Origin of the sequence: Paraburkholderia sp. A1BS-2L, assembly GCF_051125205.1 — a bacterium.
In the GTDB taxonomy this organism is placed as follows: domain Bacteria; phylum Pseudomonadota; class Gammaproteobacteria; order Burkholderiales; family Burkholderiaceae; genus Paraburkholderia.
On sequence record NZ_CP120429.1, the window covers coordinates 972477 to 1030147 of the forward strand.

Genomic DNA, 57671 nt, shown 5'->3' on the forward strand with positions numbered 1-57671 from the left:
TCGCGCGCGCGGCGCGCCAGCTCGATGGGCACGGCCTTCGTGTCGCCTGCGCGCGTGAAGCCGCTCGCGCCGACACGCATGCCGTTGCGCACGAGTTTTGCCGCCTCGGCAGCCGAAGTGATTTTCCCGCGCAACGCGGCACAACGAATACGGTCTTCGTACATCAAAGTCTCCACTAACTACCGGAAATGCCACGTGCCCTTCGCAGGTCTCGTTTCGGTGGCGTTGCTTTACGGCTTCTGCAATACCCTTTTGCAGCCACCATGCGCAAAGCCGCGGAACCTCATGCGAAGGCGCCGCGGCAAGGAATTCAAGCTAGCGCCTCGCTCATTCATGGCGGGCAGTCACTCGATCTCAGCTACCGAAATAGAGGTTGCAAAAGCTGGCCGGACCGACGCATTCGTCTTTCTTTGCCGGCTTTGCGATCTGATTGACAGGCTGCGCTGCGCTTTGCGCGGCCTGTTGAGGAACGCTCGCGTCCGATGCTGCATTCTGTGCAAAGGCGGAGGCGGCGGCGAACAACGAACAGGCAACAACAGCGAACTTCAGGGACTTCATTTCACTCTCCAGTGCTAACGGTTACTGCGAAGCAGTGATGTGACTATATGACTCGGATCCGGAACGATTAAGAGGTCGAGATGGAAGGCATATTTCCAGACTGCAGCAAGATCGCGTACCTGCCGTCCAGATTGCTGGTTCAAGGTGTTTTTGTGTGGAATGAGCGACGGGAACGACGGCCGCGTGCCTGGCGCGCGAGCGCGGCCAATGGTGCATCGCGGTCGATGAGCGCGCTGTGAATGAAATGCAGATGGCTCAGGATCCGCTGCGCGTCGTGCCTGCGCTCACGATCATGGCGAACGCCCGGAAGCGCTTCCTGAGTGATCCGGGTGGCCGCTCGCACCGATGCAAGCGCACGCTTCAGCGGCGCGGCGCCCGGGTCCTCGAAAAGGCGCGCAATATCGTCGAGCACCTGGTCGAGGCCCGCTTGCCATCCGCGCCCGGCCATATCGAGCCACGTGGCGCGTTGCGCCTCGTGTCGCAAATCGATCACGGCATGCCCCACCTCGAGCGTGATCAGCATCCAGCGCAACGCGCGCCGGTGTGCCTGCTTGCGGCCATTGAGCAGCAGCCGCAACTGGTGCATCAGGTCGTGCGTGCCCGACTGGAACTGCTGGCCGAGGCCCTGCAGCTCGCCACGGCAGGCGAGCTGAACCTGAGCGCGCAACGCCACGCACATGCGCTCGACGAGCCAACTCATGTGCGGCGGAAAAACCACGGCAAACGCAAGCGCGGCCACGATCATCGCCAGCACGACCGCGACCCCGTTATTGATCAGCAGATCGGGCGTATAGACGATGACGTTGTCGGGACCGGCGAGCAGGCAGAGAAACACCGAGAATCCGACGCCGAAGCCAGCGATGCACGGACGCGTCGCAAAGTACGCTCCCAGTGCTAGCAACGGCGCGAGCGCGACGCAAAGCAGTGGAAAGCCATCGACGTTTGGATACACGTAGCAGGTGAGCAGATAGCCGACGAGCGCGGCGCAGCCCGCGCCCGCCGCCATCTGAAACGCCATGCGCGTGGCGCGCGGCGCCGACGATGTGAGCGCGCAGGTGAGCGCGGCGGCGATCATCGCGAGGCCGCCACTCGGCCAGTCAGTCTCCACCCAGAACCAGCCGAGCGCCGCCACCACCACTGCCGTGCGCATGAAGGTGAATCCCACCACGTACCAGCTCGTACGCGGCACATAGCGCGTCATGCGCGGCTCGGGCGGCAGACCTGCCTGCGTGAGCGACGCCCACGTACTGCTATAACGGGCTATTTCAGCCGTGAAGCGGTAGATCAGCTCAGCGGAGGTGTCGAAGTCTTGCAGCGCATCGGGCGCGCCCGTTTCAAGCGGCCGCCGTGTTTCGCGCACGCGGCGTGGCAGTGTGCGCATGAACGACGCAAGGTCTTGCTCGATACGCAATGCGTATGCACGATCGGCTTCGCCCTGACGAGGACGTTGCGCAAGCAGCGCCGCAAGCTCGCTGAAATACGGCGTAAGTGGTGCGATGGCTTCGTTATTCTTGCGCAGACGCCGTTTCAACTGCCGCAGCGCGTGCAGGCGCGCGCAGACGTCCATGAACTCGCCGTTCAGACGCGCGAGCAACTGGCTGTGCGCGCGCATCGTCGGATCCTCAAAAAATGAGAAAGCGCGCGTGGCCTCGAAGCCAACGATCTCATCGACGAGTCTCGCGAATCGCCCTTCAAACACGCCTCTTTCCAGACTGCCGGACAACACAAGCGCAGCGAACGCAGTAAAATCGATATAGCGAGCGCGTAAAGTGCGCTCGAGCAGCGAGCCCGATTGCCGGGGCACGATAACGGCGCTGACCATCCCCGAGCAAAGGATTCCCACGGCCACTTCGGCTCCGCGCCCAAGCGCCGCGAGAAACAGCCCATTGGGCTGCGTCACGAGCGGAATGCCGATCAGCGCCGCGGTATAGCCTGCCAGCACGAAAGCGTACCAACGAAAATGACGATTACGCATCGCGGCTGCGGTACACGCGGCCACCCACCCTGTCATCCCGAGTATGTAGAGCTCGGGTTGCTGGATAAAGACGGCCCCCAGCACCACCGCTGCGACCATGCCTACCGCGGTGCCCACGATGCGGTAGACGCTCTTCGCGAACACCATGCCGGAAAGCGGTTGCATCAACACGAACACAGTCGTCATTGCAATGCGCGGTTGGGGCAAATCGAGCCGCATCGCAATGCCCAAGGCAAGCAATCCCGCCATGACTGTTTTCAGCAGATGCAGCCAGATCGCGCCATGGCTGCCCTGCCAGTCTCTCAGGCCGCGCCGTGCGGCTCGCCATATGATTTCGCCGCGGCGACGCGGGGCAATCGCTCGATGTATCGCTGGCTGGCGGTTCATTTAAAACAGCGCGCTACGCTCGGATTGTTACGAAGAATGCCGTCGCGAATTGAGTCGGCAGGCGCCGATTGTAGGAGCCTCAGTTGAGCGAATTAACGGGACGGGCGGGGAACATCCGTTCCAGATCACTCAACAATGCCGGCGTCCGCGAGGCGGACAATATCGTTTTCGTGTCAAACAAGAAGTTCTCGAAGAAGGTCTGATGGATACGCTACAAAATATGCGGGTGTTTGTCCGCGTTGTCGAAGCCGGCAGTTTCACCGCCGCGGCTCAGTCGCTCGATTCGACCACCGGTGCGATGTCGCGCGCGGTCTCGGAACTGGAAGCGCATTTGCGCACGCGCCTGCTGAACCGCTCGACGCGCCGGCTCGCACTCACGCCCGCCGGCGAACGCTATCTGAAACGCTGCTCGCAGATTCTCGCGGACGTGGACAGCGCCGAGGAAGAAGCCAGTTGCGCCCACGAGCGTCCTGCTGGCGCATTGCGTATGCACAGCTTCGCGAGCATCGGGCAACAGTACGTGCTGCCCGCGATCTCGCGCTATCGCGCCTTGCACCCTGAAGTGACGGTCGAGCTTACGCTTTCGCAGCGCATGCCCGATCTGTTCGAGGGCAGCAGTGATGTATCGGTGGTGACCGCAGCTTCGCTGCCGAACTCCGATCTCGTCTCGCACCAACTAGGTTCGTCGTGCAGCATCCTGTGTGCGTCGCCTGCTTATGTGCATACGCACGGTGCGCCGCGCACGCCTGCGGACCTCGCGCATCATGACTGCCTGATTCTCAAGACGCCGACCGCGCCCGCACATGAATGGGTGCTCGAAGGCCCGGAAGGCAGCGTCGAGATGCAGGTGGACGGACCTGTTCAGGTGAACATCGCCGAGTCGCTTGCAGTGGCGATCCGTGAGGGAATGGGCATTGGCATGTTGCCGGTGTATGCGGCAATAGAGGGATTGCGCAACGGCACGCTCGTGCGTGTGCTGCCCCAGCACATCCTGCAGAAGAACCACGTGTATGCGCTGTATCCGTCACGCAAATTCGTGGATGCAAAGACCAAGACTTGGGTGGAATTCCTGCGTGCGCATCTCCCGCAGGTGATCGCTCGCGATATGGCATTGCTCGAGGAACTCACGCGGGAACAGCTTGCCGATGCTGCCGCAATTTCGACCCCCGATGCGCAATCCGCAGCGCATCCGACTAAAGCGGTGCATTGAAGCGCCGTTTTTCGGCATGGTGATTCGAATGCCGTATGCAAAACAGCCGTCCATGCGACGGCTGTTTTTCTATTTTCCACGCACGCAAACGCCAGAACCCCGGCGCTCATTCGGAGCCACCGGGGTTCTGGACATACTGCATGGGGAGCCTGACGATTACCTACTTTCACACGGGCAATCCGCACTATCATCGGCGTGGAGCTGTTTCACGGTCCTGTTCGGGATGGGAAGGGGTGGGACCAGCTCGCTATGGTCATCAGGCATGACGGGTTGCTGCGTCGCACGGGTTTGGGTGAACCTGGCGCCACAGCCAATCGGGAAGAAGCGTAAAGAGGTGCTGTTTCTTGGGGTTGTGTTGTTTCCGGCACAACACCGATCTCTCAACCTGCGCGTCCTTCACTCCACACCGGGAGGAAGACACACCTGTTATAGGATCAAGCCTTACGGGCAATTAGTATCAGTTAGCTTAACGCATTACTGCGCTTCCACACCTGACCTATCAACGTCCTGGTCTCGAACGACCCTTCAAGGGGATCTAGTCCCCGGGGAAGTCTCATCTTGAGGCGAGTTTCCCGCTTAGATGCTTTCAGCGGTTATCTCTTCCGAACATAGCTACCCGGCAATGCCACTGGCGTGACAACCGGTACACCAGAGGTTCGTCCACTCCGGTCCTCTCGTACTAGGAGCAGGCCCCCTCAAACTTCCAGCGCCCACGGCAGATAGGGACCAAACTGTCTCACGACGTTTTAAACCCAGCTCACGTACCTCTTTAAATGGCGAACAGCCATACCCTTGGGACCGGCTACAGCCCCAGGATGAGATGAGCCGACATCGAGGTGCCAAACACCGCCGTCGATATGAACTCTTGGGCGGTATCAGCCTGTTATCCCCAGAGTACCTTTTATCCGTTGAGCGATGGCCCTTCCATACAGAACCACCGGATCACTATGACCTGCTTTCGCACCTGCTCGACTTGTCAGTCTCGCAGTCAAGCACGCTTATGCCATTGCACTATCAGCACGATTTCCGACCGTACCTAGCGTACCTTCGTACTCCTCCGTTACACTTTGGGAGGAGACCGCCCCAGTCAAACTGCCTACCATGCACTGTCCCCGACCCGGATCACGGGCCAAGGTTAGAACCTCAAACAGATCAGGGTGGTATTTCAAGGACGGCTCCATGCAGACTGGCGTCCACACTTCACAGCCTCCCACCTATCCTACACAAACCGGTTCAAAGTCCAATGCAAAGCTACAGTAAAGGTTCATGGGGTCTTTCCGTCTAGCCGCGGGGAGATTGCATCATCACAAACACTTCAACTTCGCTGAGTCTCGGGAGGAGACAGTGTGGCCATCGTTACGCCATTCGTGCAGGTCGGAACTTACCCGACAAGGAATTTCGCTACCTTAGGACCGTTATAGTTACGGCCGCCGTTTACCGGGACTTCAATCAAGAGCTTGCACCCCATCATTTAATCTTCCGGCACCGGGCAGGCGTCACACCCTATACGTCCACTTTCGTGTTTGCAGAGTGCTGTGTTTTTATTAAACAGTCGCAGCCACCAGTTTATTGCAACCCCTTCACCCTCGGAGCGCAGGCTCCTCAAGCTACCAGGGCGTACCTTATCCCGAAGTTACGGTACCAATTTGCCGAGTTCCTTCTCCCGAGTTCTCTCAAGCGCCTTAGAATACTCATCTCGCCCACCTGTGTCGGTTTGCGGTACGGTTAATGTTGAACTGAAGCTTAGAGGCTTTTCCTGGAACCCCTTCCAGTTGCTTCGCTTCCGAAGAAGCTCGCGCCACACCCTTGAATTACGCGCCCGGATTTGCCAAAGCGCCTTCTCCAATGCAGCGACCGGGACTTCCAACACCCGGACAACCTTCCGCGATCCGTCCCCCCATCGCATTCAACACTAGTGCAGGAATATTGACCTGCTTCCCATCAGCTACGCATTTCTGCCTCGCCTTAGGGGCCGACTCACCCTACGCCGATGAACGTTGCGTAGGAAACCTTGGGCTTACGGCGAGGGGGCCTTTCACCCCCTTTATCGCTACTCATGTCAGCATTCGCACTTCTGATACCTCCAGCACACTTTCCAGTGCACCTTCGCAGGCTTACAGAACGCTCTCCTACCATGCACATAAATGTGCATCCGCAGCTTCGGTATATGGCTTAGCCCCGTTACATCTTCCGCGCAGGACGACTCGATCAGTGAGCTATTACGCTTTCTTTAAAGGGTGGCTGCTTCTAAGCCAACCTCCTGACTGTTTTAGCCTTCCCACTTCGTTTCCCACTTAGCCATATTTGGGGACCTTAGCTGGCGGTCTGGGTTGTTTCCCTCTTGACACCGGACGTTAGCACCCGATGTCTGTCTCCCGTGATTGCACTCTTCGGTATTCGGAGTTTGCTATGGCGACGTAATCCGCAATGGACCCATCAACCATGACAGTGCTCTACCCCCGAAGGTGATACACGAGGCACTACCTAAATAGTTTTCGGAGAGAACCAGCTATTTCCAGGTTTGTTTAGCCTTTCACCCCTATCCACAGCTCATCCCCTAACTTTTCAACGTTAGTGGGTTCGGTCCTCCAGCACGTGTTACCGTGCCTTCAACCTGGCCATGGATAGATCACCTGGTTTCGGGTCTACACCCAGCGACTAATCGCCCTGTTCGGACTCGCTTTCGCTACGCCTGCCCTATTCGGTTAAGCTTGCCACTGAATGTAAGTCGCTGACCCATTATACAAAAGGTACGCCGTCACCCCTTGCGAGGCTCCGACTGTTTGTATGCATGCGGTTTCAGGATCTGTTTCACTCCCCTCCCGGGGTTCTTTTCGCCTTTCCCTCACGGTACTGGTTCACTATCGGTCGATCACGAGTATTTAGCCTTGGAGGATGGTCCCCCCATCTTCAGACAGGATTTCACGTGTCCCGCCCTACTTGTCGCATCCCTAGTTCTTCCATTCCGTTTTCGTCTACAGGGCTATCACCTGCTATGGCCGCACTTTCCAGAGCGTTCGACTAACGGTACAGATAAAGAATGCAGGCTGATCCCATTTCGCTCGCCACTACTCTGGGAATCTCGGTTGATTTCTTTTCCTGCGGCTACTTAGATGTTTCAGTTCGCCGCGTTCGCTTCACGTGACCTATGTATTCAGTCACGGATACTCCATTCGGAGTGGGTTTCCCCATTCGGACATCTCCGGATCAAAGCTTGTTTGCCAGCTCCCCGGAGCTTTTCGCAGGCTACCGCGTCCTTCATCGCCTGTGATCGCCAAGGCATCCACCACATGCACTTGTTCGCTTGACCCTATAACGGGTGCGTCTCTCGACTCACTCGCTACAGGCTGAGTTTTCGCGTTGTGCCGTATTCCAAAGCCCTCTTTCGAGGAACTTAAAAATACATCGATACAATCACAACCCTGATTCACCTACTCCACACCCATCTCTAAGTGTGTTTCAGATAAATCTCTTTACTACTTCTTCCTGATTGTTAAAGAACGACAGCCGATACGTTTTCACATACCGCTCTGACTGGCTCAATCGCCAATGCAAAACTCCCTGCATTTAACTGCTCCTGCAGGATGCTGTGCATTAGGGATTGGTGGAGGATGACGGGATCGAACCGACGACCCCCTGCTTGCAAAGCAGGTGCTCTCCCAGCTGAGCTAATCCCCCAGTCATGCATACTCAAGGGGGTTACCAGTCAGCCACCGCGCAGACAAATTGGTGGGTCTGGATGGATTCGAACCATCGACCCCCGCCTTATCAAGACGGTGCTCTAACCGACTGAGCTACAGACCCCTGAGTCTGTCTTTTCTACAGCCGACAAGTGTGAGCGCTTCAATGAACTTCGCAATGAGCTCTGGAAAGGAGGTGATCCAGCCGCACCTTCCGATACGGCTACCTTGTTACGACTTCACCCCAGTCATGAATCCTGCCGTGGTGACCGTCCTCCTTGCGGTTAGACTAGCCACTTCTGGCAAAACCCACTCCCATGGTGTGACGGGCGGTGTGTACAAGACCCGGGAACGTATTCACCGCGGCATGCTGATCCGCGATTACTAGCGATTCCAGCTTCACGCAGTCGAGTTGCAGACTGCGATCCGGACTACGATCGGTTTTCTGGGATTGGCTCCACCTCGCGGCTTGGCAACCCTCTGTTCCGACCATTGTATGACGTGTGAAGCCCTACCCATAAGGGCCATGAGGACTTGACGTCATCCCCACCTTCCTCCGGTTTGTCACCGGCAGTCTCCCCGGAGTGCTCTTGCGTAGCAACTGGGGACAAGGGTTGCGCTCGTTGCGGGACTTAACCCAACATCTCACGACACGAGCTGACGACAGCCATGCAGCACCTGTGTGACGGCTCCCTTTCGGGCACTCCCGGCTCTCACCAGGATTCCGTCCATGTCAAGGGTAGGTAAGGTTTTTCGCGTTGCATCGAATTAATCCACATCATCCACCGCTTGTGCGGGTCCCCGTCAATTCCTTTGAGTTTTAATCTTGCGACCGTACTCCCCAGGCGGTCAACTTCACGCGTTAGCTACGTTACCAAGCCAATGAAGGCCCGACAACCAGTTGACATCGTTTAGGGCGTGGACTACCAGGGTATCTAATCCTGTTTGCTCCCCACGCTTTCGTGCATGAGCGTCAGTATTGGCCCAGGGGGCTGCCTTCGCCATCGGTATTCCTCCACATCTCTACGCATTTCACTGCTACACGTGGAATTCTACCCCCCTCTGCCATACTCTAGCGATGCAGTCACCAATGCAGTTCCCAGGTTAAGCCCGGGGATTTCACATCGGTCTTGCATCACCGCCTGCGCACGCTTTACGCCCAGTAATTCCGATTAACGCTTGCACCCTACGTATTACCGCGGCTGCTGGCACGTAGTTAGCCGGTGCTTATTCTTCCGGTACCGTCATCCCCCCGGGGTATTAACCCAGAGGTTTTCTTTCCGGACAAAAGTGCTTTACAACCCGAAGGCCTTCTTCACACACGCGGCATTGCTGGATCAGGCTTGCGCCCATTGTCCAAAATTCCCCACTGCTGCCTCCCGTAGGAGTCTGGGCCGTGTCTCAGTCCCAGTGTGGCTGGTCGTCCTCTCAGACCAGCTACGGATCGTCGCCTTGGTGAGCCTTTACCCCACCAACTAGCTAATCCGCCATCGGCCACCCCAATAGCGCGAGGTCTTGCGATCCCCCGCTTTCATCCTAAGATCGTATGCGGTATTAATCCGGCTTTCGCCGGGCTATCCCCCACTACTGGACATGTTCCGATGTATTACTCACCCGTTCGCCACTCGCCACCAGGTGCAAGCACCCGTGCTGCCGTTCGACTTGCATGTGTAAGGCATGCCGCCAGCGTTCAATCTGAGCCAGGATCAAACTCTTCAGTTCAATACCTGTTACTGTTTTCGGTTCAGTCAAGAACCGGTCGCTCACTCAAAGCTGACAGGTTCTGAATAAATTCAAAAACCTGACTTACTTTTGTGTGAGACTCTTGATACTTTCGCTACTCCCGGTCATCCCCGAAAGAATCACCAGGTCACGAAACCCATCAAGCGCCCACACTTATCGGCTGTAAATTTTTAAAGATCGCGTCGCACAAGACACCGGAACCACTTCGAACTACCCGGCGCTTTCTGCGTTGCTGCGTCAGCAGCAGAGAAACGAGATTATGCAGACTCTTCCGCGTTTCGTCAACATCTTTTTTAACGTCGCCGTTTAAAAACTGATGACTTCACGCCCCGCCGTTTCTCGCGGCAGGCTTCGCTGCCGGACTTCAGCGGGCGAAGGAGCGGAATTCTAGTCACGCGAATGCGATCTGGCAAGGGGTTTTTGAACCCCTCGAAAAAAGACGCGCAACCGCTTCACGCGTGGCGCTGCATCAGGCGATCCACGATCTGCAGGTAGTGGTCGAGATCCGGCGTTTGCTTGCCGGCGACCTTCGCGAGGTCGTCCCAGCGACGCAGACGCACGGCGTCGTCTGCATGGGGGCGCTCGGCAAATTCGCGCGCGCCATCAGCGTCGAAAATGCCGCCCTGCAATTGCAGGCTGCGCACGGAATCGGCCGACAAGCGGCCGAAGTACGCTTCGTCGGTTGCGCACAAGTAGCGCTTCGCATCGACGTGCAGCTTGATCGGCTCCAGCACGCTTGCCGGCAGAATCGGCCGCAAGAACGGCAGCGCATAGTACTGGTGCAGGTCGTCGATGCCGCGCTCGGTCGGCGTTTCGCCCTGGCGATTCAGCAAATGCCCGAGGTCGTGCAGAAACGCCGCCGCCACGAGCTCCTCGCTCGCGCCTTCCTCCTCGGCCAACGCACCGCTTTGCAGCGCATGCTCAAGCTGCGTCACCGGCTCGCCGCTATACGCCTGCCCGCCATGCTGCTCGAACAAGCCGCGAATGTCTTCCAGACTCAGTGCCATGCTTGCTACCCCCTGTATTCGCTTTGCTCCGAAGCGTCGCTACTCCCCGTCACGACTCCTGTCGCTCATCAGGCGTCGCCGCCATCCAGTTCGCCCGGCGTTTGCTGCGCGCGCATCCGGGCGGCGGCTTCATTGGCATCGCGCGACGCTAGCGCATTCAAGACCGCCCGGAGCCGCGCATAGGTCGCCTGCCGCATCGCGTCGGTTTGCGGCAAGCGCGGTGCCAGCCGCCATTCGTTCACGGCGCGCCGATGCGCTTCGAACAGCTTGCCGTTGCCGGCCGCTTCGACGAGCGCGTCGCGAAACGCCTCGCGCGCGCGCGCAAACGCAGCGTCGTCGGCGAGCGCGCCGCGCATGGCATCGAGCCGGTCGCGCAGCGCGGCGACCTGCGCCGCGTCGATACGCGCCGCGAGCATCCGGCAAGCCGCCTCCTCAAGCGCCGAGCACAGCAAAGCAAGCTCGCCCGCCTCGGTTTTCGACACGCTGCGCACGTACGCGCCGCGATGTTTCTCGTTGCGCACGAGCCCTGCCTGCTCGAGGACCCGAAACGCTTCGCGCACCGGTCCGCGCGACACCTGCAATCGAGCTGCCCATTCGGACTCGACAAGCTTCGCGCCAGGCACCAGCCGTCCGTCCGCGATGCAGCGCTCGATCTCGTCGCGCACCAGGTCGGTCAGCGAGCGCTCGCGCACCAGCGCGAGCGGCGCCGCCGCATCACAATGCGCGGCGCTTCGTAGATCGACATCGCGCGTCAACGTTGCCACGCGCACTCCTTTCAGGTCGCGGCCCGCGTGCCGTCTGCCGCGTCGGCATCGCCGCTGGACCATCCCGCGAGGCGGCGCTGCGTGTCAGCCCGCGTGCTGGCCATGGTTTCAATCCGCACGGCGACGCGGCGCACGCGCCGCAATCAGCGACAGCGCCGCCAGCGACACGATCAGCAGGATCAGCGAGAGCGCCGACGCCGGCAGGTAGTACCCGCGCTCGACCGCACCGACCACGACAATCGGCACCGTCGCGAATCCCGGCGGATAAACCGTGAGCGTCGCGCCAAGTTCGCCGAGCGAGATTGCGAAGCCCAGCGCGAGACTCGCGCGGATAGCCGGCACCAGCTGCGGCAGCACCACGCGGCGCAGCACCATCGAGGGCGGCGCGCCGAGGCTCGCGGCCGCTTCGCGCAGCACTCTCAACTCTGGACGCAGCCCCGCCGCCGCGCAGCGATAGCAAAACGGCAACACCAGCGCGAGCTGCACGAACACGACGATCGCCGCCGAACTCGACAGATCGACGGGCGCCTTGTGATAGGCGATCAGCACCGCGAGACCGAGCACGACGCTCGGCACGCCGTTGGGAACCATCGCGAGCGCGTCGGCGATGGCGCCGAGGCCGCGCCGGTCGCGCCCTTCGAGCGCCAGCGCAAGCCACAGCCCCAGCGCCGTTCCGAGCACCGCCACGCCGAAGCCGATTTCGAGGCTCGTGACGACCGCGTCGAAGTCGCTCGAGCCGAGGCGCTCGAACCAGCGCGTACTGAAGCCGTCGGGAAGGATCGTGCCCGACCAATGCGAGGCCACGCTCGAGAGCGCGACCACGATCACCGGCAGAACGAACAGCCAGAAACACAGCAGCGCCGCGAGCGCGAGCAGCACGCCGCTGCCGATGCGCGCGAACGCGCTGCGCTCGACAGGCCGCGCCCGCAGATGCTTGGGCGGCAGCGCGATGTGATCCGACGACGCCGCAACCGGATTGGTTGCCGGATTATTTGCCATTGCGCGCGCCCCCATGGCTGCGGCGATTCACGCGCCGATACAGCGCATACAAAGAAAGCGACATCGCCAGCATGACGACCGCGCCCGCAGCGGCGGTCGGCAGATCGAGATCGACGGTCGCCGAGCTATAGATTGCCACCGGCAGCGTGACCAGATGCGCGCTGCCGAGCACGAGCAGAATGCCGAACTCGTTGAACGTCAGCAGAAAGCACAGGATCGTGCCCGCGGCGATGCCCGGCCACGCGAGCGGCAGAATCACGCGCGCGGCGACCATGCGGTTGTTCGCGCCCAGGCTGCGCGCGGCCTCGATCAGGCGCATGTCGAGCAGCGCGAACGCGGCGAGCGTCGGGCGCACCACGAAGGGCGCATAGAACACCACTTCCGCGAGCACCACGCCGCCGATGCCGAACAGAAAATCGAGCGGCGGCGCCTGCAGATGGAAGAGCCGCTGCAGGCCGATGCTCACCGAGCCTTGCGAGCCATAAAGAAAGATCAGCGTGAAGGCGACGAGAAACGACGGAAACGCCACGAACAGTTCGAGAAAGCGCGTGACGAGGCGAGCGCCCGGAAACGGCTTGAAGAACAGGATTGCGGCGATCGCCACACCCAGCAACGAGGCGATGCCCGCACTGAGGAACAGAATCCACAGCGTCGTGCCAATCACGCCGCGCGAATCGGGATTGCCGAAGAACGCCGCATAGGCGTGCAAGCTCAGGCCGTGGGCGCCGGTCAAGCTGAGCAGCACGAGCCGCACGAGCGGATAGACCACGAGCGGCCCCAGCACGAACACGAGCAAGAAAGCGATGTGCCATTGCGCGCGCCGCTCGCGGCGGCGCTGGACGGCCGCATGCGCTTCGGCGCCGGGAAGCGGCGCGCCCGGGAAAGCAGAATCAGGGGTTGATAAGGACGACATCGTCAGCCTCGTAATGCAGGGAGACGCGCATGCCTTTTTCCGGCGTCATGCCGTGGCCGCGCTGCATGGTGACGAGCACCGGTTCGTTCGGCATCGCGTCGAGCAGCACCGGTACTGAAAGCACCGAGCCATACCATTCGACGGATTCGATCGTGCCGTGCAGGCCGCCTTCGCCGAGCGGCACGATGCGCAGGCTTTCGGGGCGCAGGCACGCGAGCTTGTCGCGCACGCCGTAACGCGCGTCGCCCACCGGAAACGCCACGCTCGGCGGCAACAGGTTCGCCGCGCCGAGATAGCGCGCGACGTAGGCATCGTTGGGCGTGTCGTAGAGTTGCTGCGGCGTGCCGAGCTGCGCGATGTGGCCGTCGCGCATCAGGAGCGTGCGATCGGAAAGCACCAGCGCGTCGTCCTGATCGTGCGTCACGCAAACAATCGTGAGATCGGGCAGGCGCTCGTGCAGCGCCTTGAGTTCGGAGCGCACCGACGCGCGCAGATTGGCGTCGAGCGCCGAAAGCGGCTCATCGAGCAGCAGCACGTCCGGCTCGATTACGAGCGCGCGCGCCAGCGCCACGCGCTGCTGCATACCGCCCGAGAGCTGCGCGGGCATCACGTGGCCCGCGTCGCCGAGCTGCACGAGCTTGAGCGCATCCGCCACGCGCCGCGCGATGTCGCGCGCCGGCACGCGGCGTGCCTTGAGCCCGAACGCGACATTCTCGAACACCGAGAGATGCGGAAACAGCGCATAGCTCTGAAACAGCAGCCCCAGGTTGCGCTGATGCGGCGGCACGTGAGTCAGGTCGCGTCCCGCGACGGTGAGCGAGCCCGCCAGCGCGTCGGCTTCGATAAACCCGGCGATGAAACGCAGCAAGGTGGTCTTGCCGCAACCGCTGCGGCCCAGCACGGTCAGCAATTCGCCACGGCGGATGGTGAGCGACAGGTCGTCGAGCACCGTGCGCGTGCCGAAGCGCACGCTCAGGCGCTCGATCTGCACGCCCGCGGCGCCACCCAGCCGGCCCGTATCGGCGGCATCAGCGACATCGGTCAAGCCGGACACATCCGGCAGTGCGCGGGCCATCTGGGCCGGCGCAAGGCTTGCGGTATTCACCGGGTTCATCTCCTCTCGATGAGACCCGGCGCTTCGCTCCAGCGCCGGATCTCATCCCATACACCGTACTCAGGTAGTGCTCAGTTGCCTGCTGCAACCACTTATTTCGGCTTCACGACTTCGATCTGCTTGCCCGACGAGCCGATCACTTCGTTCTTCCAGCGTGCGGTCCAGCCGGCCTTCTTCTCCATCACCTGGTTCCAGTCGACCGGAATCAGCTTCACGCCTTCGATCGCCTGCTTGACCGCCGCGCCGTTCTTGCCCGAGAGCGCCACGTCCGTGCGGCCCGGAATGCCGAAGATGTCCGGCACCTTCGACTGCACTTCCGTCGACATCAGGTAGTCGATCAGCTTCTTGCCCGCCGCCTGGTTCGGACCGTTCTTGATCAGGCCGATGGCGTACGGCAGCTGGAACGTGGTGGGATGGCCGCCTGCTTCGGCAGCGAGGAAGATCGGCTTGAGCGACAGACCGCCGTTGGCCGCATCGTCGAGATCCATCTGCAGGTCGCCGTTGGCCACTGCGATCTCGTTGCGCGAGAGCAGCACGTCGAGGTAGCCCGTGCCCTTGGTGTGGAACTTGGCGCTTTGCTCGAGCTTCTTCAGATACTCGAACGCCTTGTCTTCACCCATCAGCGAGGTCGTGAGGATGATCACGGCCATGCCGTCGCCGGCCGTGGCCGGGTTCGAGTACGCCACCTTGCCCGAGTAGTCCGGATGCAGCAGGTCGGCGAAAGTCTTCGGCTGGTTCTTCACGACTTCGGGGTTGATCGCGAACGAGAAGTAGTTGTTCACGAAGGTCGCCCACGAGCCGTCTGCGGACTTCGCAATCGCCGGCACGTTCTTATAGTTCACGCTCTGGTACGGCTGCAGCAGGCCGCTTTGCTGCGCCTGCTGGATGAACGGCGGCAGCGTGATGAGAACGTCGGCCTTGGGCGCGTCTTTTTCGACGTTGGCGCGATTCACGACTTCGCCGCTGCCCGCGGTCACGATATTGACCTTCACGCCTTCCTTCTTCTCGAAGGCGGGCAGCACGTCCTTGTAGAGATTTTCGAGGCCGTCAGCCGTGTACAGCACAACCGAGCCAGCGGCGTGGGCGCTCAGGGCCGCACCTTGCAGCAGCGCGGCGGCGGCCATCATGGGCAACAGCTTGCGTGCGAAACCCGCGCGAGTGGAATTCCTGTGGTTCATGTCGCTCTCCGAAGGCAAAAAACCTATGCTCGGGGATACCCGATGCGTGTTTAGTCGAATGTCGAACGTCGACGGACTGCGCCGCCTTTCGTACCCGTCCGGTGCGGCAAACAAATTGTAGATCGTCTGCAATTTGTCATTGCCACCCGCAAGTCACCGGACCCACTGCACACCAGGAGTTGCCTCGTCAAGCGCGCCGGCCCCGTCTGAACGGGCCCGGCAAGAATCACAGGTTTTCGTGACAAGGCCATGACGATTGTGGCAAATGTCAAAAAATTCCACAATTCGCCAAAAATCAGCATACGACATTGGCCGCAGAAACGCTCGCGGCAGTGCACAAGCGCAGATCGGCGGATCCGCCCGGGAGGCGGGGAACGAGGGAAATAGAGCAGGCCGCGCCGCGCGGGCGCGCGCCATAGCGGCGGGAAACCCGGGCGAAGAAAATCAGGCGACGAGGAGCTCGGGCCCCCGCGCGGCGATGGCGCGGGCAATGCTCTTTTCGGGTGCGAGTTCGGTAATCACATAACGAGCGCGCTCGAAGCCGTTGATGCGCACCGGCGTGACGCGACCGAACTTCGAGTTGTCGGCCACGACGATCGCGCAGGTCGCGGCCGTGAGCATGTGGCTGCGCACCTCGGCGACCATGCGCGTGTAGTCGGTGAGCCAGCCGTCGGCGGTGATGCCGCCCGCACCCACGAACGCATAATCGACGTGATATTGCGCGAGTTGCTGCACCGTATCGAGGCCAAAGGTGGCCTCTTCCTGATCGGACAGCTCACCGCCCAGCATCGTCACGCGATTCTCGTTGCGCCGGCCGAGCAGCAGCGCGATGCGCCAGTCGTTGGTGTAGACCGTGAGGCGATGGCGGTCGATGAGCGCGCGCGCGAGCGCGTGCGTCGTGCTGCCCGAATCGATGATGATGGAGGCGCCGTCGGGCACGAACTCTGCGGCGCGCTCGCCGATGGCGCGCTTGGCGTTCGCGTTGGCGGCCTCGCGCACGTCGAGGTCCGGCTCGCTACGGTCGCTGGACAGCGCGCCGCCGTGAGTCGTCACGAGCAGCCCGCGCCCCGCGAGCGTGTTGAGGTCGCGCCGGATCGTCTCGCGCGAGACCCGCAGTTCGCGCACGAGATCTGCCACGGAAAGCGCGCCGGTCCGGGTCACTTGCGAAAGGATGTACTGATGGCGTTGTTCTGCGAGCATCTCGGTGAGCGCGATTGCGCGGCGTGTTATCGAAAGAGCCGCCGTATTGTATTACGCGTGCCGGATTGCGCGTGCCGTGACGGAGCGCTCCGGTCGCGCACACCGCGCCGAAGCGAATCGAAACGGCTGCCAGCGCGCGGTCATCCCTGTTAATCTGATGTCGGCCGTCCGGGAACTGGGCGGCTTTCCGTTTTGTCGATTTGTCGTTCCGTCGACGGCCGCTCCCCATGCGCTCACAACTTCGCCAACTGCGTCTTCTGTTCTGCGCGCTGCGCTACGGCATCCGGCTGATCTGGCTCGCAGCGCCCGAGCATCACAAGCTGCACTGGATCGTCTCGCTCGCCGCGCGCATGCGCGATGACGAACGCCTCGCCACGCATCTGTCGAGCGCCCTGCCGCGCCTCGCGCCGCTCGCGGGCGCCTTCGCGCAGACGCTCGTCACCAGGCCCGAACTCACCGCGGCCACGCTGCACGACGCCATCGACGCCATCGATCACTTCGAAGCGCCGCTCTCGCCGCCGCAACTCGATGCCGCCCTGCACGCCGCGTTCGGCAAGCCGCCGCAAACGATCTTTTCGTGGATCGATCCCGCGCCCTGTCATAACGGCTGGTGCGAGCAAACCCACGTCGCGCGCCTCGCGCTGCCGGTAAATGGCCATCAGATGGTGACGGTGCGCGTACTGCGCGCGAAACAGGCACAGGAAGTCGACGACGATGCCGCGCTGCTGTGCGCCGTCGCGCGCTGGCTCGAGCGCTTCTCGGGCGCGGCGCGCAAGCTCGGCCTGCGCGCGCTCGCGCAAACGCTGCGCGAGGACCTGCAACGCCGGTTCGATCTGCGCGCGCAGGCCGCGAATCTGAGCCAGACCGGACACCATCTCGCCAACGACACGCGCGTCCTCGTGCCCGACGTGATCTGGGACTGCTGCACCGCACAGACGCTCACGGTCGAGCACCTCGACACCGTGCTCGTGACCGACCTCGCCGGCCTCGCGGAGCATCACATCAACGTGACGCGCGTGGCTGCGCATCTGATCGAAGTCGTCACGCAGCAGGCATTCGAGCACGGCTTCTTCCACACGGCCATCGACGCGCGGCGCGTGGCCGTGAGCATCGAGCCGCAAACGCGCGGCCGCCTCGTGTTCGCGAGCGCGGCGCTGATGACGAGCCTGTCTTCGCCGGAGCGCGAATTCTTCGTGCACGGCGCAACGGCGCTGTTCGAACAGGACTACGCGCGCCTCGCCGCGCTGCATCACGTTGCGGGCCACGTGCCCGGGCACGCGCGCGCCGAGCAGATCGAAGCCGAGTTGCGCACGCGCAGCGAAGCGCATTTCGCCAGCGATGCCAGCACACGCAGTGCGGGGGCGCTGTTTCATCATCTGCTGCACTCGGTGCAGCCGTTCGGCGGCGAGGTGTCGCCGCGGCTCGCCGCAGCGCAGCGCGCATTCGGCAACGCCGAGACGCTCGCACGCACGATTCATCCGGGCGTGGACGCCTGGGGCATTACAAGCGCGACGCTCAGGGATATCGCGAAGCGCGATCTCGGCGCGCAAGGGTGGATCAAGCGGCTGTCCCAGGAGTTGCCGCATCTCGCGCAGATCGCGCCGCGCGTGCCGCAACTCATCTACCACTTTATGCAGCATCACACGCACACGGAGCACGGCCCGAACGCGGCGCAAGCCCAAGCCGCGGTGCTCGCGGCGCTGCGCCGCGAGCACCGCCGCACGCGCGCACTGCTGATCGCCTGCGCCTTGACCGCCGCGCTGATCGGCGTGGCCGCGACGCTCTTCGCCACGCCGCCCGTCAGCCAGGCGAGCCGCGAGAGCGCGCCGCATCCCGGACCTTCCTACCCCGCCTCAGTGCAGTCCTGAACAAGACCGGCACGGTTCGCCCCGGCGATACTCCCGGTCTTCCGCACGTTGCCCGCGCGATGGCCATGGTTCGTTCGCCGTTCGTTCGCGACAAACTCCCGTATGGGCGCCGCGCCACCTTTACCAGAACCGATGCTTGACTCGCTCGCTCCCGCCCTCTTCGTCGTCTTGTGGTCGACGGGCTTCGTGGTCGCCCGCGCGATCGCCCCGTATGCCGATCCCAACCTGTTCCTGCTCGCGCGCTTCGGCGGGACCGCGCTGCTGTTCGCCTGCGTCGCGCTCGCGCTGCGCGCGCCATGGCCGCGCGGGCGCGAGTTCGGCAAGCACCTCTTCGCGGGCGCGCTGCTGCAAGGCGTGTATTTGGGGGCGAGCTACTGGGCCGTTGCGCAGGGCCTGAGCGCGGGCGTGATGGCGCTACTCGGTGCGTTGCAGCCGCTGCTGACCTCCGCACTTGCCGCGCCGCTGTTCGGCGAGCGGCTCACGATGCGGCGCTGGCAAGGCTTGTCGCTCGGGCTCGCGGGCGTGGTGCTCGTGCTGATGCCGAAACTGCGCGCCGCCGCTGCGGGCGTCCCGGCTGCAGCGGCGGCCGATGCCTCGGGCACGCATGCGAGCCCGCTCCTGGTCGTGCTCGTCGCGGTGCTCGCGGTCGGGGCGATCACCGCAGGCACGCTTTATCAAAAGACCTCGCTGGCCAAGGCCGACATCCGCAGCGCGAGCGCGGTCCAGAATGCGGGCGCGACGGTGGTTGCAGCGCTGCTGGCGCTCGCGCTGGGCGAGCATCGCTGGATTGCCTCGACGACACTCTGGATCTCGCTTGCATGGGGCATCGCGATGCTCTCCGGCGTGGGCGTGACGTTGCTTGTCTGGATGGTGCGCCACGGCGATGCGGCCCGCGCCACGGCGCTGCTCTTTCTCGCGCCGCCGCTCGCCGCGCTCGAAAGCTGGCTGCTGTTCGGCGAAACGCTCGCGCCGGTGCAGATGGCGGGCTTCGGCGTGGCGCTCGCAGGCGTGGTGCTCGCGCGGCGCGGGTGACGTGATCCGCCATCGACCGGCCATCGACCGGCCGTCAATCTGCCATCAATCGGCCGTGTCGCCGCCCTTGGGCATGTTCGCACGCGCCTTGCTGCCCGGCGCCGGCGCCCACGCGGGCCGCGTCTTGCGCTGCGAATCGATTACGACGATGAAGCGCCCCGCCCACGGCGTGACCTCGCGGCCGGGGTGCAGGACCCACAGCGACTTGCCCGAATCGACGAGCGCCTGATACTCGGCATCGACGATTCCGTAGTGATCGATGAAAGCGTTCAACGACGCGGGAATGCGCACACAGCCCTTCGAATGGCGGATGCCGAGCAGCGGCTCGAGACGGTCGGGGTCGGTGGCGTGCATCTGGAAACGCATCGGCGAGAAACCGCCCTTGCCCCAGCCGCGCTCGCCGTCGACCCAGCCGAGATCGTAGATGCGCATGTCGCGCGCGCCGTAGCCGCGAATGCCGTTCTCGTTCATCGTGCCCTCCGCGCGAAAGTCCATGTTCGAGGGCGTGTGCTCGAACACGCCGAGCGGCGTGAGGAAGTGATCGAACTCGCCGGGCCGGCCCGTCGCGACCGGCGAAGCGCCGATCATCTGCCACGGCTCGTGCGGCATCGCGCGGAAGTAGATAAAGAGCGCCTGGACGGTCGCGGCGCGATCCACGAGGATGACGAACTCGCCCGCCAGCGCACCGAGATTCTTTTCGTCGAGCGCGGCCTGCAGGCGTTGACCGTAAGCGCGCTGATCGGCGGGCGGCACGCGCAGACGGCGCTTCACGCTGCTCGCGAAGGTCTGGCGCATGGCCAGCGCACGGTGCGTTTCCTCGGCGGCCTGCTCGGGCGTGAGATCCGGGTGCTCGGGCAAGACGAGCGGCGCAGGCACGGACGCGGGCTGCGCCGGCGCCGCGGCGGACGATGCCGATGCCGCTGAAGCCGCTGATGCAGCCGGCGAAGCCGCCGCTGCGCTCGACGCCGATGAAGCCGGCCCCGCTGACGAAGCCGCCGCCGATGTCGCGGCTACGCCCTGCGCGGACGATGCCCGCACAGGCGCCGATGCCGCCCCACCAGCCGATGCCGCCGCCGGATGGGACGCTGCCCGAGCCGCTTGCACGGCCCCCGACGTCGCATGCGGGCCCGACGCAGCCCCGGCGACACCCGCAGCCCAGGCGCTGGCAGCCCACCACGCGCAGAAAGCTGCGCCCAGCACGCGGCGAATCCGCCATGGCGCACGCAACGCCCCCCTGGAATGGGCGTTCGTGGTGTCGCCCCGGACACCACCGTTCACGCGCGCAAGAGCGCAGCGCGAAAAGTCTTCGTTCATTGTGAATCCGGCTAATTTCTGTTTTGTCTGGAATAGATTGCCACGACGCCGACCGGTGCGCGTGCACGCCATGACGCGCACACCGTGCCAGTGTCCCGGCAGGACCACCCGCCATTAAACCAGACAAAACGCGCAAATCGCAGCACAAGGCGACAGGCACGCGAGGCACGCTGCACGCAAGCGGTCTGCGCACGACAATGCATGGGCGGCGATGGGATGGATATGAAAACGGTCAGCCGGCTCGCGCAGTTGGCGGCCGTTGCGACCGGACAGGAAGCTCAATTCGCCGACGAAAACACGGCGAAGAAGCAAACCAGGCGGGAAAAGCCATCGCGCCGATACGAGAAGGGCACGATCGTCGAGGCCATCTCTGAGAATCAGCGCACGGACGCTGGCCGTGCATCCTGCTGCGCCTCGCCGTCGAACGGCGCGGCACTCACGCGCAGCGCGACACCGGCAAGGCGCCGGCTCTGCAACTCGCGCGCAACTGCTTCGCCCACGTAGGGCACATCGGAATCGAGTTCGATGTCTGCGTGTGCGTTCGACGTGCCCACGTCGTACACCGTGACACCCTTGGCGTAATGCCCGAGCTCACGTTTGACGAAGTCGCGCACTTCTTCTTCGCTACAGGTTTCGGGGACGTTCCAGACGGTCAGGTGCATGTCGAACTACCGTTGGCGGCGCGCTCGGTCGGCTCGCACCCGCACGGGCTGAAGACTCGCGCGCGCCTTTGCGCGGGCTCCAACCGCCTGTCCGAGCAGGATCACGGTTACAAGCAGGAAAAGAGTCGACGGTAGCATTTCGCTCACTCCACTTTTATTGATGATAGTCAGGATATGCCTAATCTCCAGCCAGCGCGCTGCGTCATATTGTCAAATACTCGCCGTTCAGCACCGTCGATTCTGGAGCGTGCGCAATCAACGTGCCGGCAATGGCCACGACCGCGCGCGAGCTATTGACCTTCGTCGCTGCTCGCTGAAGTGGTATCGCCCATATCCGTGCCACATTGCATGCGCGTGAGTTGATCGTACCGGTGCGCCCAGTTGCCGGAGATGGCCGCCTGCGCCTGGGCGAGCGATATCCTCCCGGCGCAGACGCAACGCTTGAGCCGCACCGTAAGGAGCGACTTGCGCCGTTCGCCGGCATGGCCGCCCCACGGCAGCAAGTCGAAGTTCGCGGCCGCATCCGGCGAACCGCCGAGCAGGATTGGCACGCGCCGGTCGAGCGCGTAAGCGACACCCTCATCGGAATCGATCCCGCGTGCCGCGAGCAGACGGCCCTTTTGCGCCATCGTCTCGTCGAACGGGGGCGCCACGGTATCGGCATACCCGGGCCGGCAAATCGTCTCCGCCACCGACTCCTGGGTAACGCGCGCATCGAAAAGCTGCGCCTCCTGCGCCATGGCGGGCGCACCGCGCGCCACGCCGCCGACGGCAAGCGCCAGCAGCACGCCATGCAGCGTGCAACCGAGCGAGCGCCAGCCGCACAAGCCCCTCCGGTATGCCCTGCCCTCTGCCATGCGACGCCCGGCGCGACGTTTTTCTGCCAATTCTGCGTTCATGGATAGGCGCATCGTACGCTGCCGTACGACGCGAAATGGATGGTCAATGCCGGACAATTAAAACACATCCAAATTTCACGTGGTGAATATGCAGCATCAGGCCACGCCCGGCAGACAGCACCCGGCATTCGCCACTACCTGAGCGCCGCCAGACAAGCGCACCAGACCATGAACAAGCCATGCGCGAACTACGCGATCCATAACGGAATTTTTACTTCGTCATGCAGATCAATTCGACGGGCAAGCGCCGGAACTCGCGCGCCACCGCAAGATCGGCCGTTCAGGCAATGGCAGCGGCAAATCCGATGGCGCATAATGATCCGCCCGCCCATCTCCGCCCCGGAGTCCGGCGTGCACATTCAAGGAAACGAGGAATTCCCATGTCCATCACCATGTATCACGCCTCGGTGCCCGTGCTCGTGCGCGGCCTCGCCAACCTGCAGAACATCATCGGCAAGGCGCAGGCGCACGCAGCTGAAAAGCAGATCGACCCCTCGGTGCTGACCGGCGCACGGCTATTCCCCGACATGCTGCCGCTCGCGCGCCAGATCCACATTGCCACGGACACAGCGAAGGGCTGCGCCGCGCGCCTCGCAGGCGTAGACGCACCGAAATTCGAAGACGTGGAAGTCAGCTTCGACGACCTGCACGCGCGCATTCAGAAGACGATCGACTACCTGAACACGTTCAAGCCCGAGCAAATCGATGGTTCCGAGGGCAAGACCATCACGCTGAAGATGCGCTCGGGTCCGATCGAGTTCACGGGCCAGAACTACCTGCTGGCGTTCGTGCTGCCCAACTTCTATTTCCATGTCACGACGGCGTACGACATCCTGCGTCACAACGGCGTCGAACTTGGCAAGCTCGACTATCTGGGCAACAAGCCGAACGCCTGAGGCACACGGGCGCGCGGCTTTCGCGCATCAATCGAGCGAAAGCCGCACCGCGAAACCAATGAGCGCCGAAGAGAAGGCCCATTTCTGCACGGTCTGCGCCAGCGGATGTCGGCGCAGCCACACGGCGATCCGCGACGCGCCCAGCACATAGATCATGTCGAAGAGCGCACACACGATCACGAGCAGGATGCCCAACTCGGTCACCTGCAGCCAGACCGACCCCGCCTCGGGGCGAATGAACTGCGGCAGCAGCACCGAGCAGAACAGCAGCGCCTTCGGATTCAGCAGGTTGGTGAGCAGGCCTTTGAAGAAGTCCGCTCGCAGCGGGCGCTCGGCCATCGCAGCGGCCTGATCCGGCAAGGCAAAACCCGGCGCGCGGAAAATCTGCACGGCAATCCAGGTCAGGTAGAGCGCGCCGGCATAGCGCACGATCTCATAGAGCCACGGTGCGTTATGGAGCAGCGCCGCCAGACCACAGGCGGAAAGCGTGACATGCGTGGCGCGCGCGAGCCCGAGGCCGCAAGCGGCCGCGAAACCACGCCGCGCGCCGCGGCTCATGCTGGTCTGCATCACCAGTGCCATGTCCGCCCCCGGCAATGCACAGACCACCACCAGAGCGGCAATGAACATCAAAAGCAGGTGAGCGGAAATCATGTTGGCCTCATTTGGAAGAGGCTCTATATTGCCGCCAATGCCGGAGCGATTTCTGACGTTTTTTGTGGATAACTCTTCAATATGAAGCGGAATACCCTACAATTTCGTCATCGAAATCAGGAAAGCACTCCGCGCCATGAGCGATCTGGACAAACTCGACCGCGCGATCCTCGGCGCCCTGCAGGCGGACGGCAGAATGCCGATCGCGCGGCTCGCCGAAACCGTCGGCTTGAGCGAAACGCCCTGCGCACGCCGCCTCAAGCGGCTCGAGCAGGAAGGCTATATCGAACGCTATCGGGCCATGCTCTCGCGGCGCACGCTCGGCTACGGCGTGCTCGCCTATGTCTCGGTGCGCTTCGCCGTGCACGACCGGGCGCTGGCCGACCGCTTCGAGCGCGAAGTCTGTGCAATCGAGCGGATTCTTTCGTGCCACAACGTGGCCGGCACGGCGGACTATATTCTGATGATCGTGGCACGCGACCTCGACGACTACGGCACATTCATGCGCGACGAATTGCGCAGTCTGCCGGGTGTCACATCGGTCGAATCGGCGCTCTCGCTGCGCGCGGTGAAGTCCGAGGGCCGGCTGCCTTTGCCGTGAGCGCCCCACACTTTCTTTTCTCATAACGGAGCTTTCGATGAACCCAGAACAGGCGCGAGCTGAAGAAGCCGCCGCAATGGACCGCGTGCTGAACGCCACGCAACGCGTCAAGACGGCATTCGCCGCGTTGCAGACGCAATTCCCGCCGCAAGGCGAAGGCCGGCCGTCGCAGTTCGCGTTACAGACGTTCGACGCCGCGCTGCAGGAGCTGGAAGACGCCCAGACGGCCTTCGACGAAATGCTCAACGACCTGTTCGATGGCAATCGTTGACGGACTTGCTTCAGGCGCGGACCGCCAGCGCGCCTGAATTTCGACGAACGCTAGCGCCCCTTCCCGGGCAGTTGCCGGACAAAGGCCGCAATCCGCTCGCAGGCCTCGACGAGCCGCTCATCGTCGACCACGAAGCCGAACCGGACATAGCCGCTTGCCGTTTCGCCGAATGCGCTCGCGTCGAGCAGCGACACTTTTTGCGCCTCGAATAGCTGCCACGTGAACGCGTGCGGATCGAGGCCGGTGCCGCGCACGTCGATCATCATGAACATGCCGGCTTCCGGCAGCAGGCAACGCAGCCCCGGCACGCCGCTCAGGCGCGCATGAACAAGGTCGCGCCTGCGCCGGTAAATCGCGCGCATTTGCGCGACGATCGGCTCGCGCTGCTCCAGCGCCGTGAGCGCGGCCTCCTGGATGAAGCCGGGCAAGCCATAGAACATGCATAAGGCAAGCCGCCCCAGATGGCCAATCAACGTTTCGGGCCCAATCACCCAGCCAAACCGCCAACCCGGCATCGCATGCGATTTCGAAAGGCTGCCGATCGTCACGGTGCGTGGCGCCATGCCGTCGAGCATCGCAATGCTTACGTGCTCGCGCTCGAACGTGAGATCGGCATAGACCTCGTCGGAAACCACCCAGAGATCGTGACGCTGCGCGAGTTGCGCGATACGCGCGAGATGCTCACGCGGCATCACCGCGCCGGTCGGGTTGCACGGCGTGGCGAGGAAGATCGCCCGCGTGCGTGGCGTAAGCGCCGCTTCGAGGGCATCGCAATCGAGATGAAAGCCGTTGTCCGGGTCGACGGGTACCGGCACGAGCGTCGCGCCCGACGAGCGAATCGCAGCTTCGTAGGTCAGATACATCGGCTCCGGCACGAGCACCTCGTCGCCGGCTTCGCACAGGCATAGCGACGCGGCGAAAACACCATTCTGCGCACCGGCGCACAGAATCACGTTCTGCGCGCTCACGTCCGGCGCGCCCGCCGCCGCGTGCTGCCGGGCAATGGCTTCGCGCAGCGGCTCGCGCCCCATGATCGCCGTGTAATGCGTATCGCCCGCGCGCAATGCCGCCACGGCCCGCTCGACGACAGGCTCCGGAGTTGCGAAATCCGGGTCGCCCACGCTCAACACGATCACGTCTTCGCCCCGCGCCGCCGCCTGAATCGCGGCGTGATGGATCTCCCACGCCGACGTGCGCCGCCCCTGCAAGCGCTCCACCAGATTCGAATATTTCATCGTCAGCGAGTCTCCTTGCGACGCCGCCTGCGTCGATTCATGTTCAATCCGTGCGCATGGCGTGATGCGCGTTCGCACGGCGCGAGCATCACGATACCAAGGAACGCGATCGTGGAAAAATAGCGGGAAGGTTTCTGTGCCCCCGGCACCGCGCGAGCGCGCCGGCGCACACCGGAGCACAATGCACGCTGGCCGGCCTTGCCGCACCGGCTCTCGCTCACCCCGCTCGATGCGGTCGCGGCCGCGCCATATCGTCGGCTCGCCGCCCAGTCCTCTGCCACTCCTGGAGACACGCCATGCCCTCTTCGCCACGCAGCGTCGCGGAAAAACGCGCCGCATTCCGAGCCTTGCATACTTCCGGCTGCTTCCTCTTGCCCAACCCCTGGGATCCGGGCAGCGCGCGCTATCTAGAGAGCGTCGGCTTCAAGGCGCTCGCCACGACCAGTTCGGGTTTTGCGTGGTCGCGCGCCCGCGCCGACAATTCACTGCCTCGCGAGGCGATCCTCGCGCATCTGCGCGAGATGGTCGCGGCCACTGATTTGCCCCTCAACGCGGACTTCGAAAATGGCTTTGGCGCCGATGCCGCCGACGTTGCGCAGAGCGTGGGTCTCGCCGTCGACACGGGTGTCGCTGGGCTCTCGATAGAGGATTCGACTGGCGACCCCGCCGCGCCGCTGTTCCCGCTGGAGATCGCCGTGGAGCGCGTGAAGGCCGCGCGACGCGCCATCGACGAACGCGGCGGCGATACCTTGCTGGTCGCGCGCGCGGAAAACTTCTTCACTGGCGAACCCGATTTCGAAGATGCGCTCGCGCGCATCAAGGCCTATGCGGCGGCGGGCGCAGACTGCCTTTACATGCCGGGCATCCACGCACGCGAGCACATCGCTGCGGTGGTTGCGGCCGTTGCGCCCAAGCCCGTCAACGTGCTGATCGGCACGGCTTCGGCATTCACGCTCCAGGATCTAGCGGCGTTGGGCGTGCGGCGCGTGAGCGTGGGCGGCGCACTGGCACGTTCCGCATGGGGTGGCTTCATGCGTGCCGCCCAGACGCTCGTGCAGGGTCGCTTCGACGGTTTCGTCGATGCTGCGCAGGGCAATCAGCTCAACGATTTATTCAGGGATCCTTCCTGATTTTTTTCGACGCTGCCGTTCCGTCGCTCACGGCACGACGAAGCGCTTCACGAGCGTCAGCTCACCGGGCTTGCGCATTGGTGCGCGTATCGTCTCGCTCTTTTCGTTCGGCGTGCCTTCGTCGGTGATGATGGTGATCTGCGCCACAGTCATGTCGCTGACGCTGTGGCCACTGCCATAGTAGTTCACGTAGACAAGATACGTGCCGTGCAGTGGTGCAGCGCTCGAGTAGATCTCGGGGCCGTAGCCCGTCGTCACATCCACGTCGAGCGCACCGCCGTTCGGCGCCACGCGGTCGGCGTAGAACGTGTGCACACCGTCGGGCGACACCACGTGCAGGTCGAGGTCGGTGCCGTCGGTGTCCCACGCGAGCACGATCCGCAGGCGCGCCTGGGTCTTGCCCGTGTAGGCGTCGTAGAACTGCACGCGTTTGCGCGTGCCGTCCGCCGTGCGCAGCTCCACGCTGTTGCTGCCCGCGCCGAACGCAAACGGCCGCGAGAACTCGCCGTCTTCCTCGATGCGCTGAGGCATGGGCGTGCCGTTCACCACGAGCGTGCCCACCGAGGTACCCGGCCTGGCCTTGGGCGCCGCCTTGATGTGCCCCGCGATCAACGCGTTAGCCGATTGGCCCTCGGGCGTGCTCACGGCGACGGCGGGATAGTGGACGTCCTGCGTATAGCGCGCTTCGTCGCCGGCCGAATTGCGCCAGCCGTTCAGCGGCGCGGCTAAATCGATGGTGTCGGCATGCGCGGCGTTCGTGAACGCACCGAGCGCAAGCGCAGCGCCCGCGAGCCCGTGGCGCGAGAAATGACCAGAGAAGCGACGAGGGAGCCGGATCGGATGCATGCGGGTTCGCCTGGTTGTCGTGTCGCGATCATGCGCGGAGGGGGCAAATATATTGAACGCTTTCATGTTCATTCAACTTCCAGTGAGGATCAGCTTGCGCGCGGTCTGCTCGATAAATGCCTCGTCCTGCCCGCGCGGATGGTGCGCAAACGCGAGATGCAGATACTCGTGCGCGAGCGCAATGCGGTCGTCATCGGAGCGCAGGCGGCGGATATAGACGCGATTACGCGCGGCATCGGCATAGGGGCGGCCCGTCGTCACCTCGCAGACTGCCGGCAGCTCGGGGGCTTCGTAGCCCGCCTCGCCCGCGAGACGCTGCGCCCAGACCGGCGCCTCGCGGCTCAGCCAGTCGCGCGCGCCCGCCACCGGTTCGCAGTCGCCCGCGAGCGGGCTCGCGAACGAGGTGAGCGTAGCCTGCGGCCAGGTGCGCGCGAGAATCGCATCGAACGCGAGGCCCCGTTGCGCCGCGGCCTTCGCGTCGAGCCAGCTCATCTGGCCGGGCGCCGCCTTGTCGTGATGAAACTGCACCGGCACGCCAGCAAGCACGAGCCCATCAGTGAAATCGGCGGCGCTGCGCGCAGCGCCGCGCGGCGCGCGCGGCAAGACGCGCTGCGTGCGGCTGCTGTCGTCGATGCGGTAGCAGCCACGCGCGCGGCCTGCGTTCTGCGCGAGATAGCTGCGCGCGGCCACTGCGAGTGCGCGCGCCGCCTGCGGCAGCGCAGTGTCGCCTTCGCGCTCGACCACGCGCGCGACATAGTCGTTCATGCCAAAGCGGCCGACGATGCGCGGCTTGCCGTTCTCGTCCCGATCGAGCAGCAACTCGCCATGGCTTTCGATGGGCAGCCAGTTGCCGTTCTCAAATCTCACGCTGAATTTGCCGTCGAGCAGACCGGGCTGCGCGGGTCGTCCGCCCGCGCGCATATCGATCACGTTTCGGATCGGATAACGAGAAAAAAAGTCGACGACCACACAGGCACGGTCGTCAGGCACGGCGCTCTGCGCGACCAGCGGCGCAATACGCGGCGCCGCAGCGGCCAGCACGCGCATGCTGCCCCCGCGCCCGTCAAGCCAGACCGGCGTGCCATCGGCCAGCCAGCCGGCCGCGCCGCCTTCGTAGCCGCCGGAGTCCGCTGGATCGGGCATGGTCCAAGTCTTGGCTCGCAACAGGCTGCCATAGAGCGATACGGTGCCCTCGCCGCGCCCGCTCGTGACGACCGACACCAGCGTGCCCCCCGTGTCGTCGCGGGCGCGCGCCGGCACGGCCTGCAAGGCATCGAGCAGATCGGCCACACGCACGCGGCGCTCCGGGCGCAGTGCGTAGAGATCCTGCAGCCATGCGGGCGCCTTCCGGGCGCGCCAATACTGGCGCCAGCCCGCCGGATCGAGCTGCAATCTGTGCGGCTCGAAAAAGAGGCCGCATGACTGCACCAGCGCGCGATCGCGGTCGATATGGCGGCCGATCATGCAGCAGTACACCTCCTCGCGATCGCTGCCATCGCATTGATAGTCGGGCGCGGGAATCCGCTGGTCGACGAGATACGCATATACGAACAGCTTCCAGACGCTGCCGAGCTGCGTCTTGAGCGTCGGCGGCAACGGCGTGCCGGGACCCGGTGCGCTGGCCTCGGCCGCGGCATCGAATGTCCATAGTCGCGCGCTGCCATCGTGCAGCCAGGCAAAGCGCAGGGCCGACGGCGCCGCAGCCTGCGCAGGTCGCGGCAAACTGATTGCAAACGCAACCATTGCGAAGACGAGCGCCGCGCTCAAGCCGGCAATACGCATCCTCACGCCGGCCTCACTCGATGCGCAGCGTGACCATGCGGTCGCTGCGGCCGCCTTCATACGCCTTCTGCTCCGGCTGGTACATGCGGAAGTAGCGTGCGGGCGGCATCGTGAACATGCCAGGCAGAGCGAAGCGCACGAGTTGGCGCAGCGCCACGGGACGATCGAGCAAAGGCACGGGCTGGTGATAGCCGAGCTCGCCCATTTCGTAGCTGGCCGCGCGCGCGAACGGCTGCGGACCGCTGCCGCCCTCGCCTGGGCCGGGCAGCCCGGCAATGCTCACGCCCCAGCTCGTCGCCTCCACGGACCCGCCCGGCGGCAGCGGCACGTCGAGCAAGCCGTAATGCAGCGCCGATTTGTCCTGCGGCGTGAGCGTGACTTCGTCGACGTAAAGCGCGTTGCTATCGATGGCGTCGCCGGTCTTCATGCGATGCGCCTCGAACGTGGCGCGACCCGCCTGCTTTTCAGCGTCGCTCGACGGCGCGATCGGATCGAGCCGATAAAGCGTGCGCTCGATCTTCACGGGCAGGCGGCTCGCGTGGCCCGCACGGCTGCGGTACGAAACCAGCGCCGAAACATCAGGATTTGCGCCACCCACGTCGAGCGAAGTTGGCAAAGCCGCGCCCGTCCACTTCCAGAGGGTTGCGCCCGTGGGCGTCGTCGTGCGCGCCCAGCCACTGCCGTGCAGTGCGGGCAACGGCTGTGCCGCATCTCGCGCGCGCGCGCCGCCCATGGCCTTGCGCAGCCACAGCAACGTGAGCGCGCGGTCGACGGTCGGATAGGTCGCACTGCTCTGCGCGAGCACGGCGTTTGCATCCACGGGTGTGCCTGCGTCGCCGGCCATGGCCAGCAAGCCCTGGATCAGCGGCGTCGGATTCGTCATGAGCGACGCGCGTGCGCGCGCGGCCAGCGCATCGAAACCTTCGGGCAGGCTCGCGTTCGTTGCACGTGCCGTCCACGCAGTCAGCACCACGGCCGTTTGCAGGCCGCGCGGCGAATCTGGCGCGGCAAACACGAGACTGTCTTCCACGCCGTATGCGTCGCGAGATGATTTGGCATCCTGATCGAACATCGACGACGCCCGTTGCGCGAGCTGCCCTGCGACGCCTGACACGGGCGTCGCCACGGGCTGCCCCATCTGCTGCAGCAGCCAGAGCGCCAGCGCACGATGCAGCAACGGCTCTTTCGCGCCGCTGTCGCGATAGATATCGAGCGCGTGCTGCCAGTTGCTGTCCGGCAGCGAGATGCCGAGGCTGCGGCTCGCGAGCCAGTCCGCGTAGTACGCGTAGGCCGTAATGAACGCGCTGCCCGCTGTGGTGTCGCCCCACCAGCCGAACGCGCCATTGATGCCTGCGAGCAACGCGAGCCGCTGGCGCTGATTACGCAAACGCGCCTCGAGACCCAGCGCCGTGCTCTGAGGCGTAGCGACGCCCGCCGCTGAACCATCGGCATCGCTGCCCAGCGCATCGTGTGCAAGTGCGAGCGGAATCAGACGGCTCGAGGTCTGCTCGGCGCAGCCGTATGGGTAAGCGATGAGATCGTCGGCCACGCGCGCAAACTGGCTCGTTCCCGTCGAAACGATGCGCACGCGCACGTCCTGCGCATCGGGTGCGAGCGCGAGCGGCTTCGGATTGGCGTCTAGCGCGACGGGCATTTCGCGTAGATCGAGCCAGCCCGGCGCGCCAAGGCTCACCGAAGTCTGCAGGCGGTCCATCTCCTTGCCGCCTACGCGCAGGCTCGCATCGACGAGCCCCGGCGTGAGCGCCACGCGCGGCAGTGCCAGGTAATTCGCGCCGGGCTTGAGCGTGACCTTGCGATCGAGCGCGAGGCCCGCGCCGTCGACCGTCCATTGCGCATCCACATCGGACGAGCCCTGGTTGAACGCGAGCATGTCGATCGCCGGCTGGTCGCCGCTGCGGAAGCTCGCAGGGCCGCTCCATTTCAGATAGAGCGGTTTGTCCGAGTGCACATACGCAGTGCGCTGCCCCACCGTGCCGTCCGCGGAAATCGCCCGCACGGTAATGCGCCAGCGCGCGAGTGCATCGGGCATGCGGAAGGTCATGCGCGTGTGGCCGCTCGCATCGGTTTGCAGATCGGCCTGCCATGCTGCCGTGTCGATGTCGTCGCGACGCGGGCGCTCCAGCACCTTCACGCCGCGTTCGTTGTACTGCCCGCGCTGCGGGCCACCGGTCGCGCCGCGCATCGCCGAAAGCGCGAGGTCGTAGGTAATGAACGAAAGACTCGACGTCGTGCGCACATTGTTGCGGCGCGGATGATAAAAGAAGTCCACGATGTCAGGCGCAATTTCGGGTTGCAGCACGTACACCATTTCGTCGACCACGCTCACGGTGAGACGAGCGGGCAGCGCCTTGCCGCCAAGCGTGCTGCCCAGATCGAGCGTCACGGTTTCGCCCGGCGCGTAGACGGACTTGTCGCTCTTCACGGCGAGATCGATCGACGGCTTCGCGACCACGATGCCAGCGTTCTGGAATACGTATTCGCCGTCGTGCACGTAGAGCACCGAGAACGTCATGTTGGGAGCGAACTCCGGGCCGACCTTGATGCGCGCTTTCCATTGCGCAGGGGCAACGCGCGTGAGCGTCAGCCAGTCCGCGCCCGTCGAAAGCAGTGCGCGCGCTTCCACGCTGTCGCGTTCGAGCGTGAGCAACGCATCGTCCACGGCATACGGGAACGTGATGAGCGCTTCGGCCGTATCGCCGATCTTGTAGCGGTCCCGGTCGAACACCACTTCGACGCTGCCGGGAATCGCCTTGAGGCCATCGCCCGCCACCCAGTGGCTGACCGCTGCGAGCAGGTTGCCCGCGTCGTCCTTTACCGAGAGCATGTACGAGCCCGGTTCGTCGAATTGAATCGGGAAGCTCACGCGGCCGTCCGGGCTCGCTGCGGGTAGCGTTCCGTCGGCCTTCGTCTGCGACTCCAGACGCACCCGTTCCCACTTCGCCGGTTTGTGCGCCGGCACCGCGTTCGTGTTGCTGCCTGGGTTGGCGCTGGCACTCGCCGCCCCGGCCGACCCAGCCGCTCCGGCCAGCGTGAACGTCACGCGCTCGTGCGGCTGCGAGAATGATTTGGCCGTGTTCAAGCGATACTGCGTCGCGCCGCGCGCGATCAGCACTTCGCGCGTCACGCGCACGCGATACGCGGCGCCGTCCTGCGCGAACAGGGTGAGCGCATAGCGGCTCGGCTCCTTCGCGGCGGGCAGTGTGAGCGTGACGTTGCCGTCGCTATCGGTCTTCAGTTCCTGCTGTTCGAGCTTCACGGGAAAGAGGCCCGAATAGCGCAACTCGCCGTCCACGATCGCCACTTTCTGTGCGCGCAGCGTGACCGACACCTTGCCGTTTTTCACGGGCTTGCCGTCCGGGTAGCGCAGCGCGATCTTGCCCTTGGGCGCGTCGCCGGTCGCGTAATCGGACTTGTCCATCGTGAGATTGACGTCGAAGTGCGGCTTCACGTACTCCGCTACGCGGAATGCACCGCCGTAGCTATTGCCGTTGTAGTCGAAGCGCAGCGTATAGCCGCCCCCCTGCGCGGCCGCCGGCAGCGTGAAGGTCGTTTCGCCGCCGCTTTCCGATGCGAAATCCACGTTGCGCGTCGCGATCGGCGCGCCGTTCGGATCGAGCACGTCGAGCTTGAGCTGCGCGGGCGCGGCGGGCGTCGACTGATTCGCACTCTGAAACGTGCGGCCGATGAACTTCACGTGGACAGCGTCACCAGGGCGATAGAGCGGCCTGTCCGTTACCGCGTAGATTTTGGTGTTGTAGATCTCGCTGTCGTAGTAGAAGTTTTCCGATACGAAAGCACCGCCCTGCGGATCGCCGCCGATCACGTAGCTGCGCTCCGGTGAGACGTGCTGGAGCATCAGCGCGCCATCCGCGCCGGTGGAGCCGCTTTGCAGCACGCCCACGCCATCGGTCCAGCTCACTTCCGTGCCGCCAACCGGCTTGCCGTTGTCGCGCCGCGCCGTCCACACCAGCAAACCGCTCGACGCAGCCTTCACGACCGCGACCGTATCGGAAACGAACAACAGAGTATGCGCGCGGTAATTTCCGATCATTGCCTCGACGAGATAGAGCCCCGGCGGCAGTTTGCCGACCGGAATCATCACGTTGCCCGACTGCGCCTCCAGGAAGTTGCTGCTACTGCCTGCGAGGTTCACGCCCTTGGGTGGCTGAATCGTCTTCGCGTTCCAGATCGGATAGCGGAAGCGCGTGACAAGTTCGTAGCCCCGCAGCGGCGCGAAGCGCGCTTGAGGCTCGAAATGCGTGGGCGCGTTCGGTTGCTCGCCGAGCTTGAATTCGGGCTTCGCCTCGGTGACCTTGCTGCGCGTCGCGAACGAAAGTACGCGCTGCCACGCGCGGCGCGCATCGCTGAGCCAGCGGTCCCACAGGTACGAGAGCGTATTCGCGAGACCCTCGCCCTGATAGTTCGGCTTGATGTTCAGTCGATGCAGGTTCTTCTGCGCCTTTAGAAACTCGAGTGGATTCGGCACCCTGTAGACGACGATATCGGCGCCGCCATAGCTTTCGAGCTCCGACTGGAATTCGCGGCCCGGTGCTTCCAGACGCACCTGCGCGAGCTGGTTGCTGCCGTAGCTCGCATCGGAAAGCAGGAAAAACGGCTGGCCCTGCACGACCTGGCTGTCGTAGCCACTGGGCGGCGGCGCGCCCAGCGTGGGATTCGCGTCGATGCTCTGCTGTGCGGCGTTGTCGCCCTCGTCAGCCCAGGCAGGCGCCGCCCCCAGGCCCAGACACAGCGCAAGTAACGCGATCAGTGCTGCAAGCTGCGCCGCTGCGCCCGAACATGCGCCGTATTTCGTATAGGAAATCCGTGCCTGTGCCAAGAATTTCGCATTGGAAACGCGCGGGAAATACGGCGCGGCGCAACGCAGAGAGAAGAGCAGACGTTGCATGGCGGCACTCATGGCGTCAGGAACGAGAAACGAAACACACCGACGAAGTTCGGATTGCCATCGAACGGCTGCCAGCGGGAATCTTTCCATTGCATCAGGTCGGAAATGGCGACGGCGCGCAGACCGCTATCGGTCGGCGTGACGGTGCCCGTGTGATAGGCGATGTAGCGGTCCAGCCAGATCATCAGATGCTGGTCGTCGCCCTGATCGAAGAACAGCAGGTCGCCAGGCAGCGCCTGATTGACGTCGCGCGAAACGAAGCGGCTATTGCGTTGAATGAGCGCAATAGCCGAGGCATAGGCGCCCACGCTGCCATCGATGCGCGTCCAGCGGCTCGCGAGCGCGCGCTGCTGCGGGCTCAGTTGCAGTTCGGGCGGCAGCCGGCTTGCGTCGCCCGCGCCGTTCATGCCGTTAGCCTTGAGCCAGCGAGCGTCATGCTCGCGCAGCGCCTCCACGGCGGCAAAGCGCACGAGGCCGGCGCAGTCACGCTGGGTCCAGCGCGGCGTGGGACCGCGACGCATCTGCTGATCGACGATGCGCACGAACCACGCACGAAATATCGTCGACTGACCGGGCGTGAGTGCGTCGGGGTCGGGCGCGGATTGCGTTGGCATGAGCGCTCGCACCGGGCCCGCAAGCGCCACGCCGAGCGCGGCCGCTCCGGCCGCCGCGCATCGATGGAAAAAGCGGCGGCGCACGATCAGTCGCCGCTCGCGCCGGGCTGCGCCGGCTGGTCTTCGGCATGCTGTGCGGAGTCTGTGCTGGCGTCGCCGAGGGTGGCTTTGCCGGCATCGTTGTCCGCGTCTTTCGGGCCTGCGCCCAGCGGATGCCCCGCTGCCGCGTCGCCGCGCGGTCCCACGCCCGCTCGCGGCTCGACATGCCACTCCACGGGCACCCAGCCCGCCGACGAAGGCAGCGAGCCCGGCAGGCTCAACGCCAGCGGCGGGTAGCTCGCCACCGCGTGCAGCTTCGGCAGCAAATGCGTGCGCGCGGCGTTGCGGAAGATCGCCTCCTGATCGACCGGCAATGCGCGCCCGGCCTCGCGCTCCACAAGCGCCGCCGCGGTGGACGGCGTGATCGACACCATGGTGGTCGACAGGCGCTGCGGCGAGAGCGTATCGGCAATGGCCGGGTAGCGCTTGTCCAGCACGGCGAGCGTGTCGTCCACGAGACGCGCGTCGGGCGAGAACACCACATAGCCGTGCGCGAGCGCGAGCGTCACCGGAAAGTAGCGCGGCGCGGAAAGCTGCGCCGCGTAGGACGAGCCCGCGCTCTGCGCCGTGCCTGAGCGCGCGCTCACCGCGCGCGTCCACAGCGTGACGCCAGCAGACGGCTCCTTCGTCGTCACCGGCAAACGGCGATAGCCTGCCTCATTGCCCGCCTTCGCTTCATACGCGCCAATGGCGTCACCAAAGACGCTCGCAAGCGCGCCTTTGACCACTGCCAGTTGGGCCGGATCCTGCGCCGCCCCGGGTTTGAGGCGCGCCACGAACACGGGCGCCACGACTGTCGACTTCGCATACCAGCACACGCCCGCGGGTCCGGCGAAGCGTTCGCGCAAAACTTTCGACGCCACTTGTTCGCCCTCGCCCAGCTTGCCGAGTAATTCGGCAGCATCGTTCCAGTCGACCGGCAGGCTCGCGCAGGCCGCCGCGTTCGCGGGCAACGCATGCCAGAGATCGGCGCTGTCCCAGTGCTGCGGCAGATGAGCGGGATCGACGAGCGCGGCCGTGCTCCACGCGCCGCTCGCGCTCGCATCGTTCTTGCCCGACGCGCCGAAATCGAAACGCAGCGCATTGACGCCCGAGAAAAAAGCCTGATATCCGAATGAAAGATAATTGACCGAGACGATCAGCCGATGCCCGTTCACCTCGGCAGGCGCGCGTTCGAGATGATACGTGCGCAGAGCATCGTCGCCGCCGTCATCGAGCATCTTCGCAAGCGCCTGCGCGCGCTCGCCGATCGTCTTGCCGTCCGCGTCGAGCAAAATGCCTGGCTCCGACATGATGATGAGCCGCTCGCCCTTCGCCGCGAACAGCAGCGTATGGCCGACCGCGAGCTTGAGCGCGTAGACCGGCACGTCGCCGGAGAGCGTGGCCGCCTGGTTCAACTGGCTGTCGCCTGTCGCGACGTTACCCACGGCCTGCATCAGCTTAGCGAGGCCGTTGCGACGCACCGTCATCACCCAATAACCGAGGCGGCCGTCGGGCGAGCGCCATAGCAGCACACGCGAGGGTTCATCGAATACACGCTTGATGAGTTCGTCGCTCCAGTCGAGATCGTGTTCGAATGCGAGCCGCCGGACAGCGCCTTCTGCGGAAAGACGCGTGGAATTGGACTCGTAATAGTCGACAAAATCGCGCGTGAGCAGCGTATGCAGCAACGGCACGCGAATCATGTCGCGCGGCAAACGCGAAAGGGCCGCGCTGTCGATAATGGCGTCGGGATAATGAATATCAAAAGCGACTTCGTGAGACCGAAATGTCGATCTTCCACCGAATGGACGCCAGATCGCCTGAATGGCGACCAGTGCAACGATTAAAACCGCGGCTGTTAGCGCGGCTTTTTTGCGCGTTAACTTCATCGAATCAATCGCCCTGAACTGGAGTATCGGTTTTCTTTTGTACCGGCACCCCTCATTGGCAGGGCGCACGGCCGCTTGCTTGCCGCACGCCGGTTCTCTCTCTGCGAGCGACTATTTTCAGTTGCCAGCGATACTACCGTAAAAATTATCTAAATGCCGCGAATGATTCCGGGTGCGTGAAATATCCATATATTTTCACGTTTTATCGTCGTGCACGTTGCATGACGCATTATTGATTGCCCGAATTGCGGCGCTGAATTGAGTCGATGTGCGCCGTGTGGCAGCGCACTAGAATGAGTTCATCAACAGGGCAAACAGGAGGCGTCATTCACGACAACGCAGCAAGACGACCTTCACTTCGGTCCCACACGTGCTCGCGCGCCGCAATTTCATGGCCTTCGCGGGCGCGACCGCAGAAACCAGGTCGCCAGGCTTCTCACCTCAAAGGTCGTGGCCGCTTACCGTATAGAGTCCAGCCATTCTCTGAGTAGTCCAGCAAACTCGCCCACGAACCCAAGGCATGACGCCCGCGCAAGGCAACGGCACCATGCTTCTTTTTGTTGGTGGACACTCGAGGGCTCGAGTAGAGCCAAAAGCTATGCGGATTTGCCCACGCCGTCCCGGGCATACTTGCATTGCGATCAAGTCCGGCAAGGCACTCGAGATCAAGTACGTTCCCGCCGGCAATGCGGTGCGTCAGTCATCCTGCGCATGCGCACTGCGCCGGCTCCGCCATTTTCCACGCACGCAAACGCCAGAACCCCGGCGCTCATTCGGAGCCACCGGGGTTCTGGACATACTGCATGAGGAGCCTGACGATTACCTACTTTCACACGGGCAATCCGCACTATCATCGGCGTGGAGCTGTTTCACGGTCCTGTTCGGGATGGGAAGGGGTGGGACCAGCTCGCTATGGTCATCAGGCATGACGGGTTGCTGCGTCGCACGGGTTTGGGTGAACCTGGCGCCACAGCCAATCGGGAAGAAGCGTAAAGAGGTGCTGTTTCTTGGGGTTGTGTTGTTTCCGGCACAACACCGATCTCTCAACCTGCGCGTCCTTCACTCCACACCGGGAGGAAGACACACCTGTTATAGGATCAAGCCTTACGGGCAATTAGTATCAGTTAGCTTAACGCATTACTGCGCTTCCACACCTGACCTATCAACGTCCTGGTCTCGAACGACCCTTCAAGGGGATCTAGTCCCCGGGGAAGTCTCATCTTGAGGCGAGTTTCCCGCTTAGATGCTTTCAGCGGTTATCTCTTCCGAACATAGCTACCCGGCAATGCCACTGGCGTGACAACCGGTACACCAGAGGTTCGTCCACTCCGGTCCTCTCGTACTAGGAGCAGGCCCCCTCAAACTTCCAGCGCCCACGGCAGATAGGGACCAAACTGTCTCACGACGTTTTAAACCCAGCTCACGTACCTCTTTAAATGGCGAACAGCCATACCCTTGGGACCGGCTACAGCCCCAGGATGAGATGAGCCGACATCGAGGTGCCAAACACCGCCGTCGATATGAACTCTTGGGCGGTATCAGCCTGTTATCCCCAGAGTACCTTTTATCCGTTGAGCGATGGCCCTTCCATACAGAACCACCGGATCACTATGACCTGCTTTCGCACCTGCTCGACTTGTCAGTCTCGCAGTCAAGCACGCTTATGCCATTGCACTATCAGCACGATTTCCGACCGTACCTAGCGTACCTTCGTACTCCTCCGTTACACTTTGGGAGGAGACCGCCCCAGTCAAACTGCCTACCATGCACTGTCCCCGACCCGGATCACGGGCCAAGGTTAGAACCTCAAACAGATCAGGGTGGTATTTCAAGGACGGCTCCATGCAGACTGGCGTCCACACTTCACAGCCTCCCACCTATCCTACACAAACCGGTTCAAAGTCCAATGCAAAGCTACAGTAAAGGTTCATGGGGTCTTTCCGTCTAGCCGCGGGGAGATTGCATCATCACAAACACTTCAACTTCGCTGAGTCTCGGGAGGAGACAGTGTGGCCATCGTTACGCCATTCGTGCAGGTCGGAACTTACCCGACAAGGAATTTCGCTACCTTAGGACCGTTATAGTTACGGCCGCCGTTTACCGGGACTTCAATCAAGAGCTTGCACCCCATCATTTAATCTTCCGGCACCGGGCAGGCGTCACACCCTATACGTCCACTTTCGTGTTTGCAGAGTGCTGTGTTTTTATTAAACAGTCGCAGCCACCAGTTTATTGCAACCCCTTCACCCTCGGAGCGCAGGCTCCTCAAGCTACCAGGGCGTACCTTATCCCGAAGTTACGGTACCAATTTGCCGAGTTCCTTCTCCCGAGTTCTCTCAAGCGCCTTAGAATACTCATCTCGCCCACCTGTGTCGGTTTGCGGTACGGTTAATGTTGAACTGAAGCTTAGAGGCTTTTCCTGGAACCCCTTCCAGTTGCTTCGCTTCCGAAGAAGCTCGCGCCACACCCTTGAATTACGCGCCCGGATTTGCCAAAGCGCCTTCTCCAATGCAGCGACCGGGACTTCCAACACCCGGACAACCTTCCGCGATCCGTCCCCCCATCGCATTCAACACTAGTGCAGGAATATTGACCTGCTTCCCATCAGCTACGCATTTCTGCCTCGCCTTAGGGGCCGACTCACCCTACGCCGATGAACGTTGCGTAGGAAACCTTGGGCTTACGGCGAGGGGGCCTTTCACCCCCTTTATCGCTACTCATGTCAGCATTCGCACTTCTGATACCTCCAGCACACTTTCCAGTGCACCTTCGCAGGCTTACAGAACGCTCTCCTACCATGCACATAAATGTGCATCCGCAGCTTCGGTATATGGCTTAGCCCCGTTACATCTTCCGCGCAGGACGACTCGATCAGTGAGCTATTACGCTTTCTTTAAAGGGTGGCTGCTTCTAAGCCAACCTCCTGACTGTTTTAGCCTTCCCACTTCGTTTCCCACTTAGCCATATTTGGGGACCTTAGCTGGCGGTCTGGGTTGTTTCCCTCTTGACACCGGACGTTAGCACCCGATGTCTGTCTCCCGTGATTGCACTCTTCGGTATTCGGAGTTTGCTATGGCGACGTAATCCGCAATGGACCCATCAACCATGACAGTGCTCTACCCCCGAAGGTGATACACGAGGCACTACCTAAATAGTTTTCGGAGAGAACCAGCTATTTCCAGGTTTGTTTAGCCTTTCACCCCTATCCACAGCTCATCCCCTAACTTTTCAACGTTAGTGGGTTCGGTCCTCCAGCACGTGTTACCGTGCCTTCAACCTGGCCATGGATAGATCACCTGGTTTCGGGTCTACACCCAGCGACTAATCGCCCTGTTCGGACTCGCTTTCGCTACGCCTGCCCTATTCGGTTAAGCTTGCCACTGAATGTAAGTCGCTGACCCATTATACAAAAGGTACGCCGTCACCCCTTGCGAGGCTCCGACTGTTTGTATGCATGCGGTTTCAGGATCTGTTTCACTCCCCTCCCGGGGTTCTTTTCGCCTTTCCCTCACGGTACTGGTTCACTATCGGTCGATCACGAGTATTTAGCCTTGGAGGATGGTCCCCCCATCTTCAGACAGGATTTCACGTGTCCCGCCCTACTTGTCGCATCCCTAGTTCTTCCATTCCGTTTTCGTCTACAGGGCTATCACCTGCTATGGCCGCACTTTCCAGAGCGTTCGACTAACGGTACAGATAAAGAATGCAGGCTGATCCCATTTCGCTCGCCACTACTCTGGGAATCTCGGTTGATTTCTTTTCCTGCGGCTACTTAGATGTTTCAGTTCGCCGCGTTCGCTTCACGTGACCTATGTATTCAGTCACGGATACTCCATTCGGAGTGGGTTTCCCCATTCGGACATCTCCGGATCAAAGCTTGTTTGCCAGCTCCCCGGAGCTTTTCGCAGGCTACCGCGTCCTTCATCGCCTGTGATCGCCAAGGCATCCACCACATGCACTTGTTCGCTTGACCCTATAACGGGTGCGTCTCTCGACTCACTCGCTACAGGCTGAGTTTTCGCGTTGTGCCGTATTCCAAAGCCCTCTTTCGAGGAACTTAAAAATACATCGATACAATCACAACCCTGATTCACCTACTCCACACCCATCTCTAAGTGTGTTTCAGATAAATCTCTTTACTACTTCTTCCTGATTGTTAAAGAACGACAGCCGATACGTTTTCACATACCGCTCTGACTGGCTCAATCGCCAATGCAAAACTCCCTGCATTTAACTGCTCCTGCAGGATGCTGTGCATTAGGGATTGGTGGAGGATGACGGGATCGAACCGACGACCCCCTGCTTGCAAAGCAGGTGCTCTCCCAGCTGAGCTAATCCCCCAGTCATGCATACTCAAGGGGGTTACCAGTCAGCCACCGCGCAGACAAATTGGTGGGTCTGGATGGATTCGAACCATCGACCCCCGCCTTATCAAGACGGTGCTCTAACCGACTGAGCTACAGACCCCTGAGTCTGTCTTTTCTACAGCCGACAAGTGTGAGCGCTTCAATGAACTTCGCAATGAGCTCTGGAAAGGAGGTGATCCAGCCGCACCTTCCGATACGGCTACCTTGTTACGACTTCACCCCAGTCATGAATCCTGCCGTGGTGACCGTCCTCCTTGCGGTTAGACTAGCCACTTCTGGCAAAACCCACTCCCATGGTGTGACGGGCGGTGTGTACAAGACCCGGGAACGTATTCACCGCGGCATGCTGATCCGCGATTACTAGCGATTCCAGCTTCACGCAGTCGAGTTGCAGACTGCGATCCGGACTACGATCGGTTTTCTGGGATTGGCTCCACCTCGCGGCTTGGCAACCCTCTGTTCCGACCATTGTATGACGTGTGAAGCCCTACCCATAAGGGCCATGAGGACTTGACGTCATCCCCACCTTCCTCCGGTTTGTCACCGGCAGTCTCCCCGGAGTGCTCTTGCGTAGCAACTGGGGACAAGGGTTGCGCTCGTTGCGGGACTTAACCCAACATCTCACGACACGAGCTGACGACAGCCATGCAGCACCTGTGTGACGGCTCCCTTTCGGGCACTCCCGGCTCTCACCAGGATTCCGTCCATGTCAAGGGTAGGTAAGGTTTTTCGCGTTGCATCGAATTAATCCACATCATCCACCGCTTGTGCGGGTCCCCGTCAATTCCTTTGAGTTTTAATCTTGCGACCGTACTCCCCAGGCGGTCAACTTCACGCGTTAGCTACGTTACCAAGCCAATGAAGGCCCGACAACCAGTTGACATCGTTTAGGGCGTGGACTACCAGGGTATCTAATCCTGTTTGCTCCCCACGCTTTCGTGCATGAGCGTCAGTATTGGCCCAGGGGGCTGCCTTCGCCATCGGTATTCCTCCACATCTCTACGCATTTCACTGCTACACGTGGAATTCTACCCCCCTCTGCCATACTCTAGCGATGCAGTCACCAATGCAGTTCCCAGGTTAAGCCCGGGGATTTCACATCGGTCTTGCATCACCGCCTGCGCACGCTTTACGCCCAGTAATTCCGATTAACGCTTGCACCCTACGTATTACCGCGGCTGCTGGCACGTAGTTAGCCGGTGCTTATTCTTCCGGTACCGTCATCCCCCCGGGGTATTAACCCAGAGGTTTTCTTTCCGGACAAAAGTGCTTTACAACCCGAAGGCCTTCTTCACACACGCGGCATTGCTGGATCAGGCTTGCGCCCATTGTCCAAAATTCCCCACTGCTGCCTCCCGTAGGAGTCTGGGCCGTGTCTCAGTCCCAGTGTGGCTGGTCGTCCTCTCAGACCAGCTACGGATCGTCGCCTTGGTGAGCCTTTACCCCACCAACTAGCTAATCCGCCATCGGCCACCCCAATAGCGCGAGGTCTTGCGATCCCCCGCTTTCATCCTAAGATCGTATGCGGTATTAATCCGGCTTTCGCCGGGCTATCCCCCACTACTGGACATGTTCCGATGTATTACTCACCCGTTCGCCACTCGCCACCAGGTGCAAGCACCCGTGCTGCCGTTCGACTTGCATGTGTAAGGCATGCCGCCAGCGTTCAATCTGAGCCAGGATCAAACTCTTCAGTTCAATACCTGTTACTGTTTTCGGTTCAGTCAAGAACCGGTCGCTCACTCAAAGCTGACAGGTTCTGAATAAATTCAAAAACCTGACTTACTTTTGTGTGAGACTCTTGATACTTTCGCTACTCCCGGTCATCCCCGAAAGAATCACCAGGTCACGAAACCCATCAAGCGCCCACACTTATCGGCTGTAAATTTTTAAAGAGCAATTCGTCTTAATCGCTTCGTTTTCGTTCGCAGCGATCAGCGAAGGAGGCGAATTATGCGGGTCATTCGCGGGGCCGTCAAGCGCCTTTTCGAAAATTTTTTCAGGGCCTATTTTTCCCTCGTTCAACCCGACGACAAACGCCGCCACGCCCCTTGCAGCAAACTCGCGGTGCGAAGCCGTCTGAGATCGGGCATGGCGACCGTGCGTGCGCCTCACCTCAACTAACCTGACGCGGCCCAGCCGTTGCATGGGAGCACCCCAGCCGGCAGCATGCGCGCCTCGGGCGCCGCATTGCACACGGCTCTGCTTGTGGGGGGGCTGGTGCGGAGTTTCGAACCCGCCCTGCAGTACGGCAACGACTGCACGCAATTCGGCCGGTCGATCGGCAAATTCCAGGCGATCCAGCACCAGATCGCGACGATGGCCGAACACGTGGCCGCCGCGCGCATCGCCACGGTCAGCGCTTTTTCCCCAAGGTCTTCCGTGCCTTCCTCCTCGCCGCCATCGCCAAAGCGCGCGCCAGCGAGGCGGCGACCCTCGCGGCCTCGGTCGCTCATGCGGTGCACGACGCCATCGGCGTCACCGGGAATACCACCTGCAGCAGTACCCCCGTTGCCTGCACTCGGCGTCTCGCTCATGGCTCGGAGACGCGCTGGCACGAGGTCATCGGACGGGGGCTGCTCGATGCAAAAGATTCGACGATCGGCGATTTCGTACGGGGCGTGTGGAGACGCGTCGCGCCAAAGTGGGCTCGCAACTATTCTAGGGAGCCTGACTAAGGCCATGCGCACCGCACTATTCCACCGTCACCGACTTGGCAAGATTGCGCGGTTTATCGATATCGGTCCCGCGCAAGCACGCCACGTGATACGCCAGCAACTGCAGCGCCACCACGTGAAGCACCGGCGAAAGCGCCCCGAACCACGCCGGCATGTGAATCAGGCGCAGGCCCGACTCCGCCGTCAAACCCGTGTCCGAATCGGCGAGTACGAAAAGGCGCCCGCCTCGCGACCGCACCTCCTCCATATTCGACTTCAGTTTATGCAGCAGCGTATCGTTGGGCGCGGTCACGATCACAGGCATCGCGTCGGTCACGAGCGCGAGCGGCCCGTGCTTGAGCTCTCCGGCGGGATAGCCTTCCGCGTGAATATAGGAAATCTCCTTGAGCTTGAGCGCGCCTTCCAGTGCAATCGGATAGTGCGTGCCGCGCCCGAGAAACAGCGCGTGATCGGATTGATACAACGCTTCTGCCCACGCCATGATCTCCGGCTCCCGCGCCAGCACATTACGCATCGCGTCCGGCAGCGCAGCGAGCTGGCGCAGGTAGTTCGCGGCTTCGCTCTCGCTCACATGTCCGCGCTGTTTGCCCATCTGGATTGCAAGCATGAACAACGCGACGAGTTGAGTCGTAAAAGCCTTGGTCGAGGCCACTCCCACCTCGGGGCCGGCCTCTGTGATAAATGCCCAGCGGCACTGCCTGACCATCGCGCTTGCCGCGACATTGCAGATCGCCAGCGTTCGCTGCTCGCCCATCGACTGCGTATAGCGCAGCGCCGCAAGCGTATCGGCCGTCTCCCCCGATTGCGAAACCGCGACCACCAGCGTGTTGCCCGGCGATACGTAGTCGCGATAGCGGTATTCGCTGGAGATCTCCGCTCGCGCGGCAACGTTGGCAAAACGCTCGAACCAGCCGCAAGCGGTCAGCGCCGCGTAATGGCTAGTGCCACAGCCGAGCAGCATCACGTTCGTCACGTCGGCCAGATCCTCCGGATTCGGCATGCCCGCCTGATGCGGTTCGCGATCGTTGACTGTCGCGATCGTGCGCGCGACCGCCACCGGCTGCTCGAAGATTTCCTTCTGCATGAAGTGACGGTAAGCGCCCAGCTCCGCATCCGACGCATGGCGCACGAAGGTAATCTCGCGGCGCGCAACCGCCTGCCCTGCCTTGTCGATAATCTTGACGTCCCTACCTTCGATATCGACGAGATCGCCTTCCTCGAGATATACGAATCGTTCGGCACAGCCCGCGAGCGCGAATGTATCTGAGGCAAGAAATATGCCTTCCGCACCGATGCCGACCACCAGAGGCGACCCCTGCCGTGCGCCGATCACCCGTCCGGGCGCGTCGCGGCACATCACGGCGATCGCATATGCGCCTTGCAACAACTGTGTCGCATCGCGTACCGCCGCGAGAATGTCGCCGCGATAGTGTTCGTGAACGAGATGCGCGATCACTTCGGTATCGGTTTGACTCGCGAACTCATAGCCTTTTTCTCGCAGCGCCTGGCGCAGCTGCTCGTGATTCTCGACGATGCCGTTATGCACGACCGCAATTTGCTCGCCGGAAAAGATGGGATGCGCATTGTCGATCACCGGCATGCCGTGCGTCGCCCAACGGGTGTGCGCGATGCCGGTCGCGCCATCGAGGTCGACCGCACGCGCATCGGCCTCCAGCGTGCACACGCGCGAAAGGGTGCGCACCCGGCGCGCCTGGCCGCGCTGGAGCACCGCCACCCCACATGAGTCATACCCGCGGTACTCGAGCCGCTTCAAACCTTCCAGCAACGAAGGAACGATGTTGCGCTGGGACACGCCCGCAACGATTCCGCACATGATCGCCTCCTTTACTCGTTCGACACATTCGATTGTGTGTGCGCGCCTTCGGGGCGGCAGCGATCCGATGCGGAAGGCGCCACTTCGTTGCGCGCGTTAAAGTCCGCTTCACGCAAGCCAACCGGCGAAAGCGAAACAAAATGAATCGTTCCGGGACCGTACGGAATACCGATCGCCCCTGTGTTGCCCCATGCAAACGGCGCACGCATCACGCCGCGCAAGTCGATCGAGTCGCCGGTCAATGCAAGCGCCATCAAGCGGCCATCGCGCGCAGGCACATAGGCAACGTCGCCGTTCACCGCAATGCTCGCTTCGCGCACCGAGGCGGGCAGGCACTCGAGTTTTGCCGTGACGTGTCCCGCTTCGTCGATCAACAGCATCGAAGAGCGTCCGCTCTCCAGCGTTGCTTCGACAATGAAGCGCTTCACTTCCGGCACCCACGCCGCGGCATACGTGTAGTACTGCACGCGGAAAACGTCGACGCCATCATCGGGCCTTGTGAGCTTGCCGCTCACTGGGTCGTACACGGCAAATTCCAGATCTGCGACGAGCTTGCCAGGAATGTACTTCTGCCATACGAGCAGCGCCCGCGTGGGCGAACCCGCGATCATGGGCCACCATTCGCGGACATGCGCCGCCACGTTCTCGCGCCGCAGCAGCTTGCCCGAGCCGTTGTAGACCTTCACATAGACGCCGTTGCCAGTGCCGAGATTGTCGACGCCGCCGCCATTTATCCAGTCTTCCGAATAGAACACGACAAAGCGCTCCCCCACGGCAGCCACATGACCGGAATGCCCCCCCGATTCGACATCGTTCGGATAGGGCTTGATGGGCGTAAGGTTCGAGCGATAAACGCCATAGCGCTGGCTGACTTCGTTTGGCGTATTCCAGCCGTCCTCGAAGCTGACAAAGATATTGCCCTGCGTGTTTTGCGCAATCGATACGGGCTCCTGTGCTTCCGGTCGGCTAATGAATAGATGAACGTTGGAAATGCGCGCGTGCGCTGGCGACCATTCGCCGACATAAACATCGTGAGGCCAGCTGCCATCACGATGCGCGCCGCGCGGCGGCAACCCGGAACTGCTGAAGAAAACCCAGCGCTTGTCGTCCGCGTCGCTGGCCCAGCCGATGCCGTGCATGAAGCGCCGCTCGTCGCCCACGCCGGGCGCAGGCACCGCAACGACCGCTCCGGCCGGTGCCCGCCGCATGCCGATCATCTGCGCGCCAGCATCGTCGCTATCGCCGGTCGCCGGGTACGCCGCGACCAGCAAAGCAAGTCCGAGCGCCGCCAGCCAGCCGAAGCGGCGCCAGCGATAGAAGCCGCGCCCGGCACGTGCGATGGTGCGATCCATGTCGCCGTCCTGGTCGCCCTGCAATGCACTCGAGTGGCGCGAGCCGCGCTCACTCACTGCCGCGGCGTCCGGCGGGGGGATACGACCGGCGGCGAATACACCGGCGGCTTTGCGTGACCATATGCGCCGCTGCTGGATTGGCGGCCGCCCGCACCGCTTGCCCCGTTTGCGCCGTCTGCGGCCGGCCCCGTCACGGACAGCACGCGCAGCGCTGCAATGAGCCCATTGGCATCGTGCGACGCCACGAACACCCGCGCTACCGCGTTCAATTCGCGAGAAGCCGCACCTGCAAACGGCCCCGGTTCGACCGTCAGCCCGGCTTTGCGGCGCAGCAGCCGCTGCGTACGCGACTTCGAAGCAAACGGGTGCGCCACGCGCGCGAGAATCATCCACATCGTCAAGACCGAAGCGATGGCCCCGATGGCCGCGAAATACGACACCAGCTCGGGCCAGGAGAGATCGCCCTGCTCGAACGGCAACAGATACCGGTATGCGTAGATCGTGATGCCCGCCCACATCGAGCCGACGCAAGCCGGCCGCAGCAGCCGGAACCACAGCAGCAGCACGACGCCGCGCGCGATGCCCTGGTCCGAGATGATTTGCTGCGGAGCGTGAAGTGAGAGGTCAATGACGGGCGTGTTGTTCATGTTGAATTCCTCGATCGGGGCTAGTCCAGACTGCGCGCTTGCCACGGCGCCCGAAGGCGATGACCGGCAGCGCCACGACAGTGGTGACCATGTTGATCAGCCAGAACGCAAGCGGATACCAGACGGTGTCCATCACGTAGAGCAGCAGCTTCTCGTCATAGCGCCGGTCGATCACGCAGCCGACGATGATCTGCAGCACGCAGGTCGCCACCAGCAGCATGCCGTGCCAGTGCGGCAGCAGCGATACGTGCCAGTCCGGCGGCAACGTATAGACAGCATTGAGAAGCGAGAGCAGCAAAATGAACGCCATCGCATAGGCCCATGCGATACCGAGCGCGTACTCGATGAAGAGCGGCCACATCATCACGCGCGGCCCGAACAGAAGTCTTCCCGCGTAGCGGAACAAAACCTGAATCCCACCCTTGGCCCATCGCAAGCGCTGCTTGTAGAGCCCCTTGATCGTCTCGGGCATGAGAATCCAGCTCAGCGCATGCGGCTCGTAGGCAACGCGCCAGTCGTTGCACTGCAGCTTCCAGCTGATATCGATATCTTCGGTCAGCATGTCGGAGCTCCAGTAGCCGACATCGGCGAGCGCGCTCTTGCGAAACATCGTGATCACGCCCGAAACCGTGAAGATGCGCCCATAGACCTGCTGCGTGCGCTTGATCAGCCCGACGATCGACGAAAATTCTCCCACCTGCATGCGTCCGAGCAGCGACGTGCGCGTGCGAATACGCGGATTGCCGGTGACCGCGCCCACGTTCTGATCCGAAATGAAGTGCTCGAGCATCCATTCGATCGCATCTTCGCCAAGTAGCGAGTCGCCGTCGATGCACATGAGGAAGGGCGCGTTGGTGATCGCCGCGGCCGTGGTCAGGCCAATCGCCTTGCCCTCGTTCTTTGAATGATGAATCACGGTCAGATGCGCAATCTCGGTGGCAAGCTGGTTCAGGACCTCGCCGGTGCGGTCGCGGCTGCCGTCGTTGACCGCGATGATTTCGTAGTTGGGATAGTTGAGCGTCGCCAGATGACGAAACACGCGGCGCGCATTCATCTCTTCGTTGAAGCACGGCACAATGACCGCCACCTTCGGCATCCCCGACATTCTCAGTGCGCTGGGCGAGCGCGACCGTCCGTTCTCCAGCGCGAGGAAATGGACTGTTCCCCCGATCATCCACAGATACGACATGAAGAACGGGTAGAAGAAAATAAAGTCCTGCAGCCGGTTGATCACGAGGTGCATCATCGCTGCACTCCTGCGCCAGGGGCGCCCTTGAGCAGAGCATTGATCGACGCGGGATCGAGGCGCTGGCGTGTCGACATGACATCGCGCAACGCGACCGCATTCGGCAAGTCGTGCTGGAAGTTATCGGGGTAGTACCCGTAGCTGACCATTCCCACCTCGCGCAGATGACGCATTTGATCAACAAGGCGCGTGCCCGGCACGCTCTCGCCCGTGCGTGAATCGGTTGCCTCGAGCAAAAAGACCGTCCGGCGCGGTCCGTCCGGCGCGGCTTGCACCACCCGGCCGAGCTTGTCGAGCCAGCTGTCCACGGAAGTGATGCCCTGTCGCGATGGCATGGCGAGCAGTCCGACGAAGTCGTATGCGCGCACGAAAGCTGGATAGCTTTGCGCATAGCGCGGCTCGTTGCCGGGGTCGAGCACGGCATCGGGAAAGATCGTGCGCACGGTCAGCACTTCATCGCTGTTCTGGCTGTCGAGCACGATCTGCCGAAGCTCCTTCGTGAAGTCCAGCAAATAGCGGGTTTTCTGCGCGCTCCAATGCTTCATCGCCTCGGGATTGGCGCGAATCTGCTCGACGCCCGCTGGCAAACTCCAGCTCGCGTAGGTTTGACGCGCGTGCCGGCCGTCATCCTCGAAATCGCTGAGCGTCGCGTCCTCGCCGAACAGCACGCCGTTGAATGCGGCGTATTTTCCGAGGTCCTCATAAAGCTCGCGCACATAAGCGCGCGCAGCCGGATCGAAAGGACTGAGCCGCCGCACGCCCGAGGCGCCGGGCGGCAAGGTGCTGCCCGCAGCCGCCGTGACGAACTCGACGCGTCCATTGAGGGCATCCGGTACCGCGAATGCGAGCACCGGCATCCACGCATAAACTTCCACGCTCGCGCGCGTGTTCAGTTGCCACGCCGCGCGGCAGAACAGATCGGAGCGCATCGGCAAATGCCGGTTCGGGAAATACAGCGCCCGCGCAAGCCCCGAGCGCGAAGGGTCCGAATAGGCCTGCAGGTATACCGAGCTCGGCTTCATTCGATACATCCGCTCGATCAGGATGCCGAGTTTCTTTTCCTGCATGTCGGGCGAAGGATCGTAGACATCGTCGAGCGACACCACGACTGCCCGCTCGACCGGATTGATCTGGCCGCGATTTTGCGCGGGCTCGCGCACCGAACGCTCGAACTCGCCCACGTTGATGTCGTAGGTCGCCAGAATGCGGCGCAGGCGATCGAGCGGAATATCGGGGGTATTCGGGCCGGACTCGAGCGTGAATTGCGTGGGCATGCCAAGACGCGAGGACACGTTGCGCACGGTCAGGTTCTGCGCCCCGTAAGGCCACACCATCGCGCGAATCGATACGCCTGTCTGCTGCTTTACCTGACGCATGCAGTTGCCCAGGTCGCCGCGCACACGCGCTTCGAATTCGGCGTCCGTCTCGTAGCGCTGCTGATCTTTCAGGTACAGATGCGAAGTGGCCGCCGGCAACTCGTTGCCTTGCGGATTCGCAAGCGCGCCGTGATGCAGGTCGTGCGTATGGCACGCCAGCTCGACGAGCCCCGACGCGGCCACATTGCGCACGTCGTCCCATGACATGAAGGTGTCGCGCGGCACGACGACGGTGTCCGAAAGCCGAATGCCAGCGTTGCCCGGCGTATCGATCCACGAGGTCACGATCCCCATGACGCCGGGATATTTGAACTGCTTGAGCAGCGGCAGCACCTTGTCATGGTGGCTCTTGAAGCCGTCGTCGAAAGTCAGCAGCACCGAACGCGGCGGCAGCGGCTTGCCGCCGTTGCGCGATGCCACGATCGCACTGAAGGTGACCGGGTTATAGTGGTTCGTATCGAGCCACGAAAAAATCGATGTCAACGTGCCCGTATCGACGGCGAACGGATCGATCAGGTTGTTCGCGTTGAACTCGGCACGCAGGTTGTCGCGCACATCGTGGAAGCAGATCACGCGAAAGGTCTTGCCATCGGCGGGGTCGGCCGGCGGGAGGATGTCGATCAGCTTGGCAGACGCGAGGGATGGAAACAGCGAACAGCCCGCCATCGCACCCAGACAGCTACACACGAAACGTCGACGAGATTGCATCGCAGGCCTCCTCCCAGATTCCGAAGTCAGAATGGCACGGTGAGCGTGGCATAGGCGAGTTCCGAGAATTCGCGCTTGCCGTCGTACGCGTGACTGAGCACGCCAAGACCGTACCTGAGCGTGACATCGTGGCTGAATGTCCAGTTGTGCTCGATGCGCGCCCCCATCTCCGCACTCGTGCCATAGCCGCGCTCGTTATACGCGCCCCCGATCAGATAAAAGCGCTGCACGAGGGACCTCTCGCCGCTGCGCCAGATCGCCCATTGATGCATGAGGACCACTTCGGCGGTGTAATCGCGCGAAGGCGCGTAATACGCTGCGTCCCGGATGGTGTTGCTCCCGGTGTCGAGATTCAGTGAAACATTCACCAGTTGATTCGCGGTAGTAAATACGCGCTGCGTTCCACTCAACGCAATGTCCTGATTAAAGTTCGAGTCGCTGTAGCGCGCCGCGGAGTAAGACAACGATGCTGAACGCCGGTCACCATCGTTGAAATTAATACTCGCCTGCGCGGTCTTCCCCCAAATATGATTGAGGTACGCCTTCATCGGCAGCGAGTCGCTGTCACTGCTGACACCCGCACTGGCCGACAAATAATCATTGAACGCATAGGAAACTTCGCCGGTGCCACCGGTGCGCCCATCGCTGCCCGTCGAACGCGTGACCTCGCCGCTCACGGTCAACGAGCCGTTGCGATAATCGCCGCCAACGCCGGCACGCGTACGGCTGACATTGCCGAGGTCCGTCACCGCATGAGCGTAGAACGTATGGGCAAATACGCGCCAGTTGTCGAAGATCGGCGGCGAATACAGAGTCGTGTCGATGCTGAACTGGTTGTCCGCCAGCGCCGAGGCGCCGTGTTCGCCTTTGACATCAACCGTCAGCACCGGCGCGCGATACGCTTTATAGTCGCGCTGGAAGGCACGCACTGAACCGTTCTCAGGGAACGTGTCGTCGAACGTCGTGTTGATCCGGTGCGCGTTCGAGTAGTCCTCCAGCGCAAGCGATGTGCGGCCGAGGCCGGCCAGCGCCTCGATGTTGTCCGGGTGATCGGTCAGCGTGGCGACGTACATGTCGCGCGCTCGCCGCGTATGTCCCATGCCTAGCACCGCATCCGCCTGTGCATCGCGCACTTCCGAACTGAACGGCACCTGCTCTTCGAGTTTCTGCAACCCGGCCATGCCCTCGTTCGTCTGACCAATGTAAATCTGGTACTGCGCGAGCAAACGGTAGTAACGCAGGTAATCGTCAGTCGCGGGATCCCCCGGACGCATCTTGTCAGCCGGCGGCAGCGCACCGCGAATATCGTCGAGTACCTGATGTGCCTGCGCATATTTGTTCTGGTCAGTGAGCGAATAGAACAGACCTTCGCGCAGATCGATCGGACGCGTGTGCGAGCCATACTGGTAGCCGAGCGTGGCCGCGTCGGTGGGCTTTGCACGCGTCTCTTCGATGGCGCGCCGATAAACCGTTTCCGATTTCGCCGGCTGCTGCAGATAGGAATATGCGTCGCCCACTGACGCGAGCGCCTCGGGCGACACCTCGAAATTCGACGGGATCGTTTCGAACACGGCAACGGCATCTTCCATCCGCCCACGCGCGGCATACCCAACGGTACGGTCGCCGGCAAGCGACGCACGCACTTGGGCGTACTCCGGTGTATTCGGCAGACGCTTGTCGAACTCTTCCGCATGACGAATAGCGGCATCGAGCGCATCGAAGCGGTCGGTGCTCGTCATCGCGCGAACCTTCGAGCGGCCGCCCCGCACCTCCTGCCGGATGGCGAGTTCTTCGATCTCCGCGAGATCGACCGGCGAAAATACGTCGGGATGCTTTTTGGCTTCGTCGAGCGCGCGGTTCGCCCCTCCGCTCGTTGCAAGGCCGAAGACCTGATGACGCAAATCTTCGCCAGGCTGCGGACCATTACCGGTGGTAGGCAGTTCCATTTGCGGTGTGACAGGTGCCGGCGCCATTTCCGGTGCCGACTGCGTGGGATTGCTCTCCGGTGCTTGCGGCGCGGGCGCAGGGGTCACCGTGGCCGCAGGAGCAGACGCAGGAGCCGCCATCGGCTCGCCCCTCGACGCCTGGGCCACTGTCGCGACAGGTGCCGCCGGACCAGGCTCGGGCGGCGCTGTCACCGGAACGCCCGTGGTATCGCTCATGGTGTTTTGGGGAACGTCCGTCGAAGCCATGACGGCATAGACGGTGCTCCCCGAGGCCTCGGTCATCACAGGGTGCGCAACAGGATCGCGGCTCGCGATGTTGTCCGCAAGCGCGACCATGAAAACCACTGGCTTTGCTGCGTCGGTTTCCTGCGCGAAACCGTTCTTACTTTCAAGCACCGCATAAGCTGACAAAAGCATGACCGCTGCAGGCGCCGCACATGCACAAAGAGGGCGCCGGCGAGGCGACGTGTACAAACGCTTGTTCTCGTCCATTTTCTTTACGCCCCCTGCTGTACGTTGTCGTTGACCACCAGGCACGCGGCTATCGCAAGTCCCGTACCGCTTTCTGTGTACGAATCTGCGATCAATAAAACCGATATTTATTGCGGACTCAATCAGTTTTCAATCTGGTTCCAGGAACGGCCGGTCTGCTCTTCGGCTTGCAGCAGCGAAAAGTTCGTCAGCACCCGAACGCTTTAGAGCGCTCGTTGAACGGCGGATCTGGAATAGCCGGCTTATGGTGTCCTTGTCGTTGCATGAACAGGCGACGCCGGATAGACACACCGGCCAGTAACATCGAAGCGATGTAGAGATGTTTTGTGTTTCACGCACGCGTGATGGTACGTGTGTGCACTTCAATCTATGGAACTCGTGCGGCACATGACAACAATCTAGATCACGCTTATGCGTAATCCATCAACACGTTTCAACCGGTTACAACTGCAGGCTCTTCTTCAGCTAGTTAGCGCAACTGGTCTGCTATGGACGCGGGACTTTTTTCTCCGGCTCGCAAACCCCGGCATAAATTACTGACAAACCGTGAACGGTTGCATTTCGCCCCCACCGTTCCTATGCTAGTTGCACATCAAAAGAGGGAGGCAATCATGGGGACCTTGAAGCACCGAGGTCGGCTTGTGCCCGCGAGCGCGCTGCTCATCGCTGGTGCGTATGCGGTGTCTGCCGGGGCACAGATCGCGAGACCCGTTGGAACACAATATTCGCAACCCACTGCGCCAATGGCTGCGCCGACTCCATCGGCCCCCGCGGCGCCAACCGCCCCGCCCCCCACAACCACCACCGCGGCGGCTCGCACGAACACTCCGGCCACACCACAGCAAATGCTCTACTACGTCTGCGGAAATATGAATATCGACGGGCACGTGACGTCGCCAGATCCGCAGCATCCGTTCAACCTTGGCGTCTCGTTTATTTCGTCGGGCAATACGCCATTGACCGAGGTTTCGGTCAAAGTAAGACGCCATGGCCGCGTGCTGATGGATTTCGTTGCCGCGGGTCCGCACTGCCTGTTTTCCGTGCCGGATGCAGACTACCGCATCGAAGGGACTTACCGTGGCGAGACGAAATTCGAAATCGTCCAGACCGGCACCATGAATGCTCAGATCAAATGGTAAGTGCCAGCAAGCTCGAATAGCTGACTCCGGCCATGGCAATCCCGAACTCGCCTGAAGAACGGTCGATCGACGAACCCGCTTCTGGCGAAAACACCTTCGAATCCGGCGCCCCCCTCACACGCCACCTCGGGAGCCGGATTCACCGTTGCACTGCCCTATCTGATCTTCCTTGCAACAGGCACTGGCTACGATCACATGCATCGGTTGCGTAGTCCACGACCTGATCCGACCGGCATACCGGAATTCTTCCCGACCTGCACCGTCATTGAGTGCGCCGCGCGCCGGGGCACCTCATGCACAGTTCAGAGTATCCCTATTGAAATCGGTGCCATCGCCCATATCGTTAAAATGCGATATATGATTCGCACAGTGACGATGCAATCGCGATGAAAAAACCTCAACCGACCCCAAAGCTCGACCTCGACGCCATCTACAAAGCGCTGGCCAATCCCGTGCGGCGCGAGATCCTCGCGTGCCTGCGCGAGCCGAAGATGCACTTCGCCGGCCAGGTACTCCCGCTCGAACACGGCGTTTGCGCGGGCCAGATCGACGCGTACTGCGCGCTGTCACAGTCCACCGTATCGGCGCATCTGGCTGCCTTGCAAAAAGCCGGGCTCGTTACGTCGAAGCGCGTGGGCCAGTGGGTGTTTTTCAAGCGCAACGAAGCAGTCATCGAGGCATTTCTCGCCTACGCGAACAAGCAGTTGTGAGCGCACGCATCGGCTTCTTTTTATTCAAGGCTTCAACGCAGCGGGCCGAGCCCGCAATAAGGTGAACATATGGCAACGCTTTTCGACCCCCTCCAGATCGGCGACCTCAGGCTGCCCAATCGCGTCATCATGGCGCCGCTCACGCGTCAGCGCGCAGGCGTGGCGCGCGTGCCTAACGCGCTGATGGCGCAGTACTATGCAGAGCGCGCAACGGCCGGCCTCATCATCAGCGAGGCCACGTCGGTCACGCCGCAAGGCGTGGGCTACGCAGAAACACCGGGCATCTGGTCGCAGGAACAGGTCGAAGGCTGGAAGGTCGTGACCGAAGCCGTGCATGCCGCAGGCGGGCGCATCTTCCTGCAGCTATGGCACGTAGGCCGCATCTCGGACCCGCTCTTTCTCGACGGTGAACTGCCCGTCGCGCCAAGCGCGATTGCGGCGCTTGGCCACGTGAGCCTCGTGCGCCCGCAGCGCGCGTACGTCACGCCGCGCGCGCTCGCCATCGACGAAATTCCTGGCGTCGTCGCCGCGTTCCGGCAAGGCGCGATCAACGCGAAAACCGCGGGCTTCGACGGCGTCGAGATTCACGGCGCCAATGGCTATCTGCTCGACCAGTTCCTGCAAGACAGCACGAATCAGCGCACCGACGCTTACGGCGGCTCGATTGAAAATCGCGCGCGCCTGCTGCTCGAAATCACCGACGCCTGCATCGACGTGTGGGGCGCCCATCGCGTGGGCGTGCATATCGCGCCGCGCGGCGACGCCCACACCATGGGCGACTCCAACCCCGCCGCCACCTTCGGCTACGTGGCGCGCGAGCTCGGCAAGCGCAAGATCGCGTTCCTGTTCGCACGCGAATCGCTCGGCGAAAACCGTCTCGGGCCGCAATTGAAGGCTGAATTCGGCGGCCCGTACATTGCCAACGAGAAGTTCACGCTCGAGTCGGCGCAACGCGTGCTCGCCGACGGCGAAGCCGATGCCGTCGCCTGGGGCCAGCTCTTCATTGCGAACCCGGATCTGCCGCGCCGCTTCGCATTGAACGCACCGCTCAATGCGCCGAATCCGTCGACCTATTACGCGCGCGGCGAAACCGGCTACACGGACTATCCGTCGCTGGAAAGCGTGGCGTAAACCACGGCACGGGCGGCCACGGGGTCGCCCCTTCACTCATCATTCGTCTGCACGAACGATTTTCTCCGGTATTTTTTTCCGCGATTCCGATAGGCCGATTCAATTGGCGTGGTACGCAAGTTTGTTCTTGAATTCGAACTCCACCTACCCGGCTGATCCGCAGACTGGAGAACCTCCATGCTTCACGTCGACGCCGAGAAAATCGTCCACAGCATCGCCGAAGAGACCAATACGCCTGAGGAAACCGTAGCCCGCATCTACGCCGACGCACTCGACAGCTACCGCGCCGACGCACGCATCCATGACTATCTCCCGCTCTTCGCCGCGCGCAAAGTGCGCGCGACTTTGCGGCAAAACAGCACCAAGCCGCACTGATGAAGGCGCGCGCACCGCTAGAGCGCCGCGCCCATGCGCCGGAACCGGCTCTTAAGTCTGGTTTAATTCTTCGCTGCAAACATACGCTCACCCCTGTTGAGCCGCCGGAGCATCGGCGGCGTTTTTTTGCGCAGTTAGTCGAGGAGGAGCGAGGTCATGGTTGATAACGACGATGTGTTGATGCACTTGCAGTCTCTGCTGCGCGACGGCTCGACTAACCGCATCGCGTCATGCCGCGTGT

The 57671-nt window shown here is 62.4% G+C and carries 37 protein-coding genes, 4 tRNA genes, 6 rRNA genes and 2 pseudogenes (2 of these 49 cut by a window edge); 13 read left to right on the forward strand and 36 right to left on the reverse strand.

Annotation, left to right across the window (positions count from 1 at the left end):
• From P5W98_RS19155 to P5W98_RS19165, 3 genes are all read right to left on the reverse strand, one after another.
• Positions 1-164, reverse strand: the start of a protein-coding gene (locus P5W98_RS19155) for an acetyl-CoA hydrolase/transferase family protein (RefSeq protein WP_421026482.1). 1366 nt of this gene lie to the left of the window's left edge; 164 of the gene's 1530 nt are visible here — the first part of the coding sequence; the start codon lies at positions 162-164; the stop codon falls past the left edge of the window.
• A gap of 190 nt (positions 165-354) precedes the next feature.
• Positions 355-558 carry a hypothetical protein gene (locus P5W98_RS19160; RefSeq protein WP_421026481.1) on the reverse strand — a complete coding sequence of 68 codons (204 nt, stop codon included), beginning with the start codon at positions 556-558 and terminating at the stop codon, positions 355-357.
• A gap of 139 nt (positions 559-697) precedes the next feature.
• A complete protein-coding gene (locus P5W98_RS19165) occupies positions 698-2920 on the reverse strand; it encodes an FUSC family protein (protein ID WP_421026480.1) in 2223 nt (740 codons plus the stop codon).
• 202 nt (positions 2921-3122) lie between these two features.
• Here P5W98_RS19165 and P5W98_RS19170 point away from each other — a divergent pair, with 202 nt between their 5' ends.
• The gene (locus P5W98_RS19170; RefSeq protein WP_421026479.1) at positions 3123-4130 is read left to right on the forward strand and encodes a LysR family transcriptional regulator; all 1008 of its coding nucleotides are present in this window, start codon (positions 3123-3125) and stop codon (positions 4128-4130) included.
• A gap of 147 nt (positions 4131-4277) precedes the next feature.
• On the opposite strand, the gene rrf (P5W98_RS19175) is transcribed toward P5W98_RS19170, so the two are convergent.
• From rrf (P5W98_RS19175) to P5W98_RS19230, 12 genes are all read right to left on the reverse strand, one after another.
• Positions 4278-4391, reverse strand: a 5S ribosomal RNA gene (gene rrf, locus P5W98_RS19175).
• Positions 4392-4560: 169 nt separating this feature from the next.
• Positions 4561-7440 (reverse strand): 23S ribosomal RNA (locus P5W98_RS19180).
• A 292-nt stretch (positions 7441-7732) separates the two neighbouring features.
• Positions 7733-7808: transfer RNA gene (locus tag P5W98_RS19185), tRNA-Ala, on the reverse strand.
• Between the two features lie 49 nt (positions 7809-7857).
• Positions 7858-7934: transfer RNA gene (locus P5W98_RS19190), tRNA-Ile, on the reverse strand.
• Between the two features lie 65 nt (positions 7935-7999).
• Positions 8000-9532, reverse strand: a 16S ribosomal RNA gene (locus tag P5W98_RS19195).
• The 16S, 23S and 5S rRNA genes sit together here with 2 tRNA genes alongside, the layout of an rRNA operon.
• A gap of 473 nt (positions 9533-10005) precedes the next feature.
• Complete coding sequence (locus P5W98_RS19200) at positions 10006-10560, reverse strand: phosphonate degradation HD-domain oxygenase (protein WP_421026478.1); 555 nt, start codon at positions 10558-10560, stop codon at positions 10006-10008.
• A gap of 68 nt (positions 10561-10628) precedes the next feature.
• Positions 10629-11315 (reverse strand): GntR family transcriptional regulator, encoded by a 687-nt coding sequence (locus tag P5W98_RS19205; protein ID WP_421042735.1) that lies wholly within the window; start codon positions 11313-11315, stop codon positions 10629-10631.
• 117 nt (positions 11316-11432) lie between these two features.
• Entirely contained in the window at positions 11433-12323 is an 891-nt protein-coding gene (gene phnV / locus P5W98_RS19210; protein ID WP_421026476.1) for a 2-aminoethylphosphonate ABC transport system, membrane component PhnV, read from the reverse strand.
• Entirely contained in the window at positions 12313-13236 is a 924-nt protein-coding gene (locus tag P5W98_RS19215; protein ID WP_421026475.1) for a 2-aminoethylphosphonate ABC transporter permease subunit, read from the reverse strand. Before P5W98_RS19215 ends, phnV begins: the two co-directional genes overlap by 11 nt.
• Positions 13214-14341, reverse strand: coding sequence for a 2-aminoethylphosphonate ABC transport system ATP-binding subunit PhnT (gene phnT, locus P5W98_RS19220; protein ID WP_421026474.1), 1128 nt, complete (start codon positions 14339-14341; stop codon positions 13214-13216). Before phnT ends, P5W98_RS19215 begins: the two co-directional genes overlap by 23 nt.
• Positions 14342-14442: 101 nt before the next feature.
• A complete protein-coding gene (gene phnS / locus P5W98_RS19225) occupies positions 14443-15528 on the reverse strand; it encodes a 2-aminoethylphosphonate ABC transporter substrate-binding protein (protein ID WP_421026473.1) in 1086 nt (361 codons plus the stop codon).
• Between the two features lie 444 nt (positions 15529-15972).
• On the reverse strand, positions 15973-16728 hold the full coding sequence (locus P5W98_RS19230; RefSeq protein ID WP_421026472.1) for a DeoR/GlpR family DNA-binding transcription regulator: 756 nt from the start codon (positions 16726-16728) through the stop codon (positions 15973-15975).
• A gap of 227 nt (positions 16729-16955) precedes the next feature.
• Here P5W98_RS19230 and P5W98_RS19235 point away from each other — a divergent pair, with 227 nt between their 5' ends.
• Both P5W98_RS19235 and P5W98_RS19240 read left to right on the forward strand, forming a co-directional pair.
• Positions 16956-18596 (forward strand): ABC1 kinase family protein, encoded by a 1641-nt coding sequence (locus P5W98_RS19235; RefSeq protein WP_421026471.1) that lies wholly within the window; start codon positions 16956-16958, stop codon positions 18594-18596.
• A 132-nt stretch (positions 18597-18728) separates the two neighbouring features.
• The gene (locus tag P5W98_RS19240) at positions 18729-19628 is read left to right on the forward strand and encodes a DMT family transporter (RefSeq protein WP_421026470.1); all 900 of its coding nucleotides are present in this window, start codon (positions 18729-18731) and stop codon (positions 19626-19628) included.
• A 45-nt stretch (positions 19629-19673) separates the two neighbouring features.
• Here P5W98_RS19240 and P5W98_RS19245 read toward each other — a convergent pair whose 3' ends face one another.
• From P5W98_RS19245 to P5W98_RS19255, 3 genes are all read right to left on the reverse strand, one after another.
• Positions 19674-20942 carry a L,D-transpeptidase gene (locus P5W98_RS19245; RefSeq protein WP_421026469.1) on the reverse strand — a complete coding sequence of 423 codons (1269 nt, stop codon included), beginning with the start codon at positions 20940-20942 and terminating at the stop codon, positions 19674-19676.
• Positions 20943-21319: 377 nt separating this feature from the next.
• Positions 21320-21604 (reverse strand): RNA-binding protein, encoded by a 285-nt coding sequence (locus P5W98_RS19250; RefSeq protein WP_421026468.1) that lies wholly within the window; start codon positions 21602-21604, stop codon positions 21320-21322.
• Between the two features lie 290 nt (positions 21605-21894).
• Complete coding sequence (locus P5W98_RS19255) at positions 21895-22503, reverse strand: hypothetical protein (protein ID WP_421026467.1); 609 nt, start codon at positions 22501-22503, stop codon at positions 21895-21897.
• Positions 22504-22883: 380 nt separating this feature from the next.
• On the opposite strand from P5W98_RS19255, the gene P5W98_RS19260 reads away from it, so the two are divergent.
• Complete coding sequence (locus tag P5W98_RS19260; RefSeq protein WP_421026466.1) at positions 22884-23399, forward strand: DUF1993 domain-containing protein; 516 nt, start codon at positions 22884-22886, stop codon at positions 23397-23399.
• Positions 23400-23426: 27 nt separating this feature from the next.
• Here P5W98_RS19260 and P5W98_RS19265 read toward each other — a convergent pair whose 3' ends face one another.
• The gene (locus tag P5W98_RS19265) at positions 23427-24053 is read right to left on the reverse strand and encodes a LysE family translocator (protein ID WP_421026465.1); all 627 of its coding nucleotides are present in this window, start codon (positions 24051-24053) and stop codon (positions 23427-23429) included.
• Between the two features lie 136 nt (positions 24054-24189).
• On the opposite strand from P5W98_RS19265, the gene P5W98_RS19270 reads away from it, so the two are divergent.
• Positions 24190-24654, forward strand: coding sequence for an Lrp/AsnC family transcriptional regulator (locus P5W98_RS19270; RefSeq protein ID WP_035534757.1), 465 nt, complete (start codon positions 24190-24192; stop codon positions 24652-24654).
• Positions 24655-24691: 37 nt separating this feature from the next.
• Positions 24692-24925 (forward strand): hypothetical protein, encoded by a 234-nt coding sequence (locus P5W98_RS19275; protein ID WP_421026464.1) that lies wholly within the window; start codon positions 24692-24694, stop codon positions 24923-24925.
• A 50-nt stretch (positions 24926-24975) separates the two neighbouring features.
• Here P5W98_RS19275 and P5W98_RS19280 read toward each other — a convergent pair whose 3' ends face one another.
• The gene (locus P5W98_RS19280; protein WP_421026463.1) at positions 24976-26160 is read right to left on the reverse strand and encodes a pyridoxal phosphate-dependent aminotransferase; all 1185 of its coding nucleotides are present in this window, start codon (positions 26158-26160) and stop codon (positions 24976-24978) included.
• Between the two features lie 296 nt (positions 26161-26456).
• On the opposite strand from P5W98_RS19280, the gene P5W98_RS19285 reads away from it, so the two are divergent.
• A complete protein-coding gene (locus tag P5W98_RS19285; protein WP_421026462.1) occupies positions 26457-27290 on the forward strand; it encodes an isocitrate lyase/PEP mutase family protein in 834 nt (277 codons plus the stop codon).
• Between the two features lie 27 nt (positions 27291-27317).
• On the opposite strand, the gene P5W98_RS19290 is transcribed toward P5W98_RS19285, so the two are convergent.
• From P5W98_RS19290 to P5W98_RS19335, 10 genes are all read right to left on the reverse strand, one after another.
• Positions 27318-28136 carry a YfaP family protein gene (locus P5W98_RS19290; RefSeq protein ID WP_421026461.1) on the reverse strand — a complete coding sequence of 273 codons (819 nt, stop codon included), beginning with the start codon at positions 28134-28136 and terminating at the stop codon, positions 27318-27320.
• Between the two features lie 72 nt (positions 28137-28208).
• Entirely contained in the window at positions 28209-29918 is a 1710-nt protein-coding gene (locus P5W98_RS19295; protein WP_421027061.1) for a DUF2300 domain-containing protein, read from the reverse strand.
• A 13-nt stretch (positions 29919-29931) separates the two neighbouring features.
• A complete protein-coding gene (locus tag P5W98_RS19300; RefSeq protein ID WP_421026460.1) occupies positions 29932-34845 on the reverse strand; it encodes an alpha-2-macroglobulin family protein in 4914 nt (1637 codons plus the stop codon).
• Positions 34846-34853: 8 nt separating this feature from the next.
• A complete protein-coding gene (locus P5W98_RS19305) occupies positions 34854-35543 on the reverse strand; it encodes a DUF1175 domain-containing protein (RefSeq protein WP_421026459.1) in 690 nt (229 codons plus the stop codon).
• Positions 35544-35545: 2 nt separating this feature from the next.
• Positions 35546-37429 carry a DUF2138 family protein gene (locus P5W98_RS19310; RefSeq protein WP_421026458.1) on the reverse strand — a complete coding sequence of 628 codons (1884 nt, stop codon included), beginning with the start codon at positions 37427-37429 and terminating at the stop codon, positions 35546-35548.
• Between the two features lie 810 nt (positions 37430-38239).
• Positions 38240-38353, reverse strand: a 5S ribosomal RNA gene (gene rrf / locus P5W98_RS19315).
• A 169-nt stretch (positions 38354-38522) separates the two neighbouring features.
• Positions 38523-41402 (reverse strand): 23S ribosomal RNA (locus P5W98_RS19320).
• A gap of 292 nt (positions 41403-41694) precedes the next feature.
• Positions 41695-41770: transfer RNA gene (locus P5W98_RS19325), tRNA-Ala, on the reverse strand.
• A gap of 49 nt (positions 41771-41819) precedes the next feature.
• A tRNA-Ile gene (locus P5W98_RS19330) sits at positions 41820-41896 on the reverse strand.
• Between the two features lie 65 nt (positions 41897-41961).
• Positions 41962-43494, reverse strand: a 16S ribosomal RNA gene (locus tag P5W98_RS19335).
• A 471-nt stretch (positions 43495-43965) separates the two neighbouring features.
• Here P5W98_RS19335 and P5W98_RS19340 point away from each other — a divergent pair.
• Positions 43966-44103: pseudogene (locus P5W98_RS19340) on the forward strand (acyl-CoA dehydrogenase); the annotation flags it as partial.
• 387 nt (positions 44104-44490) lie between these two features.
• On the opposite strand, the gene glmS reads toward P5W98_RS19340, so the two are convergent.
• The 6 genes from glmS to P5W98_RS19370 form a co-directional block, all read right to left on the reverse strand.
• The gene (gene glmS / locus P5W98_RS19345; protein WP_421026457.1) at positions 44491-46308 is read right to left on the reverse strand and encodes a glutamine--fructose-6-phosphate transaminase (isomerizing); all 1818 of its coding nucleotides are present in this window, start codon (positions 46306-46308) and stop codon (positions 44491-44493) included.
• Positions 46309-46319: 11 nt separating this feature from the next.
• On the reverse strand, positions 46320-47525 hold the full coding sequence (locus P5W98_RS19350; RefSeq protein WP_421027060.1) for a hypothetical protein: 1206 nt from the start codon (positions 47523-47525) through the stop codon (positions 46320-46322).
• A gap of 188 nt (positions 47526-47713) precedes the next feature.
• Complete coding sequence (locus P5W98_RS19355) at positions 47714-48307, reverse strand: Biofilm PGA synthesis auxiliary protein PgaD (protein WP_421026456.1); 594 nt, start codon at positions 48305-48307, stop codon at positions 47714-47716.
• Positions 48285-49553: a poly-beta-1,6-N-acetyl-D-glucosamine synthase gene (gene pgaC, locus P5W98_RS19360; RefSeq protein ID WP_421026455.1), complete on the reverse strand. Its 1269-nt coding sequence runs from the start codon at positions 49551-49553 to the stop codon at positions 48285-48287. The genes P5W98_RS19355 and pgaC overlap by 23 nt, the downstream gene beginning before the upstream one ends.
• Entirely contained in the window at positions 49550-51637 is a 2088-nt protein-coding gene (gene pgaB, locus P5W98_RS19365) for a poly-beta-1,6-N-acetyl-D-glucosamine N-deacetylase PgaB (RefSeq protein ID WP_421026454.1), read from the reverse strand. Before pgaB ends, pgaC begins: the two co-directional genes overlap by 4 nt.
• Before the next feature lie 26 nt (positions 51638-51663).
• On the reverse strand, positions 51664-54000 hold the full coding sequence (locus tag P5W98_RS19370; RefSeq protein WP_421026453.1) for a poly-beta-1,6 N-acetyl-D-glucosamine export porin PgaA: 2337 nt from the start codon (positions 53998-54000) through the stop codon (positions 51664-51666).
• A 920-nt stretch (positions 54001-54920) separates the two neighbouring features.
• On the opposite strand from P5W98_RS19370, the gene P5W98_RS19375 reads away from it, so the two are divergent.
• The 5 genes and pseudogenes from P5W98_RS19375 to P5W98_RS19395 all read left to right on the forward strand — a co-directional run.
• Positions 54921-55214: a hypothetical protein gene (locus P5W98_RS19375; RefSeq protein WP_421026452.1), complete on the forward strand. Its 294-nt coding sequence runs from the start codon at positions 54921-54923 to the stop codon at positions 55212-55214.
• Between the two features lie 386 nt (positions 55215-55600).
• Positions 55601-55924 carry an ArsR/SmtB family transcription factor gene (locus tag P5W98_RS19380; RefSeq protein ID WP_421026451.1) on the forward strand — a complete coding sequence of 108 codons (324 nt, stop codon included), beginning with the start codon at positions 55601-55603 and terminating at the stop codon, positions 55922-55924.
• 69 nt (positions 55925-55993) lie between these two features.
• Positions 55994-57055 (forward strand): alkene reductase, encoded by a 1062-nt coding sequence (locus P5W98_RS19385; protein ID WP_421026450.1) that lies wholly within the window; start codon positions 55994-55996, stop codon positions 57053-57055.
• 177 nt (positions 57056-57232) lie between these two features.
• The gene (locus P5W98_RS19390; protein ID WP_421026449.1) at positions 57233-57430 is read left to right on the forward strand and encodes a DUF3562 domain-containing protein; all 198 of its coding nucleotides are present in this window, start codon (positions 57233-57235) and stop codon (positions 57428-57430) included.
• A gap of 156 nt (positions 57431-57586) precedes the next feature.
• Positions 57587-57671, forward strand: a pseudogene (locus tag P5W98_RS19395) (DUF2866 domain-containing protein) (its annotated part continues 149 nt past the right edge of the window); the annotation flags it as partial.

Excerpts from the sequence above, each read along its gene's own strand:
- P5W98_RS19160 (WP_421026481.1), bottom strand. The coding sequence starts at position 558 with ATGAAGTCCCTGAAGTTCGCTGTTGTTGCCTGTTCGTTGTTCGCCGCC.
- P5W98_RS19165 (WP_421026480.1), bottom strand. The coding sequence starts at position 2,920 with ATGAACCGCCAGCCAGCGATACATCGAGCGATTGCCCCGCGTCGCCGC.
- P5W98_RS19170 (WP_421026479.1), top strand. The coding sequence starts at position 3,123 with ATGGATACGCTACAAAATATGCGGGTGTTTGTCCGCGTTGTCGAAGCC.
- P5W98_RS19200 (WP_421026478.1), bottom strand. The coding sequence starts at position 10,560 with ATGGCACTGAGTCTGGAAGACATTCGCGGCTTGTTCGAGCAGCATGGC.
- phnV (WP_421026476.1), bottom strand. The coding sequence starts at position 12,323 with ATGGCAAATAATCCGGCAACCAATCCGGTTGCGGCGTCGTCGGATCAC.
- P5W98_RS19215 (WP_421026475.1), bottom strand. The coding sequence starts at position 13,236 with ATGTCGTCCTTATCAACCCCTGATTCTGCTTTCCCGGGCGCGCCGCTT.
- phnS (WP_421026473.1), bottom strand. The coding sequence starts at position 15,528 with ATGAACCACAGGAATTCCACTCGCGCGGGTTTCGCACGCAAGCTGTTG.
- P5W98_RS19230 (WP_421026472.1), bottom strand. The coding sequence starts at position 16,728 with ATGCTCGCAGAACAACGCCATCAGTACATCCTTTCGCAAGTGACCCGG.
- P5W98_RS19235 (WP_421026471.1), top strand. The coding sequence starts at position 16,956 with ATGCGCTCACAACTTCGCCAACTGCGTCTTCTGTTCTGCGCGCTGCGC.
- P5W98_RS19240 (WP_421026470.1), top strand. The coding sequence starts at position 18,729 with ATGCTTGACTCGCTCGCTCCCGCCCTCTTCGTCGTCTTGTGGTCGACG.
- P5W98_RS19245 (WP_421026469.1), bottom strand. The coding sequence starts at position 20,942 with ATGAACGAAGACTTTTCGCGCTGCGCTCTTGCGCGCGTGAACGGTGGT.
- P5W98_RS19250 (WP_421026468.1), bottom strand. The coding sequence starts at position 21,604 with ATGCACCTGACCGTCTGGAACGTCCCCGAAACCTGTAGCGAAGAAGAA.
- P5W98_RS19255 (WP_421026467.1), bottom strand. The coding sequence starts at position 22,503 with ATGAACGCAGAATTGGCAGAAAAACGTCGCGCCGGGCGTCGCATGGCA.
- P5W98_RS19260 (WP_421026466.1), top strand. The coding sequence starts at position 22,884 with ATGTCCATCACCATGTATCACGCCTCGGTGCCCGTGCTCGTGCGCGGC.
- P5W98_RS19265 (WP_421026465.1), bottom strand. The coding sequence starts at position 24,053 with ATGATTTCCGCTCACCTGCTTTTGATGTTCATTGCCGCTCTGGTGGTG.
- P5W98_RS19270 (WP_035534757.1), top strand. The coding sequence starts at position 24,190 with ATGAGCGATCTGGACAAACTCGACCGCGCGATCCTCGGCGCCCTGCAG.
- P5W98_RS19275 (WP_421026464.1), top strand. The coding sequence starts at position 24,692 with ATGAACCCAGAACAGGCGCGAGCTGAAGAAGCCGCCGCAATGGACCGC.
- P5W98_RS19280 (WP_421026463.1), bottom strand. The coding sequence starts at position 26,160 with ATGAAATATTCGAATCTGGTGGAGCGCTTGCAGGGGCGGCGCACGTCG.
- P5W98_RS19285 (WP_421026462.1), top strand. The coding sequence starts at position 26,457 with ATGCCCTCTTCGCCACGCAGCGTCGCGGAAAAACGCGCCGCATTCCGA.
- P5W98_RS19290 (WP_421026461.1), bottom strand. The coding sequence starts at position 28,136 with ATGCATCCGATCCGGCTCCCTCGTCGCTTCTCTGGTCATTTCTCGCGC.
- P5W98_RS19295 (WP_421027061.1), bottom strand. The coding sequence starts at position 29,918 with ATGCGTATTGCCGGCTTGAGCGCGGCGCTCGTCTTCGCAATGGTTGCG.
- P5W98_RS19300 (WP_421026460.1), bottom strand. The coding sequence starts at position 34,845 with ATGCAACGTCTGCTCTTCTCTCTGCGTTGCGCCGCGCCGTATTTCCCG.
- P5W98_RS19310 (WP_421026458.1), bottom strand. The coding sequence starts at position 37,429 with ATGAAGTTAACGCGCAAAAAAGCCGCGCTAACAGCCGCGGTTTTAATC.
- glmS (WP_421026457.1), bottom strand. The coding sequence starts at position 46,308 with ATGTGCGGAATCGTTGCGGGCGTGTCCCAGCGCAACATCGTTCCTTCG.
- P5W98_RS19350 (WP_421027060.1), bottom strand. The coding sequence starts at position 47,525 with ATGATCGGCATGCGGCGGGCACCGGCCGGAGCGGTCGTTGCGGTGCCT.
- P5W98_RS19355 (WP_421026456.1), bottom strand. The coding sequence starts at position 48,307 with ATGAACAACACGCCCGTCATTGACCTCTCACTTCACGCTCCGCAGCAA.
- pgaC (WP_421026455.1), bottom strand. The coding sequence starts at position 49,553 with ATGATGCACCTCGTGATCAACCGGCTGCAGGACTTTATTTTCTTCTAC.
- pgaB (WP_421026454.1), bottom strand. The coding sequence starts at position 51,637 with ATGCAATCTCGTCGACGTTTCGTGTGTAGCTGTCTGGGTGCGATGGCG.
- P5W98_RS19370 (WP_421026453.1), bottom strand. The coding sequence starts at position 54,000 with ATGCTTTTGTCAGCTTATGCGGTGCTTGAAAGTAAGAACGGTTTCGCG.
- P5W98_RS19375 (WP_421026452.1), top strand. The coding sequence starts at position 54,921 with ATGCTCTACTACGTCTGCGGAAATATGAATATCGACGGGCACGTGACG.
- P5W98_RS19380 (WP_421026451.1), top strand. The coding sequence starts at position 55,601 with ATGAAAAAACCTCAACCGACCCCAAAGCTCGACCTCGACGCCATCTAC.
- P5W98_RS19385 (WP_421026450.1), top strand. The coding sequence starts at position 55,994 with ATGGCAACGCTTTTCGACCCCCTCCAGATCGGCGACCTCAGGCTGCCC.
- P5W98_RS19390 (WP_421026449.1), top strand. The coding sequence starts at position 57,233 with ATGCTTCACGTCGACGCCGAGAAAATCGTCCACAGCATCGCCGAAGAG.